The sequence below is a fragment of the Massilia genomosp. 1 genome, from assembly GCF_011682185.1.
GTDB lineage: Bacteria > Pseudomonadota > Gammaproteobacteria > Burkholderiales > Burkholderiaceae_D > Telluria_A > Telluria_A rubra.
In genome coordinates, this window is sequence record NZ_WHJF01000029.1 from 1 (window position 1) to 57,671 (window position 57,671).

Annotated in this window: 50 protein-coding genes (1 of these 50 running past the window's edge); 26 read left to right on the plus strand and 24 right to left on the minus strand. The window is 64.8% G+C overall.

The genetic code is table 11. The features are described 5' to 3' along the window. Positions 1–437: 437 nt before the first annotated feature. Positions 438–1,553, plus strand: coding sequence for an ABC transporter substrate binding protein (locus F1735_RS13160; RefSeq protein WP_167237357.1), 1,116 nt, complete (start codon positions 438–440; stop codon positions 1,551–1,553). A gap of 100 nt (positions 1,554–1,653) precedes the next feature. Here the strand turns inward: F1735_RS13160 and aceB are convergent, their stop codons facing one another. Continuing rightward, entirely contained in the window at positions 1,654–3,243 is a 1,590-nt protein-coding gene (gene aceB / locus F1735_RS13165) for a malate synthase A (RefSeq protein ID WP_167237358.1), read from the minus strand. A 145-nt stretch (positions 3,244–3,388) separates the two neighbouring features. On the opposite strand from aceB, the gene F1735_RS13170 reads away from it, so the two are divergent. Next, entirely contained in the window at positions 3,389–4,303 is a 915-nt protein-coding gene (locus F1735_RS13170) for a LysR family transcriptional regulator (protein ID WP_167237359.1), read from the plus strand. A 91-nt stretch (positions 4,304–4,394) separates the two neighbouring features. Here F1735_RS13170 and F1735_RS13175 read toward each other — a convergent pair whose 3' ends face one another. From F1735_RS13175 to F1735_RS13190, 4 genes are all read right to left on the minus strand, one after another. After that, positions 4,395–4,598 carry a cold-shock protein gene (locus F1735_RS13175; protein WP_010398811.1) on the minus strand — a complete coding sequence of 68 codons (204 nt, stop codon included), beginning with the start codon at positions 4,596–4,598 and terminating at the stop codon, positions 4,395–4,397. A 343-nt stretch (positions 4,599–4,941) separates the two neighbouring features. Continuing rightward, entirely contained in the window at positions 4,942–5,313 is a 372-nt protein-coding gene (locus F1735_RS13180) for an Hpt domain-containing protein (RefSeq protein ID WP_167237360.1), read from the minus strand. An 8-nt stretch (positions 5,314–5,321) separates the two neighbouring features. After that, positions 5,322–5,972: a uracil phosphoribosyltransferase gene (gene upp / locus F1735_RS13185; protein WP_166884987.1), complete on the minus strand. Its 651-nt coding sequence runs from the start codon at positions 5,970–5,972 to the stop codon at positions 5,322–5,324. Positions 5,973–6,200: 228 nt separating this feature from the next. Then, positions 6,201–7,886 carry an isovaleryl-CoA dehydrogenase gene (locus F1735_RS13190; protein WP_167237361.1) on the minus strand — a complete coding sequence of 562 codons (1,686 nt, stop codon included), beginning with the start codon at positions 7,884–7,886 and terminating at the stop codon, positions 6,201–6,203. Positions 7,887–8,448: 562 nt separating this feature from the next. On the opposite strand from F1735_RS13190, the gene F1735_RS13195 reads away from it, so the two are divergent. Together F1735_RS13195 and F1735_RS13200 are read left to right on the plus strand one after the other, a co-directional pair. After that, complete coding sequence (locus F1735_RS13195) at positions 8,449–10,104, plus strand: putative bifunctional diguanylate cyclase/phosphodiesterase (protein ID WP_167237410.1); 1,656 nt, start codon at positions 8,449–8,451, stop codon at positions 10,102–10,104. Then, a complete protein-coding gene (locus F1735_RS13200) occupies positions 10,101–11,612 on the plus strand; it encodes an HDOD domain-containing protein (RefSeq protein ID WP_229505751.1) in 1,512 nt (503 codons plus the stop codon). The genes F1735_RS13195 and F1735_RS13200 overlap by 4 nt, the downstream gene beginning before the upstream one ends. On the opposite strand, the gene F1735_RS13205 is transcribed toward F1735_RS13200, so the two are convergent. Both F1735_RS13205 and aroC read right to left on the minus strand, forming a co-directional pair. After that, positions 11,613–12,800 carry an MFS transporter gene (locus F1735_RS13205; protein WP_229505752.1) on the minus strand — a complete coding sequence of 396 codons (1,188 nt, stop codon included), beginning with the start codon at positions 12,798–12,800 and terminating at the stop codon, positions 11,613–11,615. After that, on the minus strand, positions 12,793–13,887 hold the full coding sequence (gene aroC / locus F1735_RS13210) for a chorismate synthase (protein WP_167237363.1): 1,095 nt from the start codon (positions 13,885–13,887) through the stop codon (positions 12,793–12,795). Before aroC ends, F1735_RS13205 begins: the two co-directional genes overlap by 8 nt. Positions 13,888–14,196: 309 nt before the next feature. Between aroC and F1735_RS13215 the strand changes: the two genes are divergently transcribed. Both F1735_RS13215 and F1735_RS13220 read left to right on the plus strand, forming a co-directional pair. Beyond that, positions 14,197–16,458 carry an EAL domain-containing response regulator gene (locus F1735_RS13215; RefSeq protein WP_167237364.1) on the plus strand — a complete coding sequence of 754 codons (2,262 nt, stop codon included), beginning with the start codon at positions 14,197–14,199 and terminating at the stop codon, positions 16,456–16,458. Positions 16,459–16,640: 182 nt separating this feature from the next. Then, positions 16,641–19,787, plus strand: a complete 3,147-nt coding sequence (locus tag F1735_RS13220) for a ligand-binding sensor domain-containing diguanylate cyclase (RefSeq protein ID WP_167237365.1) — start codon at positions 16,641–16,643, stop codon at positions 19,785–19,787. Between the two features lie 28 nt (positions 19,788–19,815). On the opposite strand, the gene F1735_RS13225 is transcribed toward F1735_RS13220, so the two are convergent. Then, a complete protein-coding gene (locus F1735_RS13225) occupies positions 19,816–20,706 on the minus strand; it encodes an MBL fold metallo-hydrolase (RefSeq protein ID WP_167237366.1) in 891 nt (296 codons plus the stop codon). Positions 20,707–20,826: 120 nt separating this feature from the next. Between F1735_RS13225 and F1735_RS13230 the strand changes: the two genes are divergently transcribed. Beyond that, positions 20,827–21,801 (plus strand): GlxA family transcriptional regulator, encoded by a 975-nt coding sequence (locus tag F1735_RS13230; RefSeq protein WP_167237367.1) that lies wholly within the window; start codon positions 20,827–20,829, stop codon positions 21,799–21,801. 123 nt (positions 21,802–21,924) lie between these two features. Further along, positions 21,925–22,131 carry an SMI1/KNR4 family protein gene (locus F1735_RS38230; protein ID WP_373888516.1) on the plus strand — a complete coding sequence of 69 codons (207 nt, stop codon included), beginning with the start codon at positions 21,925–21,927 and terminating at the stop codon, positions 22,129–22,131. A gap of 72 nt (positions 22,132–22,203) precedes the next feature. Here the strand turns inward: F1735_RS38230 and F1735_RS13240 are convergent, their stop codons facing one another. From F1735_RS13240 to F1735_RS13260, 5 genes are all read right to left on the minus strand, one after another. Then, on the minus strand, positions 22,204–22,446 hold the full coding sequence (locus tag F1735_RS13240; protein ID WP_167237369.1) for a hypothetical protein: 243 nt from the start codon (positions 22,444–22,446) through the stop codon (positions 22,204–22,206). 42 nt (positions 22,447–22,488) lie between these two features. Further along, positions 22,489–22,743, minus strand: coding sequence for a hypothetical protein (locus tag F1735_RS13245; RefSeq protein WP_167237370.1), 255 nt, complete (start codon positions 22,741–22,743; stop codon positions 22,489–22,491). Positions 22,744–23,001: 258 nt separating this feature from the next. Next, entirely contained in the window at positions 23,002–24,057 is a 1,056-nt protein-coding gene (locus tag F1735_RS13250) for a hypothetical protein (protein WP_167237371.1), read from the minus strand. Position 24,058: 1 nt separating this feature from the next. Next, positions 24,059–24,949, minus strand: coding sequence for a PhzF family phenazine biosynthesis protein (locus F1735_RS13255; RefSeq protein ID WP_167237372.1), 891 nt, complete (start codon positions 24,947–24,949; stop codon positions 24,059–24,061). A 1-nt stretch (position 24,950) separates the two neighbouring features. Continuing rightward, entirely contained in the window at positions 24,951–25,403 is a 453-nt protein-coding gene (locus F1735_RS13260) for a CBS domain-containing protein (RefSeq protein ID WP_166874557.1), read from the minus strand. Positions 25,404–25,747: 344 nt separating this feature from the next. Here F1735_RS13260 and F1735_RS13265 point away from each other — a divergent pair, with 344 nt between their 5' ends. From F1735_RS13265 to F1735_RS13275, 3 genes are read left to right on the plus strand one after another with little or no spacing between them, the layout of a single operon-like run. Next, complete coding sequence (locus F1735_RS13265; protein WP_167237373.1) at positions 25,748–27,058, plus strand: O-acetylhomoserine aminocarboxypropyltransferase; 1,311 nt, start codon at positions 25,748–25,750, stop codon at positions 27,056–27,058. Between the two features lies 1 nt (position 27,059). Further along, complete coding sequence (locus tag F1735_RS13270) at positions 27,060–27,875, plus strand: alpha/beta fold hydrolase (RefSeq protein WP_167237374.1); 816 nt, start codon at positions 27,060–27,062, stop codon at positions 27,873–27,875. A gap of 19 nt (positions 27,876–27,894) precedes the next feature. Next, the gene (locus tag F1735_RS13275) at positions 27,895–28,200 is read left to right on the plus strand and encodes a DUF962 domain-containing protein (protein WP_167237375.1); all 306 of its coding nucleotides are present in this window, start codon (positions 27,895–27,897) and stop codon (positions 28,198–28,200) included. 18 nt (positions 28,201–28,218) lie between these two features. Here F1735_RS13275 and F1735_RS13280 read toward each other — a convergent pair whose 3' ends face one another. The 3 genes from F1735_RS13280 to F1735_RS13290 all read right to left on the minus strand — a co-directional run bounded on the left by F1735_RS13280 (position 28,219) and on the right by F1735_RS13290 (position 29,457). After that, on the minus strand, positions 28,219–28,509 hold the full coding sequence (locus F1735_RS13280; RefSeq protein WP_167237376.1) for a type II toxin-antitoxin system RelE/ParE family toxin: 291 nt from the start codon (positions 28,507–28,509) through the stop codon (positions 28,219–28,221). A gap of 49 nt (positions 28,510–28,558) precedes the next feature. Continuing rightward, a complete protein-coding gene (locus tag F1735_RS13285; RefSeq protein ID WP_167237377.1) occupies positions 28,559–28,843 on the minus strand; it encodes a CopG family ribbon-helix-helix protein in 285 nt (94 codons plus the stop codon). A gap of 284 nt (positions 28,844–29,127) precedes the next feature. Further along, entirely contained in the window at positions 29,128–29,457 is a 330-nt protein-coding gene (locus tag F1735_RS13290) for a hypothetical protein (protein ID WP_167237378.1), read from the minus strand. On the opposite strand from F1735_RS13290, the gene F1735_RS13295 reads away from it, so the two are divergent. After that, entirely contained in the window at positions 29,431–29,874 is a 444-nt protein-coding gene (locus F1735_RS13295; RefSeq protein WP_167237379.1) for a hypothetical protein, read from the plus strand. The genes F1735_RS13290 and F1735_RS13295 overlap by 27 nt on opposite strands. Before the next feature lie 18 nt (positions 29,875–29,892). On the opposite strand, the gene F1735_RS13300 is transcribed toward F1735_RS13295, so the two are convergent. Continuing rightward, entirely contained in the window at positions 29,893–31,248 is a 1,356-nt protein-coding gene (locus F1735_RS13300) for a YihY family inner membrane protein (RefSeq protein WP_167237380.1), read from the minus strand. 119 nt (positions 31,249–31,367) lie between these two features. Here F1735_RS13300 and wrbA point away from each other — a divergent pair, with 119 nt between their 5' ends. The 9 genes from wrbA (at position 31,368) to F1735_RS13345 (ending at position 42,036) form a co-directional block, all read left to right on the plus strand. After that, entirely contained in the window at positions 31,368–31,991 is a 624-nt protein-coding gene (gene wrbA, locus F1735_RS13305) for an NAD(P)H:quinone oxidoreductase (RefSeq protein WP_167237381.1), read from the plus strand. Continuing rightward, positions 31,992–32,396 (plus strand): DUF2069 domain-containing protein, encoded by a 405-nt coding sequence (locus tag F1735_RS13310; RefSeq protein WP_167237382.1) that lies wholly within the window; start codon positions 31,992–31,994, stop codon positions 32,394–32,396. Then, the gene (locus F1735_RS13315) at positions 32,393–33,835 is read left to right on the plus strand and encodes an FAD-binding oxidoreductase (RefSeq protein ID WP_167237383.1); all 1,443 of its coding nucleotides are present in this window, start codon (positions 32,393–32,395) and stop codon (positions 33,833–33,835) included. Before F1735_RS13310 ends, F1735_RS13315 begins: the two co-directional genes overlap by 4 nt. A gap of 14 nt (positions 33,836–33,849) precedes the next feature. Further along, complete coding sequence (locus tag F1735_RS13320) at positions 33,850–34,305, plus strand: DUF4124 domain-containing protein (protein WP_167237384.1); 456 nt, start codon at positions 33,850–33,852, stop codon at positions 34,303–34,305. Continuing rightward, positions 34,302–36,842 (plus strand): FtsX-like permease family protein, encoded by a 2,541-nt coding sequence (locus F1735_RS13325; protein WP_167237385.1) that lies wholly within the window; start codon positions 34,302–34,304, stop codon positions 36,840–36,842. The genes F1735_RS13320 and F1735_RS13325 overlap by 4 nt, the downstream gene beginning before the upstream one ends. Continuing rightward, on the plus strand, positions 36,839–37,927 hold the full coding sequence (locus tag F1735_RS13330; protein WP_373888514.1) for a lipocalin-like domain-containing protein: 1,089 nt from the start codon (positions 36,839–36,841) through the stop codon (positions 37,925–37,927). Before F1735_RS13325 ends, F1735_RS13330 begins: the two co-directional genes overlap by 4 nt. A gap of 26 nt (positions 37,928–37,953) precedes the next feature. Beyond that, the gene (locus tag F1735_RS13335; RefSeq protein WP_167237386.1) at positions 37,954–39,804 is read left to right on the plus strand and encodes an ABC transporter transmembrane domain-containing protein; all 1,851 of its coding nucleotides are present in this window, start codon (positions 37,954–37,956) and stop codon (positions 39,802–39,804) included. 327 nt (positions 39,805–40,131) lie between these two features. Continuing rightward, the gene (locus F1735_RS13340) at positions 40,132–41,220 is read left to right on the plus strand and encodes a threonine aldolase family protein (RefSeq protein WP_167237413.1); all 1,089 of its coding nucleotides are present in this window, start codon (positions 40,132–40,134) and stop codon (positions 41,218–41,220) included. Positions 41,221–41,241: 21 nt separating this feature from the next. After that, positions 41,242–42,036, plus strand: coding sequence for a thymidylate synthase (locus F1735_RS13345; protein ID WP_167237387.1), 795 nt, complete (start codon positions 41,242–41,244; stop codon positions 42,034–42,036). A 53-nt stretch (positions 42,037–42,089) separates the two neighbouring features. Here the strand turns inward: F1735_RS13345 and F1735_RS37880 are convergent, their stop codons facing one another. From F1735_RS37880 to carA, 3 genes are read right to left on the minus strand one after another with little or no spacing between them, the layout of a single operon-like run. Next, on the minus strand, positions 42,090–43,850 hold the full coding sequence (locus F1735_RS37880; protein ID WP_167237388.1) for a methyl-accepting chemotaxis protein: 1,761 nt from the start codon (positions 43,848–43,850) through the stop codon (positions 42,090–42,092). Between the two features lie 3 nt (positions 43,851–43,853). Beyond that, positions 43,854–47,705, minus strand: a complete 3,852-nt coding sequence (gene carB, locus F1735_RS13355) for a carbamoyl-phosphate synthase large subunit (protein ID WP_167237389.1) — start codon at positions 47,703–47,705, stop codon at positions 43,854–43,856. Next, a complete protein-coding gene (gene carA, locus F1735_RS13360) occupies positions 47,698–48,855 on the minus strand; it encodes a glutamine-hydrolyzing carbamoyl-phosphate synthase small subunit (protein ID WP_167237390.1) in 1,158 nt (385 codons plus the stop codon). The genes carB and carA overlap by 8 nt, the downstream gene beginning before the upstream one ends. Positions 48,856–49,226: 371 nt before the next feature. On the opposite strand from carA, the gene F1735_RS13365 reads away from it, so the two are divergent. The 3 genes from F1735_RS13365 (at position 49,227) to F1735_RS13375 (ending at position 52,778) form a co-directional block, all read left to right on the plus strand. After that, complete coding sequence (locus F1735_RS13365) at positions 49,227–49,715, plus strand: dihydrofolate reductase (protein WP_167237391.1); 489 nt, start codon at positions 49,227–49,229, stop codon at positions 49,713–49,715. Positions 49,716–49,719: 4 nt separating this feature from the next. Next, a complete protein-coding gene (locus tag F1735_RS13370) occupies positions 49,720–50,334 on the plus strand; it encodes a DUF4337 domain-containing protein (protein ID WP_167237392.1) in 615 nt (204 codons plus the stop codon). 191 nt (positions 50,335–50,525) lie between these two features. Continuing rightward, complete coding sequence (locus F1735_RS13375) at positions 50,526–52,778, plus strand: arginine/lysine/ornithine decarboxylase (protein WP_166881042.1); 2,253 nt, start codon at positions 50,526–50,528, stop codon at positions 52,776–52,778. Positions 52,779–52,872: 94 nt separating this feature from the next. Here the strand turns inward: F1735_RS13375 and dcd are convergent, their stop codons facing one another. From dcd to F1735_RS13395, 4 genes are all read right to left on the minus strand, one after another. Next, positions 52,873–53,442, minus strand: coding sequence for a dCTP deaminase (gene dcd, locus F1735_RS13380; protein ID WP_167237393.1), 570 nt, complete (start codon positions 53,440–53,442; stop codon positions 52,873–52,875). Positions 53,443–53,529: 87 nt separating this feature from the next. Then, on the minus strand, positions 53,530–54,345 hold the full coding sequence (locus F1735_RS13385) for an alpha/beta fold hydrolase (protein ID WP_167237394.1): 816 nt from the start codon (positions 54,343–54,345) through the stop codon (positions 53,530–53,532). Positions 54,346–54,385: 40 nt separating this feature from the next. Next, positions 54,386–55,234, minus strand: coding sequence for a dioxygenase family protein (locus F1735_RS13390; protein WP_167237395.1), 849 nt, complete (start codon positions 55,232–55,234; stop codon positions 54,386–54,388). A 35-nt stretch (positions 55,235–55,269) separates the two neighbouring features. Further along, positions 55,270–55,704: a Spy/CpxP family protein refolding chaperone gene (locus F1735_RS13395; protein WP_229505754.1), complete on the minus strand. Its 435-nt coding sequence runs from the start codon at positions 55,702–55,704 to the stop codon at positions 55,270–55,272. A 138-nt stretch (positions 55,705–55,842) separates the two neighbouring features. Here F1735_RS13395 and F1735_RS13400 point away from each other — a divergent pair, with 138 nt between their 5' ends. Next, positions 55,843–56,529, plus strand: coding sequence for a response regulator transcription factor (locus tag F1735_RS13400; RefSeq protein ID WP_167237396.1), 687 nt, complete (start codon positions 55,843–55,845; stop codon positions 56,527–56,529). 8 nt (positions 56,530–56,537) lie between these two features. Continuing rightward, positions 56,538–57,671, plus strand: the 5' portion of a protein-coding gene (locus F1735_RS13405; RefSeq protein WP_167237397.1) for an ATP-binding protein. It continues 294 nt past the right edge of the window; the window shows 1,134 of its 1,428 coding nt (coding positions 1–1,134); the start codon lies at positions 56,538–56,540; the stop codon falls past the right edge of the window.

Here is a 57,671-nt window from a genome sequence, read left to right on the forward strand (position 1 = left end):
ATCCTTTTCCGCGGCGGAAAGCTTGGAAAGATCTGGAAGGGGGCGCAGTTTTGTCATGATCAGCATCATGGACCGATTTCAAGAAACGAACAACTCTGGCACGTGCTCGCTCAGGCTAAACAGTTACCGTTTTTGCACGTCTTTTAAGAAAAATTTTCAGGTTTCTGATATCCCTTCATAGGGGCTGAACAGTTACGAAAAACAAACGTTTATCTTACGGTCAAAAACGCGCTGGTTTGACCGGAAACCGGAAAAAGGGGATCCACGATTGAGAGATTTTCATGGGAAACCAGACCCGGATTGTCGACATATCGAAAAATCTTCACGGCAAAATTCTTTCTTTCGAGCTATTTCAGTAACGTATACTGCATGCTGGTGTGTGTCCACGTGCGTGGCTGCTTACAATTTAACCGGACCACGCGTCCCCGCTGTACGCAATGACTACTCTCTTTCTTCTCGCTGACGCCTGGCTGCGCGCGCTCCGTTGCGCGCCTGCGCTGGCGCCGTCCACGCGCTCGTGCCGCTCGTGCCTGCTGTGGTGCGTCCTGTCCTTCCTGCTGCTGGCCGCAGCGCCGCCGCGCACTTTGGCCGGCGATGGCGCACCGGCCGTGGGGGCCGAAACGGCGGCAGCGGGCGCCTTGTTCAAACGCTACGACAGCGGCGATCAATACGACATGAAACCGATCACGGTCTCCCAGCTCGAAGACCAGCTGCGCCGCCCCGAGCTGCAAGCCTCGGCCGGCAAGGGCAGCATCGCGGTGCTCTATCCGAACGTGTCCGAACCGTTTCGCAGCGCCTTCATCGGCATGATCCAGGGGATCGAAGAACGCACCCGCCTGCGCGTGCGCAGCTATGCGGTGGACGCCCGCTTCGATGCGCTTGAACTGAACGCACAGCTCAAACGCAGCGGCGCCCGGGTCGTCATCGCGCTCGGGCGCCAGGGCTTGAACGCGGCGGCGGCACTCGATCGCGACATCGTCGTCCTGGTCGGCGGCGCCCTGCTGCTGTCGGACGCCGAAATCGTCAACCTGAACGGCATCAGCCTCACGCCCGATCCGGCGCTGCTGTTTGCCCGCCTGCGCGCGCTGCTGCCCGAGATCAGACGCGTGATCGTGGTCTACGACCCCAAAAAAACCGAATGGCTGCTGCGCATCGCGCGCGAGGCGGCGCGCGAACAGGGCCTGGAACTGGTGTCGTACGAAGCGCGCGACCTGGCCCAGGCGGCCCAGGTCTACATGGCGCAGTTTGCGGCCGCCGACAGCCGGCGCGACGCCGTCTGGCTGCCGCACGACACCACCACCGTCGAAGAAGGCACCCTGCTGCCGCTGATCCTCAAGCAAGCCTGGAACAGCGGCGTGCCTATCTTTTCGAGCAATGTGCTGCACGTGAAAAAAGGCGCGCTGTTCGCCATGAGCCCCAACAACGTGGAGCTGGGCCGCTCGCTGGCCAGTTCGGCCGAGGGCGCCATCGCCGGCGAACTCAAAAAAGGCGTGCAGCCGCTGCGCGAACTGCACACCGCCATCAAGCGCGAATCGATGGTGCTGAGGGCGTGATGGCTTCCAGCGCCGGTCGCGCCGCCCGGCACTCCGTCATTGCGTCATTCCCGTGCAGGCGGGAACAACGGATCCAGGGATTAGCGGTACCGGCTAACTATCAGATTTCTTCGTACAGCGGCAAGGTCAGAAACTCCGCAAACGATTCCGACGTCGACATATCTTCGAAAATCACCGCCGCGCGCGCATAGGTCGGGTTATCCCCGTTCGGTGCGACTTCCTTGACCTTGGCCAGTTCCTCCGGAATCATCGCGCGCACCATGTCGGCGCTGACCTTGCGGCCATCGTCGAGCACACCCTTGGTCGAGCGAATCCACTGCCATACCTGCGAGCGGCTGATTTCCGCCGTGGCCGCGTCTTCCATCAGATTATGAATCGGCACGCAGCCATTGCCCGCCAGCCAGCTGCCCAGGTAATGAATCCCCACGTTGATGTTGTAGCGCAGGCCCGCTTCCGTGATCGGCGCTTCCGGCTTGAAGTCCAGCAGTTCGGCCGCCGTCACCTCGATATCGGGACGCTGCTTGTCGATCTGGTTCGGCTTCTCGCCCAGGACCTTCTTGAATTCGCCCATCGCGAGCTCCACCAGGCCCGGATGCGCCACCCAGCCGCCGTCGTAGCCGTCGGTCGCGTCGCGCGCTTTATCATTGCGCACGCCGCCCATGGCGATCTCGTTTTTCTCCGGATCGTTCTTGATCGGGATCAGCGCCGCCATGCCGCCAATGGCCGGCGCCCCGCGCTTGTGGCAGGTTTTCAGCAGCAGCAAGGCATACGCGCGCATGAACGGCGACGTCATCGTCACTTTCGGACGGTCGGCCAGGCAGAAGTCCTTATCGAGCTTGAATTTTTTGATGCACGAGAAAATGTAGTCCCAGCGGCCCGCATTCAAGCCGGCGCTGTGTTCGCGCAGTTCGTACAGGATTTCGTCCATCTCGAACGCGGCCAGGATCGTTTCGATCAGCACCGTGGCCTTGATGGTCCCCTGCGGCAGGCCCAGTTCCTGCTGCGTCATGACGAAAATATCGTTCCACAGGCGCGCCTCGAGGTGCGACTCCATCTTCGGCAGGTAAAAATACGGGCCCGCGCCGCGCGCCAGCTGCTCTTTGGCGTTGTGGACCATGAACAGCGCGAAGTCGAAAATCCCGCCCGAGACACGCTTGCCATCGACCAGCACGTGCTTTTCGTCGAGGTGCCAGCCGCGCGGACGCACGACCAGGGTCGCGATCTTTTCATTGAGCTTGTACAGCTTGCCGTTCTGTTCGAGCGAGATCGTGCGGCGCACGGCGTCGCGCATATTGATCTGGCCCGTGATCTGGTTGTCCCAGTTCGGCGTGTTCGAGTCTTCGAAGTCGGTCATGTAGCTGTCGGCGCCCGAATTGAAGGCGTTGATGACCATCTTGCGCTCGACCGGGCCGGTGATTTCGACGCGGCGGCACTCCAGCGCCTGCGGAATCGGCGCGATTTTCCAGTCGCCGGCGCGAATCTGCGCGGTTTCCGGCAAAAAGTCGGGACGCTCGCCGGCGTCGAGGCGTTTGGCGCGTTCCACGCGCGTGGCCAGCAGCTCCTGGCGGCGCGGTTCGAACGCGCGCGTCAGGCGCGCCACCAGGGCCAGCGCCTCGGAAGTGAGAATCTGCTCGTAGCCAGGCTTGATTTCGGCGGTGATGTCCATGCCGGCGGGGATATTCATAGTCATGCGTGCTCCTGTAGAAGGTAAGAATGCAAATTGGCGTTTCGTCTGCCTTCCAGTATATTCACTAACTGGTAGCTAAACGAGACAAAAAATACATTCATCTGTGCGTTTTTGTCGCAGATGGGTGACAACACCGGAGGAGTAACACGTGGGGCAGTTCCGTCAATTATCGACTTTCGTCGAGGTGGTCGCGCGCGGCAGCCTGTCGGCGGCGGCGCGCGCCGAAGGCATCGCGCCGGCCATGATCGGGCGCCGCCTCGACGCGCTCGAAGCGCGCCTCGGCGTCAAGCTCCTGCAGCGCACCACGCGCAAGCTCGCCCTCACCGATGAAGGCGCGGCCTTCCTGGAAGACTGCCAGCGCATCCTGGGCGAGCTCGAAGAAGCCGAATCGGCGGTGGCCGAACGCAGCGCGCGCGCCAGCGGCCACCTGCTGGTGTCGGCGCCGGCCGGTTTCGGGCGCCAGCATGTGGCGCCCCTGCTCCCGTCTTTTTTGGCCGAACACCAGGATGTGACGGTCAACCTGAACCTGAACGACCGCGTGGTCGATGTCATCGGCGAAGGCGTGGATGTGGCGATCCGCATCGCCAGCCTGTCCGATTCGAGCCTGGTTGGCGTCAAGCTGGCTGACAACCAGCGCGTGCTGGTGGCCTCGCCCGCCTACCTGAAACGCCACGGCGTGCCGGACACCCTGGCCGACCTGGCGCGCCACAACTGCCTGGCGATCAGCAGCGAAGGCAGCCAGCGTGGCTGGACCTTCCGCGACAACGGCAAGCTGGTGACCCTGAAAGTGGCGGGCAATATGGTGTGCAACGACGGCGAAGTGCTGCACGATTGGGCGCTGGCCGGCAAGGGCCTGGCGTGGCGCTCGATGTGGGAAGTGGGAACCGAGATCGAAGCGGGCAAACTGTACACGGTGCTCGATGCATTTGCCGCGCCAGGCAACGATATCCACGCGGTGTTCGCGCAGCGCCGCCACCTGCCGCTGCGCATTCGCGCGTTCGTCGACTTCCTGCGCCGCACCTACGCGCAGGCCGATTACTGGCGCGCGCGCAGCGGAACTTGAAAACGCCATCGGCCCGCACGAGGCGGGCCGACGAAAGGAACGACAAAAAAAATCCCCGGAAACCGAGGATTTTTTGTCGTTGATTCAGCGATTAGATTGGCTGAATGTTCGAAGCTTGCTTGCCTTTAGGGCCAGCGGTTACTTCGAAAGAGACGCGCTGGTTCTCTTGCAAAGATTTGAAGCCGTTCGACTGAATCGCCGAGAAGTGAGCGAACAGATCTTCGCCGCCTTCATCAGGAGTGATAAAGCCAAAACCCTTCGAATCATTGAACCATTTTACGATGCCAGTTGCCATTACAATTTCCTATTTCAGTTAAGTTGGGCTTACGCCCGTTTTAGATCGTTTGACGAAGCAAGAAAGAAATGACAGACAGACTGCACAACTACCTCGAATCACAACGATCCCGCATTATACCGAATAAAACACAAAAAACACGTTCTCTGCAAAATAAACTTCCCGCATGCCGTAAAAATTCAGAATATCAACTTTTACAGCGCCCGGTTTGCAGCGGCAGTCCGATAAATATAGAACATCGAGACCGCCGAAGTTTGCGCTAGATCAAACGATACGCCCACTTGACCTTGCATGCGCGCACAATTGGCAAAAAAGAACGAGCTATGTGGTTTTCTTGCGGTTTTCAGTCAGGCGAGCCGGGATAAACGGCCCCCTTGGGGTCCAGCCGTGCCCACGCGATGTACGCGTCGAGGGCGTGCAGCCAGTCATTCCAGTCTTTCGCCGCGATCATCTCGAACGCCATCAGCACCCGCAAGCGCTGTTCCAACTGGCGCGCCTGCGCCCCGAACACGCGAAAGCCGAAGGTCGCCGCCGAGCCGGCGATGGTGTGCAGGCTCTGATGGAGCTCCTTGACCAGGGCCGCGTCGGCGGCCGCCGGGTCGAACTGCGCGCGCAGCTCTTCCAGGCGCGCCAGGGTGGCCGGCACGCTGGCCGCGAACTTCTCGTTCAAGGCGTGCAGGCGCGCGAAAAACTCCTGGTCGATCAGCGTGGCCATCGCGCCGCTTACTTGGTGCCGAAGATGCGGTCGCCCGCGTCGCCCAGGCCCGGCACGATGTAGGCGTGCTCGTTCAGGTGCGAATCGAGCGAGGCCACGTACAGCTTGACGTTCGGATGCGCATCCTGCACCACCTGCACGCCTTCGGGCGCGGCCACCAGGGCCAGGAAGATGATCTGTTCGTCGGTCACGCCGCGCTTTTTGAGCACGTCGATGGCATGCACCGCCGAGTTACCGGTGGCGACCATCGGATCGCACAGGATGAAGATGCGGTCGGTGGTGTCGGGCAGGCGCACCAGGTACTCGACCGGCTTGTGGGTTTCCGGGTCGCGGAACACGCCGACGTGGCCCACGCGCGCCGACGGCACCAGTTCCAGCAGGCCGTCGCTCATGCCGATGCCGGCGCGCAGGATCGGCACGATGGCCAGTTTTTTGCCGGCGATAACGGGGGCGTCGATGGTCACCAGCGGGGTTTCGATCTGGCGCGTGGTGAGCGGCAGGTCGCGCGTGATTTCGTAACCCATCAGCAGCGTGATTTCCTTGAGCAGCTCGCGGAACGTGCGCGTGGACGTGTCGCGTTCGCGCATGTGGCTCAGCTTATGCTGGATCAGCGGGTGATCGAGGATGAACAGGTTGGGGAAGCGCGGATCTTGTTTCATGGAGTTCGATTCAATCATTGTTGTCAGGGGCCTCGAAAAACCGTAGCGAGCGGCATCATCTTCGCTCGAGAAGCGCAGCCGTACGAAGGTACGGCGAGCATCGCAAAGCGAAAATGACGCCGCGCAGCAGGTTTGTCGAGGTCCCCGGTTGTGGCTTGTACTCGTATTATCCCGCAAACCGGGCGCTTGTCCGCATTTTGCGGCAATTTAGTCAGTACAGGCGTCGCTTCAAGCGCCAGGCGGCAGCGCGCGCGCCAGGATCGCCGCGCAGTCGACACCGGCCGGCAGGCGGCCGAACGCCCCGCCCACATCGTGCGCCACGCGCGAGGCGATGAAGGCGGCGCTGACAAACGCCGGCGCATGGCGCAGCAGCAGCGCCGCCTGCACCGCGATCACGATCCGCTCGGCCAGCCGGCGCGCGCCGTATTCGTCAGCCTGCGGGCCTTCCAGCTCGGCCAGCAGGCGTGCGCTGAACGCGTTAAACGCCGGATTGGCGGCGCCGGCCAGCGCCAGCTCGCCCGCCAGCGCGGCGCGCGCCGCCGGCGTCTTGCCGAAGGCGCGCAGCAGGTCCAGGCACATCACATTGCCGGAACCTTCCCAGATCGAATTGACCGGAAACTCGCGGTACAAGCGCGCCAGCGGGCCGTCTTCCACGTAGCCGTTGCCGCCCATGACTTCCATCGCCTCGGCCCCGAACGCCGGGCCGCGCTTGCACAGCCAGTATTTGCCGGCCGGCGTGAGGATGCGGCCAAGCAGCGCCTGGGCCGGGTCGGCGCCCTGGTCGAAGCAGCGCGCCAGGCGCAGCGCAAACACGGTGGCCGCTTCCGATTCCAGCGCCAGGTCGGCCAGCACGTTTTGCATCAGCGGCTGTTCGGCCAGGGCGCGTCCGAAAGCGGCGCGTTCGCGCGCGTGGTGCAGCGCGTGCGTGAGCGCCGCGCGCATGATGGCGGCGCTACCGAGCACGCAATCGAGCCGGGTATGCCCGCCCATCTCCAAAATAGTGGGAATGCCGCGCCCGACCTTGCCCACCAGCCAGCCGACGGCGTCGCAAAACTCCACTTCGGACGAGGCGTTCGAACGGTTGCCGAGTTTGTCCTTGAGCCGCTGCACGCGGATCCCATTGCGGCTGCCGTCGGGCAGGTAGCGCGGCACGAAGAAGCACGACAGGCCGGCGCTGCCTTCATCGTCGGTCTGCGCCAAAATCAGGTGCGCATCGGACTGCGGCGCCGAGAAGAACCATTTGTGGCCGACGATGCGCCAGGCGTCCACGCCCTCCTCGCCGAAGCGCGCCCGCGCCTGGCCAGCCTCGATCGCCGTCGCGCGCGTGGTATTGGCGCGCACGTCGGTGCCGCCCTGCTTTTCGGTCATGCCCATGCCGATCAGCGCACCGGTTTTTTGCTCGACCGGCAGCGAGCGCGGATCGTAGTGGCGCGACAAGATCTTGGGCAGCCACTTGGCCCCGATCGCGCCGGCCTGGCGCAGCGCCGGCACCGAGGCGTAGGTCATCGTGACCGGGCATTGCGCGCCGTTTTCCACCTGCCCGAACAGCAGGTACTGGGCCGCGCGCGCCACCTGTGCGCCACCCTCGCCGCTCTCCCACGGCGAGGCATGCACGCCGGCGCCGATCATCAAGGCCATCAACTGGTGCCAGGATGGATGGAATTCGACTTCGTCGATGCGCCGTCCATTGCGGTCGACATGATGCAAGACGGGTTTGTTTACATTGGCCAGGCGCGCCAGGTCGAGCACCTCGGCCCGGCCGAGTGTTGCGCCGAGCGCCAGCAAGCCGTCGACCGCCCACGGCGCGCCCTCGCGCACCACCGCCTCGCGCAGTGCCGCATCGATGCCGAACAGGTTGATATTGCCGAATTGACTGGCTTGGTTGAAAATCGTATGCGTATCGAATGGGTTCATGGTGTGAATCGTCTCAAACTCTGAAAAATATTGCACAAAAGCAGCGTTTCCAAGGCCAGCCCGCCCCCGAAACGGCCCCGGTGAGCGACAATAGCGCACCGGCGCGGAAGACCCGGCAGGCTTCCAGAGCCTAGCCCAAAGCCGAAAACGGGGCAAGAGTTGCTTTCCGGCCCGCCCGGCACGCGGTTTTTTGCGTTCGGTCAAGCAACATCGAATGACCCACCGCACCGGCTGTTTTTGATGCATTCTGGAATCTTTCCATGCCACGGTGAATGCCGATTTGCTAAACTAGTGTCCCGAGTTAGAAATTCGTTGATGACTAAATGTGGTGAAATCGTAACGAGACAAGGAACAAAGCGCAGACAGGCCGAGGCCTGGCGAGCATTTGTGACGCAGTATCGGTGCGATTGTCGCCATATTTATTCAACGAATTCCTAACTCGGGACACTAGGACGCCCGGCAGCCAGCGGCAAGCCACAATACGAAGGTAACGACTTTTACAATGCGCACCAGTGCCCCATCAGTGCCCCACGGCGATACCCTCACCGAGCTCGACCAATTCATGGAAGCGGCCGGCGACATCGTGTTCCGCCTCGATGCGGCCGGCCGGATCAAGGCCGCCAGCAAGCGCACCGGCGCCCTGTTCGCCTTCGAGGCCGGCGCCCTGCTCGCCACGCTGGTCGCCGACGCCGACCAGGCCGGCCTGGGCACGGCATTGCTCGACGCCGCCGGCGCCCCGGCGCGCATCGACGTACGCATGAAGGCCCCGCACAAGGAACTCTGGTTCGAACTGCGCCTGTGCCGCATGCAGCAAAGCGGCGACACGGTCTTGCTGGCGGTCGGGCGCGACATCTCGGCCCAGCGCGAAACCGAAGAACGGCTGCGCCACCTGGCCACCCATGACAGCCTGACCGAATTGCCCAACCGTTTGCTGTTGTCGGACCGGATCGGCATGGTGATCGCCCACGCGCGCCGCTCGGGGCAGAATTTTTCGGTCGCCACCATCGGCCTCGATGGCTTCAAGAAGGTCAACGACGGCCTCGGCCACCCGGTCGGCGACGCCGTGCTGCGCATCGCCGCGGCGCGCCTGCGCAAGACCCTGCGCGACAGCGACACCCTGGCGCGCATCGGCGGCGACGAATTTGTCGCGGTCCTGCCGGGCACCTGCAGCGAAGCCCAGATCAAGCTGGTCACCAGGCGCCTGCTGGCGGCCCTGCAAGCCCCGTTCGAAGTCGACAAGCACACCATCTACATCGGCGCCTCGATCGGCCTGGCCCTGTTTCCCGAGCACGCCGAGGATGAAGTCGAACTGGTCGCGCTGGCCGACGCCGCCATGTCGCGCGCCAAGGAAACCGGCAAGGCGCGCTGCCTGGTCTACAGCCCGCGCACCAGCGGCCTCCCGGAACACGATATCTCGCTCGAAGCGGCCATGTTCCAGGCGGTGCGCGAAGGCGAATTTTTGCTCTATTACCAGCCGATCGTGGACGCCGCCACGCGCCGCATCCAGGGTTTCGAGACCCTGATGCGCTGGAAGCATCCCACCCTCGGCATGGTGCCGCCGGTGCGCTTCATTCCCATCGCCGAGACCAACGGCCTGATCAACCTGCTCGGGGCCTGGGCCCTGAAAGCGGCCTGCGTCCAGCTCAGGCACTTCGAAGAAGCGGCCAAGCGAGCGTTGTACATCTCGGTCAATATCAGCCCGCGCCAGTTTCGCAACGATAAATTCCTCGAGGTGCTGGATCATGCGCTGGCCTTTTCGGGCCTGCCCGGCAGCCAGCTGGTACTCGAAATCACCGAAGGAACCCTGATGATCGATCCCGTGCATGCAGAATCCATCCTCCTCAAGATGGCCGAGCGGCAGGCGCGCATCGCCATCGACGATTTCGGCACCGGTTACTCCTCGCTGGCGTACCTGAAGCGCTTCCCGATCTCGGTGCTGAAAATCGACCGCGCCTTCATCAAGGACCTGCCCGATTCGCCCAAGGATGGCGCGATCTGCAATGCGGTGCTCGACCTGGCCAAGCATCTTGGCCTGTCGGTGGTGGCCGAAGGGGTGGAAACCGAAGCGCAGCTCGATTACCTCGACCAGCGCGGCTGCCAGTACATCCAGGGTTACCTGACCGGCAAGCCGATGCCGGCCCACGCGGCCATGGCCGCCCTCAAGGAAGACTTGTACGCGTCCCTGATGCCGATCGAACCGCACGCGGGGCTGCGATGATCGCCAATTCCCTGCTCCAGACGGCCCCGCCCGTCCCGGCCAGCGCCGACGCCACCCTGGCCCAGTTGTGGGAACGGGTGCGCCGGCGCGGCGACATGCCCGGCTTCGCCAAGGCCATCAGCGCCATCCTCGGCGCCATGCGCGGCGAGGACGAGCACCAGTTCAGCATGACGCAAACGGTGCTGTCGGACCCGGTCCTGACGCAAAAGGTCCTGCGCCTGGCCAACAGCGGCATGTATTCGGCCTTCGGCCAGCGCATCAACACGGTGACCAAGGCGGTGCTGGTGCTCGGCACGGAGGCCATCGGCCACCTGGCGCTGGGCCTGAAGCTGATCGAGGAACTGACGCGCGCCTCGCCCGATTCGGCCGTTGCCCACGTGGAGATGGAAAAAGCGGTGCTGGCCGGGATGGTGGCGCAGCAGGTGGCCGCCAGCACCAAAGGGCGCGACGCCGAGGAAGCCGTGGTGTGCTCGATGCTGCACACCTTGGGGCGCATGATGATTACCTTCTACATGCCCGAACGCTGGACCGCGCTGCAGGCGGTCGGCGGCAGCGGTGGCGAAGACGCCGCCGCGCCGCCGCTGCTCGGCCTGTCGATGGAAGCCATCGGGCGCGCCACCGCCGAGCACTGGGGCTTGCCGAAGAACCTGATCGCCGGCATGCGCCGGGTCGAACCGGCCCCGCGCGGCGAGGTGTTCACCCACGAAGACTGGCTGGCCGCGGTATCGACCATGTCGTCGCAGTGCGCCAGCTCCCTGTGGAACGACGACGAAGCCGGGGCCGCCCAGGTGCGCGCGCTGGCCAGCAGTTTTTCATCGATGCTCGGGGTCGAGCCGGACCATATTCTGACGGCCATCGAAAAAGCCAAGGAAACCGCCGCCACCGACCTGTCGATCGCGCCGCTGGCCAAGCCGGCCGAAAAGCGCGCCGCCGACATCGCCACGCGCCGCATGCGCGCCGAAGGCAACAAGGTGCTGCTCTCGGGCGTGGCCGACATGCGCGACGTCGTCGCCACGGCCACTCCGGGCCAGATGATGTCGATGGCGCTGGAAACCGTGTTCCAGGGGCTGACCTTCTCGCGCGCCGTGGCCTTTCTGCGCAACCGGCGCGAGAACAAGTACATCGCCAAGATCGGCCTGGGCGACGGCGCCAAGGAACTGATCGGCGCCCTGAGCTTCGACGACGCCTACAGCGCCGACGTGTTCCACGCCTCGCTGGGCAGCGACCGCGTGATTTTTGTCGAAAACGCGCAGGACGCCAAATTCGCGGCCAAGCTGCCGCAGTGGTGGAAGGATTGCCTGTCGGACGCGCGCAGCTTCGTGATCCTGCCGCTGTCGTCCAACGGCCAGCCGGTCGGTTTCATTTATGGCGACTGGGACGACAGCTTCCCGGCGATTCACCTGAGCCAGACCGAATTCGCGCTGCTCAACGACCTGCGCTCGCTGATCGTCAAGACCGTGGTGCGGCGCCAGCAAGTGGAATTGATGGCCGCCGCCAAGCCGCGCTGATCACCCCTGGCGCTGCCAGCGGAACGACAGCGCCGCGCTCCCGGCCGCCGCGAGCGCGAGCGCCCCGGCCAGGTAAAACACCGCCTGCGGGCCGATCCGGTCCCAGCACAGCGACATCGCCAGAGCGCCGCCAGTGCCGCCGATGCCGTAGGCAAGGCTCATGTACAGCGCTTGCCCGCGCGCCTGCAAGGGGCCGGCGAACCAGCGCTGCATGACCATCACCGAGCTCGAAAGATGGGCCGCGAACGTGGCCGCGTGCAGCAACTGGGCCAGCGCCAGCACCGCCAGCAGTTGGCCGGCGGCGCCGATCACCGGAAAACGCACGGCGGCCAGCGCGAACGCGCACATCATGACCCGCTGGGCGCCGAAGCGGCGCAGCAGCGGCGCCTGGAAATAGAAGAACGCCACCTCGGCCACCACGCCGAGCGCCCACATCATGCCGATTACCGGCTTGCTGTAGCCGGCCTGCGCCAGGTACAGCGAATAGAACGCGTTGAGCGACATGTGTACGCCCGCCATCAGCGCGGCCGAGACGAAAAACGCGATCACCTCGCGCCGCCGCAGCACGCTCCACAAGCCCGGCGCGTCCGCGGCATGCGCCACCAAAGGCGCCTGGCGGATGCGCAGGCCGGCCGCGCCCACGCACACCAGCAGGAACAGCGCGATCCAGGGCAAGGCCTGTACGCCCAGCGACTCGAGCAGCCAGCCGGCGGCCAGCACCGCCACGATGAAGCCGACCGAACCCCACATGCGCACGCGCCCGTAGTTGCTGGCGTCGCCGCGCAGGGCCGCCAGCAGCAGCGCTTCGGCAAGGGGCGCCTGGGCGCTCGAAAACAGGTTGAAGGCGACCATCACGGCGATGAACTGGAAGTACGATTCGGCGAAAAAGATGCCGCAAAAGGCGAGCAGCGCGCCGCCGGTGGTCAGGCGCAGCACGCGCACGCGCTGGCCGCTATGGTCGGCCAGCCACCCCCACAGGTTCGGGCCGATGATGCGCATGACCTGGATCAGCGACATCAGCACCCCGATCTGCGGGACGCTCATGCCGCGCGCGGCGAAAAACAGGGTGGCGTAAATGGCAAACGCGCCGACCTGCGCGTAGTACGCGAACAGGAACAGCGCGAACGGCGCGAGAGCGGGAGCCGGAGCGGGCTGCGGCGCGTCCGGCCCCGCAACTGCTTCAGGCAATTTTCGGCGTGTCGACCCGCACATCGCCGCATTGGGCGCGGTGCATCAGGGCGTGGTCGATCAGCACCAGCGCCAGCATGGCTTCGGCGATCGGGGTGGCGCGAATGCCCACGCACGGATCGTGGCGCCCGAACGTTTCGACCATCACCGGGGCTCCGGCCTTGTCGATCGAACGGCGCGGCGTGCGGATCGAGGACGTCGGCTTGATGGCGATCGACACCGTGATGTCCTGGCCGGTCGAAATCCCGCCCAGCACACCGCCGGCGTTGTTGCCGACAAAGCCGTCCAGGGTCAGTTCGTCGCCATGCTCGGAGCCGCGCTGCGCCACCGAACGGAAACCGGCGCCGATCTCCACGCCCTTGACGGCGTTAATGCCCATCATGGCGTAGGCGATGTCGGCGTCGAGCTTGTCGTAGATCGGCTGGCCCAGGCCCACAGGCACGTTTTTGGCCACCACGTCGATGCGCGCGCCGATCGAGTCGCCGTCGCGCCGCAACTCGTCCATGGCCGCTTCCATGCGCGCGATCAGCGCAAGGTCGCCGCTGGCGGCAAAAAACGGGTTGTCCGGCACATGCTCCCACCCCTCGAACGGCACGGCAATGTCGCCCAACTGGCTCATGCAACCCATGAAGACGGTGCCGTACTGCTCGCGCAGCCACTTCTTGGCCACCGCCGCCGCGCCGACCACCGGGGCGGTCAGGCGCGCCGAGGAACGCCCGCCGCCGCGCGGATCGCGCACGCCGTACTTGTGCCAGTAGGTATAGTCGGCGTGGCCGGGACGGAAGCTCTCGACGATGTTGCCGTAATCCTTGCTGCGCTGGTCCTGGTTGCGGATGATCAGCATGATCGGCGTGCCGGTGGTCTTGCCCTCGTAGACGCCGGACAGGATCTCGACCGTGTCGGCTTCCTGGCGCTGGGTGACGTGGCGCGAGGTGCCCGGTTTGCGGCGGTCGAGGTCGGGCTGGATGTCGGCTTCCGACAACACCAGGCCCGGCGGACAGCCGTCGATCACACAGCCGATGGCCGGGCCATGCGACTCGCCAAACGTTGTAACGGTAAACAGCTTGCCAAAAGAATTGCCGGACATGATAGTAAGTAAGTGGCGGAAAAGCCAATTCTACCAGCCCGCGCGCTTTTGCTGGCGCCGGCGGCCAGGAACGCCGCCACGGCGGCCCGCGCGCTTCTGAACATCTTGCCAACTATCTTGATCTGTTGTGCAATTTCTTTTTCTCGCTGCCAATAGATACAGTAAGCCGAATTCGTGGCATGCTATGGAAAAGCAGTGGCATTGCGCTGCGATCGGTGTCGGCTGGCCGGCACCAAGCTGCGTTGATTGTTACAATCGGACGTATACTGGCGAAGATTCATTACCGAAAAACGCCTGGAGAAGCGACACATGCCCCCATCGAGCACGCCCTTGGACGACCTTGAGGACGACCACGACGACCTGGTATTTTTGGAGGAACACCCCGGTGCGCCTGTCAGCACGGGGATGGGCGGCGTCTGGCGCGTGATGATCATCGACGACGACGAAGACGTCCACTCGACCACCACCTTCGCGCTCGGCAACCTGGACATGCAACAGCGCCCGCTCGAATTCGTACACGCCTATTCTGCCGGCCAGGCGCGCGAAATGCTCAAGCACGAACACGACATCGCCGTCATCCTGCTCGACGTGGTGATGGAACAGGACGACGCCGGCCTGCACCTGGTGCGCTACATCCGCGAAACGCTCAAGCTGGCCGACGTGCGCATCATCCTGCGCACCGGGCAGCCCGGCTACGCGCCCGAGATCGACGCCATCCGCGATTTCGACATCAACGATTACAAGACCAAGTCCGAACTGACCCGCATCAAGCTGTTTACGACGGTGACGGCGGCGATCCGCTCGTACGAGCAGATCCGCGCGATCAGCGCCAACCGGCGCGGCCTCGACCGGGTGGTGCGCGCCAGCACCGAGCTGATGGCGCTGCACGGCGTGCAAAACTTCGCCGCCGGCGTGCTGGCGCAGATCGCCGACATTCTCGGGGTCGAGCCGAACGGGGTGCTGTGCGTGCAGGAGTGCCCGGACGCGCGCGGCCGCGAGCTGCACATCATGGCCACGGCCGGCGTTTACCGCCGCCTCGGCAGCGGCAAGCTGAGCGCGCCTGACGACGCCGCCGTCGCCGCAGCGATGGAGCGCACCCTGGCGCAGCGCCGCAACATCTACGAGCCGGGCGCGGTGACCCTGTTCTTCGCCGGCAAGTCGAGCCGCGATTTCGTCGCCTTCCTGGCGCCGGGACGCACCTTGGGCGAGCTCGACCAGCGCCTGCTGGAAGTCTTTTGCGGCAATGTGGCCGTAGGGCTGGACAACGTGGAGCTGGTCAGCCACCTGCACAACGCCGCCTTCTACGACCAGCTCTCCAAGCTGCCCAACCGCACGCGCCTGGTCGAAATCCTCGACGCCACCCTGGCCGGGCCGGGGCGCGACGACGCCACCCTGTCGCTGGTCGACCTGGACCACTTCGCCGAAACCAACGACGCCCTCGGCCACCAGTTCGGCGACCTGCTGCTGGTCGCCGTGGCCAGCCGCCTGCAACAGCGCCTCGGCCAGCAGTTGACGGTGGCGCGCATCGGCGGCGATATTTTTTCGGTGCTGGGCGACGCCGGCGCCGTCAATCCGGTGCGCATCCTGGCGCTGTTCGAGACGCCCTTCTCGATCGACGGCCAGGATGTGCAGCTGTCGGCCACCCTGGGCCTGGTGCGCCTGTCGGAACACGACGGCAGCGGCGCCGACGTGCTCAAGGACGCCGACATCGCGCTCAAGCGCGCCAAGAGCCAGCAGCGCGCCGGCCACTTCTATTTTTCGCGCAGCATGGGCGTGGAAATCCGCGAGCGCGTGCGCATGATGCACGCGCTGCGCACCGGCTTTGCCAAGGGCGAGCTGTTCGTGGTGTACCAGCCGCAAATGGACCTGAGCGCGCGCTGCCCGGTCGGCGCCGAAGCCCTGCTGCGCTGGCAGACCGCCGACGGCACCTATATTTCGCCGGACCGCTTCATCCCGATCGCCGAATATTCGGGCCTGATCATCGACATCGGCGAATGGGTGCTGCGCAGCGCCTGCCACGAACTGGTGCGCCTGCGCGACGCCGGGCACCGCCAGTTCACCATGTCGGTCAATGTCTCGCAGGTGCAGTTCCGCCACCCGTATTTTCTCGACATGCTGCGCTCGGCGCTGGAAGAAACCGGCGCCCCGCCCGAATTCATCGAACTCGAAATCACCGAGTCGATGGCGATGGAAGAACCGGACTTGCTGATCAAGATGCTGGCCCAGATCAAGCACACCGGCGTGTCGATCGCGATCGACGATTTCGGCACGGGCTTCTCGTCGCTGTCGTATTTGCAGCGGCTGCAGGTCGACCGGCTCAAGATCGACCGCGCGTTCGTGACCGAAATCACGCACTCGGCGCGCGGCAGCAGCATTGCCGAAATGGTCATCCAGCTCGGGCGCAACCTGGGCCTGTCGGTGATCGCCGAAGGGGTCGAGGATGAACGCCAGGCCGCCATCCTGCACTCGCTCGGCTGCCCGCTGGCGCAAGGCTTCCTGTTCGCGCGCCCGATGTCCACGGCGGCGCTGTACGACTGGCTCAACGAGGAAGGCAGCATCGGCGCGCCCTGATTCCCGTGGCCGGCCCGGCCAGCACGGCCCTGGAATGGCCAATCAGCAAGCAACCGTTGCACGTCGGCAACAACAGCCCCTGCCGTCGCCGTCAACGCGGCATGCGCGCCCCGTGCGCGCCCGCGTTCACGTACTATCGTATCCATGCTTTGGAATGGACGGGCGCCATCTTGAATGAATGCATGACGACGATAATCTCGCGGCGCTTCCCTACCCTGGCGCGGCGCGCATCGCGCGTGCGCGCACTGTTGTGGCTGGCGGGCCTGGCGACCCTGGTGGCGGCGCGCCCGGCGGCGGCGCTCGACCCCGACAAGGCATTCCACCATTTCGTGCGCACCAGCTGGTCGATCCAGAGCGGCCTGCCGCAGGTGAGCGTGCAAGCGATCACGCAGGACCAGCAAGGCTACATCTGGATCGCCACCCAGGCCGGCCTGGCGCGCTTCGACGGCGTACGTTTCACCAATTATTCGCCTGAAAACCAGCCGGCCATGGCCGGCGTATGGATCCGCAGCCTGCTGGCCGACAGCGCCGGGCGCGTCTGGGTCGGCACCTACAAGGGATTGACCGTCGTCGAGAATGGCGTGTTCCGCGCCATTGCGCCGGCCGACCCGCTGCAGTTTCCCGTGCTCGACATCCACGCCATGATCGAGGACCAGGGCCGGCTGGTGGTGGCCACCAGCAGCGGCGTGTTCGACTACGACGGCGGCAAGCTGGTGCATCGTGCGGGCAGCCCGGCCCCGGCCACCGCCCTGCTGAAAAGCGCCGACGGCGTGTATATCGGCGGCGCCGGCGGGATTTTCCACAGCCGCGGCAAGGAAACCGAACTGATTCCCCTGCCGGCCGGGATGCGCCAGGGCGTGGTCACCCGGCTGGCGGAAGCGCAAGGAAAAATCTGGGCTGGCACCAGCGTCGGCTTGTTTACGCGCGACGGCGCGGACCTGGTCGCGGCCACCGGCGAGCCGCTCCTGCAAAGCTCGCCCACGACCATGCTGTACCAGGACGGCGACCGCAACCTGTGGGTGGCCAGCAACGCCGGCATGGGGCGCATCCGCAATGGCAAGGCCACCGAAATCATCCCCGAAAAGAACCCGGCCGCCTTCAAGGGCGTGCTGGCGGCGTTCGAAGACCGCGAGCGCAACCTGTGGCTGGGCAGCCAGTGGCAGGGCCTGGTGCGCCTGTGGAACGGCTCGACCCGGCGCCTGGCGGCGGCCGAAGGGCTGACCGAACCGATCGTCTGGTCGCTGGCGCGCGCGCCGGACGGGCGCACCTGGGTCGGCACCAGCGATGGCCTGAGCGTACATAGCGACGGGCGCTTCCGCCAGGTGCTCAGCGGCAGCCAGTTGCCCCATCCGCACGCCTACAACCTGCTGGCCGACGCCGACCGGGTCTGGATCGGCACGCGGCGCGGGCTGGTGCTGTGGCAGGGCGGCAAACTGGAAGCGCCGGCCCTGTTCGCGCCGATGGCGACCGCGCAGGTCAACGGCATCGTGCGCGACCGCAAAGGCGTGGTCTGGTTCCCGACCAGCGAGGGCGTGTTCCGCCTTGGCGGCGGCGCGCTCACCAAGTTCGGCAAGAACGAGGGCTTGCACGACGTGCGCGCGCGCCAGGTGCGCGAACTGAAAGACGGGCGCCTGCTGGTGAGCACCCAGGACGGGCTGTACGAACTGCGCGGCGAGCGCATGGAACAGATTGGCCTCGACAGCGGCCTGCAACCGGGCATGGACATCACCGCCATCACCGAACTGCGCGACGGCTCGCTGGTATTGGGCTCGCTGACCGAGGAGCTGTACCTGTTCAACGGGCGCCGCTGGCACAAGTTCGCCGCCGCCGAAGGCTTGCCGCCGAACGCGCCGTTCTTCCTGACCGAAGACGCGGCCGGCTACCTCTGGTCGGCCGGGCTGCGCGGCATCCTGCGGGTGCCGGTGGCCGACATGCGCCAGGTGCAGAACGGCCAGTCGCGCACCGTCAATGCCGAGATGATCCTCAACGAGCGCGGCGACCGGCGCAGCGGCGAGCAGGGTTACTGCTGCAACGGCGCCGGCACCTCCAAGGGTTTCATGGACCCTGCCGGCACGCTGTGGCTGCCCAGCCGCGACGGCGTGGTCACGCTCGACACCATGGGCCTGACCAAGAACATGACCGCGCCGACGGCCGTGATCGAGCGGGTGCGCGTGCTCGACACCTGGCGCGACATCCACCAGGGCCAGGCCGGCAGCATGCGGGTGCGCGCAGATGCGCGCGACATGGCCTTCGAATTTACCGCCCTCAGTTTCCAGGACCCGGCCAGCGTGGTGCTGCGCTACCGCCTGCACGGCTACGACAAGGACTGGCGCGAACTGGCGGCCGGGGCGCCGCGCTCGGTCAACTACACCAACCTGCCGGCCGGCTCGTACACCTTCGAAGTCAAGGCCATCAACAATGCCGACGTCTGGAACAAACTGCCGGCGCGGCTCGACTTCACCATCGCCCCGCACTTTTACGAAACGAGCTGGTTCTACGGCCTGTTGCTGGCCCTGTTGTGCGGCACCGTGTACGGCGGCTACCGCTGGCAGCGCCGCGCGCACGAAAAACAGCGCGCCGCGCTCGAACTGCAAGTGGCCGAGCGCACCGAGCAGCTGCATGTAGCCAACCGCGCGCTGGAGCTGGCCAGCCAGACCGACCCGCTGACCGGTTTGCACAACCGGCGCTACCTGAGCAACCAGATTCCGGCCGACCTGGCGTTTTACGAACGCGAGAACAAGCGCACCGGCGCGGGCGACAACACGCTGCTGTTTGCGCTGGTCGACATCGACCACTTCAAGCGCATCAACGACACCTACGGCCACCGCGCGGGCGACCGCGTGCTGCAGCAGGTGTCCGACGTGCTGCGCGCCCAGGTGCGGGTGGGCGACTACATCGTGCGCTGGGGCGGGGAAGAATTCTTGCTGGTGTGCCGGCCCAGCACGCGCCAGTTCGTGCCGGTGCTGGGAGAACGCATCCGGCGCGCGGTGGCCAGCGCGGTATTCGACCTGGGCGACGGCATCACGGTCGCGCTGACCTGCTCCGTGGGGCTGGCCGAAAGCGGCTTGTACCTCGACGACTCCAAGCGTGTGAGCTGGGAGCACCTGGTCGAACTGGCCGATGCGGCGCTGTACTGGATCAAGGCCAATGGCCGCAACGGCTGGAGCGCGCTGCGGCCCACGCCGGGCGGCGACAACGCCGAACTGATCGAAAAGCTGCACCTCGGCGCGCAGGCGATGATCGATACCGGGCGCGCCACCCTGATCAGTTCAAGCGACCAGTTGACGCCAGCGCATGCGGCGCTGGCGGAGTCGAACGACCCGGCGTGAGCGCCCCGCTGTCGGCGGCGCCAGTCCGTCAGAACTTGACGATCTCACCATCGGACGGAATGCGCACGCGGTCCCCGATACCATGTTGCTTGACGTGATCCCTGAGTTCCTTGCGGCTCAGGGTCATATGGTTGATTGCATCCATATGCACCGCAATAATCGTCGCGTTCGGCATTGCCTGGTAGGCGTGCAGCACATCGTCCTTGCCCATGATGATCGATCCGGTGTAGCCGGCCATGCGGGCGTCGCCGGCGTTGAGGATGATGACATCGGGTTTGAATTTCTCCAGCGTCTGGTCGACTTCGGAACGCCATACGGTGTCGCCGACGACGTAGACGGTTTTGGCGCCAGGGGCACGAAAGACGATGCCCATCGACTCGCCGAGCGCCTCGGCCAGCGGTTTGGTGGCGTACATGGCGTCGGTGCCGTGCTGGCCGCCCGCCTTGGCCAGCTGCACGCCTTCGAACACGGTGTTTTCTCCGAGGATGCGCACGTCCGTGAAACCCTGCCCGCGAATCAGTTTTGCGTCAGCTTCATGCTGCACGAACAGCGGCATCGCTTTCGGGATGAACTGGTGCGCGCCGCCGTCCCAATGGTCGAGGTGAGTATGGGTGACCAGCACCGCGTCGACGCCCTGCATGACGTCTTTCGCCGGGATCGGCAGTTCGACCGTCGGGTTGCGCAGCTCGCTGTGGAACGTTCCCGCAAAACCCGGATAGCTACCCTTCTTCGCCAGGAACGGGTCGATCACGAAAGTCTTGCCGGCATAGCTGATCCGGGCCGTCGCGTTGCGGATTTGCTGGATCTGCACCGTTGGCGCGCTCGCTGCTGCGGCGCCAGGGGTCGCTGCGTGGGCGCCGGCGCCCACCGTGCCGAGGGCCAGGGTGAGGGCGATCAGCAGGGTTTTTACTCGTTGCATTTTGCTACTCCATTGATTTGTGTTCGGTAGCAGTATTGTGGGCGCATCGCCTTCCGTATAAAATTGACCCGCAAGCCATTTAACGACACGATCGGGCCATATGCCACTTTTCCGCTCCTCATGACAACAACAACGCCCGTCGTCGCCCTGATCGTCTATCCCAACTTCAGCCCCTTCCATTTCGCGGTGCCGTACCTGATCTTCAACGCGGAGTTGCCCGAAGGGCGGCTGTTCGACCTGAAGATCGTCTCCTCGGGAGCGCGGCCCCTGACGGCGGAACGTGCGTTGACCATGCATCCCGATGGCGGACTGGAACTCGTTGAAACGGCCGACATCGTGGTGGTGCCGGGCTGGGACGACTTGGACATGCCTCCCGAGCCGGATCTGGTCGCGGCGATGGCGCGCGCCCACGCCAGGGGCGCCCACGTCGTCGGACTATGCTACGGAGCTTACGCGCTCGCCTATACCGGCCTGCTCGACGGCAAAAGCGCCTCGACGCACTGGATGGCCGAAAAGGATTTCAGCGCCCGTTTTCCGCGCGTGCGGCTCGATATGAATGCGCTGTATGTCGAGGAGGATAAGCTGATCACCTCGGCCGGCACGGGCGCCGGGCTCGATTGTTGCCTGTACATCGTGCGCGAATATTACGGGTCCAAAATCGCCAACAAGGTTGCGCGCACCATGGTCATCCCGCCGCACCGCGAAGGCGGACAAGCGCAGTTCATCGAGCAACCGATGGCCGTCTCGACGCAGGACGCCCAGGTCAATCGCCTTCTCGACTATTTGCGGGAACATCTGGCCATCGCGCACAGTATCGATGACCTGGCCGCGCGAACGTCGATGAGCCGGCGCACGTTCACCCGTCACTTCATCAAGGCGACCGGCATGACGCTGGTCGACTGGCTGGTGAACGAGCGCTTGCAGCGCGCGCGCGACCTGCTGGAAACGACATCGCTGTCAGTCGAGAAAATTGCCGGTCTTGCGGGGTTCCAGACGCCGATCTCGTTGCGGCAGCACTTCAAAAAACGGTTTCAGGTCAGCCCCAGGGATTGGCGCAGGACCTTTGGCGAGAAAACGGCGACGGCGCTGGACTGAGGATGTCAGGTTTGGGCTGGACCGGGATGTATTTATCCGCGTTCAGACGCCACGCTAAAATTTGTAACAGCATCGGCATGGCGCCGATAACACACCGCAACCGGGAGACAGATCGTGGCAAGTGTGGAGCATGCATTCGGAGAAGCTCGGCGTGCTGTTGAAGCGCTTCATCCCGACTTGTCGAAGCGATTGAGCGAACCGGCAAGCGCAGCGCAAATCGATTCATTTGAGCAGGAAACTGGCATTCGGCTTCCCGATCCAGTTCGCCTGCTGTATCGCCAAGCGGATGGTTGCAGCCAAGGCGACGCAATTTTTGGTGGTTGGTCATGAGGTTTTTCCGAATGAATTGCCGAATGCACGCCGCCTTAAATGAACCCGTCTTGCCCGTTGCAATTGGCGGCATTAATCCATCAACTCAAAGTCAACCTTAGCGCCAACCTTTGTCAATTTAATCGAAAGCATGCCCAGCTCTCGCTTGCTCGCAATAAGCACAGTTGGCCGTCTCGATTTAAGCAATATCGAAACTTCCATTGTTGTTTTACCAGTAATAGTTTTAACCTCGCAAAACACTTTTGCAAAATTAGGGCCGATTTCCACTATGACCAACCCATATCTATCTCGATGTACTTCCTGTGTAACAATCATCGGTGCTCCCCCAAAATTTCTTTACGGCCTAATGCGTCCGCATTAACATAGAAGCGGAAAGCTCCCGCTGTACATGGTCGTGGCCGGGCCGGAACAGCACGCCAACGGCGCATCGTCGCCGGTGTCGAGCGACACCGCGTCGATCTGGTCAAGGTTGCCAATGCCGATCGCCGTGGCGAACGCCGCCAGTTGCGGCGTCACCGCGTCGCTTTCCACTATCGCCCTGATGACCACCAGCGCGAACAGCTGGGCGGGCGTGCGGGCAAGCTCCAGGGCGGTGGGCCACTCGACATACATCCTTACATACGTCGGTTCACGCTCGATGAACCAGTGCTTCCAATAGCCATGGCACGACGGGCCTGACGGCTCGCTCCAGAGCGGGATGAGCGCGGGCGGAAGCCATACCAGTACGCCGGCGCCTCGGCGCCAGCGACAGGCAGTGCGATGGCGCCGAGGGCGCAGGCGCGCAGTGCATTGGGCACGGCGGGCAGATCGTAGACGCGCGCGTATGCGTTCATGGGGAGCGCTCACGGACCGGGACAGGCCGGCACTGCTCTACCACGTGAACGACAGCAGCATGTCGTCTTCGCCCGGAAGATCCGCCGTGTTCCCCGTTTCCGCGTCGAAGATCCGGTACGTCGTCATGCCGCTTCGGTACAACAGATGGCGCTCGTCAAACCAGCCAATGATGTTGAGCGTGTCGCCTTCGCATTGGGAATAGCCGCCAACAGCGACCGGCCTGATCGCGCCGGCTTTGTCTGCAACAAGCAGCTGATACGGACGGCTATCCTGTCGCTGGTCGAAGTAGGCGTGCCACTGCCTGCCCGGCGACCAGCCCGATTCGTGCGCGATGTCAGATCGCGGCACGCCTTCATCGGCGGCGGGTATGGTCTTGTTACCACGCTTGAACTTATGACGATGTTCCTGCGCATCGTAATGGCCCGACAGCATGCTGCTTCTCGCACTCGCGGGATGATAGCCAACATAGCTGAAACGGGCATCAGGCAACAACCCGCGCCCGAGCAATAGCAGCGTGCCGTCGCGCGACCAGCTGGTCGATGGCCATGCCTGCCGCCCGGATATTCCTGGTGGCAGTTTGACGGGTAACAAGCGCGACGTTTGGGTATCGAACAGGAACAGGCCATCGCCGCTGGCGCCGCCCCAGCGGCTGTCGTCAGCGGCGCCGATGGCGAGGTAGCGGCTGTCCGGCGAAAATGCGGGAATGCCGCCACCCCATGCGGGGTGTTCATACACCAGCTGTTCTGAATGACGACGCCGGTCGTAAAGCCAGTACTGCGTCTTGTTACCCGTTTTGAGCACGCCGCTATAACTGAGCCATCTGCCGTCGGCCGAGGCGCGCAAGGAGGGCATCGATTCGAAACCGTGGTCGGACAGGATGGTCGTCTTACCGCCATTGAGGTCGACTTTGAGTAAGCGGCCCGACACCGCCACCCCATACAGCACCGTCTTGATGCTCATCGCCGGCAATGCCACTTTGCCGGCCGCCCCGGCATCATGTTTGCCGCAAGGTGCGTCCGGGCTCGTCGCCGACGCCGTCGCGGCGCCGGCCACACTGGCTGCGACGATCAGGCATGCGTAGCGACGCCACATCTCAGATGCGCACCAGGCCATCGACCAGCGTGACCGACTGGCCGCCGATCCACGGCTGCCCATCGACATAGGTGACCGCGATGCGGCCGTCGCATTGCAGGCAGGTTCCCTGGCGCGCACTGTAAGCGCGGCTGGTCTCGCCCCCATCGGGAAAATCCTGCGCCTGCAGCACGCGGGCGATGCAGGCATTGGCGCTGCCGGTGACGGGGTCTTCGACCAGCGAACCGCGCTTGGTAAACAGCACCCTGACCTCGTAATCGGCCGGCCCGTCGGCGTCATGCGGGCCGTAGATCGCAATGCCGGTGACGCCGAGGCGCGTCAGTTCCTGCAGCGCGGCGCCGTCGACGCGCGCATCAAGACAGGCTTGCGCGCTCGCCAGGCGCACCACCAGCCAGGCAATGCCCATGGTGGCGATCAGCGGCGTACAGTGCGCGTCGAGTTCAGTGTCGGGCAAGACGCGCGCCAGCAATGGCTGGTACTGGAGTGCCAGCGGCGCCAGGCTGGCCGGCGGCGCGCGAAACGCCAGCATGCCACCGGCGCCGACCTCGATCGGCACCAGCCCCACGCCGCACTCCTGCACCAGCGTGCCGGCGCGGCGCGGGACCAGGCCCGCTTCCAGCAAGGCGTGCGCCGTGCCCAGCGTGGGATGGCCGGCGAACGGAAACTCGGTATCGGGAGAAAAAATACGCACGCGGTAGTCGGCCTGCGCATCGCGCGGCGTCAGCACGAAGGTGGTCTCGGACAGGTTGGTCCAGCGCGCCATCGCTTGCATGTCGGCGTCGGACAAGCCGTCGGCATCGAGCACGACGGCCAGGGGATTGCCCTTGAAGGCGACGCTGGTGAACACGTCCACCTGCTTGAAGCGGCGCGTCGCGCCCGGGGCGAAGGTCAAATCAGTCTTCCTGTGCGGTTTCGGCCGGCCAGTCGCGGATGTAGGCCTTGAGCATGCGGTTCTCGAAGCTTTGCGCTTCCAGCACCGCGCGCGCGACGTCGTAGAACGAAATGACGCCGAGCAGGGTCTTGGCGTTCATCACCGGCAGGTAGCGCGCATGCTTTTCGAGCATCATGCGGCGCACTTCGTTCACTTCGGTGTCCGGCGTGACGGTGATCGGATGGTCGTCCATGTGCTTGCGCACCGTGCCCGCGCCGACCGCGCCGTTATTCTTGTGCAGCACCTTGATCACTTCGCGGAACGTCAGCATGCCGACCAGGTCGCCGAACTCCATGACCACCAGCGAACCGATGTCCTTTTCGGCCATGGTGTTGACGGCATCGACGAGCAGCATCTCGGGCGTTGCGGTATAGAGGATGTTGCCCTTCACTTGAAGGATTTCTGAGACTTTCATGGTGGCCGCCTGATCTGGTGAGGTTATAAGGGGCGCCTCGAAAAACCTACTGCGCGTCGCAATTTTCGCCCTGCGATGCTCACCGTACCTTCGTACGGCTGCGCTTCTCGGACGAAACTTGCACCGCTCGCTACGGTTTTTCGAGGTCCCCAGGGGATGTCTTTTATAAGCCCTAGCTCCGACTGTAGCGTAAGCTTGGCAAAAAATCCAGCATTGCGATGGATCATGGCACTGGCGACAGCGCCCGATTGGCATTTGCACCATTTTAACGAGCAAACCACGCTTTTGTGCAACGCATGCGTGCTACGATTCGGCCCATCCTTTTTCCATGAGATGAGCGCACCATGAGCGGACCTCAATACCCCGGCTTCGATACCCTCTCGCTGCACGCCGGCGCCGCGCCCGACCCGGCCACCGGCGCGCGCGCCACCCCCGTGTATTTCACCTCCTCGTTCGCGTTCAAGGACTCGGACCACGCGGCCTCGCTGTTCAATATGGAGCGCGCCGGCCATGTGTACTCGCGCATCTCGAACCCCACCAACGCCGTGCTGGAAGAGCGCATCGCCGCGCTCGAAGGCGGCGTGGCCGGCATTGCCACCGCCAGCGGCCAGGCCGCGATGCACCTCGGCCTGGTGACCATCGCCGGCGCCGGCTCGCACATCGTCGCCTCGCGCGCGCTGTACGGCGGCTCGCAGAACCTGCTGGCCTACACCCTCAAGCGCTTCGGCATCGACACCACCTTCGTCGACCCGCGCGACCTTGACGCCTGGCGCGATGCGATCCGTCCCAACACCAAGGTGCTGTTCGCCGAAACGCTGGGCAATCCGGGGCTCGACGTGCTCGATATCGCCGCCGTCTCGGCCATCGCGCACGACCATCACCTGCCGTTGATGATGGATTCGACCTTCACCACGCCGTATTTGCTGCGCCCGTTCGACCACGGCGCCGACCTGGTCTTCCACTCGGCCACCAAGTTCCTGTGCGGGCACGGCACCGCCATCGGCGGCTTGCTGGTCGACGGCGGCACCTTCGACTGGCAGGCCGCCTACGACAAGACCGGGCGCTTCGCCGAATTGTGCGAGCCGTACGAAGGCTTCCACGGCATGGTGTTCGCCGAGGAGTCGACCGTGGCGCCGTTTTCGCTGCGCGCGCGGCGCGAAGGCCTGCGCGATTTCGGCGCGGTGATGAGCCCCCACAACGCGTTCGCGGTCCTGCAGGGCATCGAAACGCTCAGCCTGCGCATGGACCGCCACGTGGCCAACACGCGCAAGGTGGTCGAATTCCTGCTGTCGAACCCCGCGGTCGAATCGGTGTCGTATCCGGAACTGGCGTCGCATCCCGACTACGCGCTGGCCAAGCGGCTGCTGCCCAAGGGTTGCGGCGCGGTGTTCTCGTTCAGCCTCAAGGGCGACCGCGCCGCCGGCCGGCGCTTTGTCGACGCGCTCAAGATCTTCTCGCACCTGGCCAACGTGGGTGACGCCAAGTCGCTGGTGATTCATCCGGCGCCCACCACCCACTTCCGCGTGCCGACCGAACAGTTGGCCGCGTCCGGCATCAAGGAAGGCACCATGCGCCTGTCGATCGGCCTGGAAAACGTGGACGACCTGATCGACGACCTGGCGCGCGGCCTGAAACTGTCGCAGAAGGGAGCCTGACATGATGTATACCATGCCCGGCGTTGACGCCTACTGCTACACCGGCGGCAAAGCCTTCAACGCGCTTCATCCGACCATCGTCTTCATCCACGGCGCCCAGAACGACCATTCGGTGTGGGCTTTGCAGTCGCGCTATTTTGCGCACCATGGTTTCAACGTGCTGGCGGTCGATCTGCCCGGCCACGGGCGCAGCAAGGGCGCGGCCCTGCACAGCGTCGAAGAGATGGCCGCCTGGCTGCTGGCGGTGCTGGGCGCCGCCGGTGTCGAACGCGCCATGTTGGCCGGCCACAGCATGGGCTCCCTGATCGCGCTCGAAGCGGCGTTCCAGGCGCCGCGCCGGGTCACGCACCTGGCGCTCCTGGGCACCACCTATCCGATGAAGGTGTCCGACGCGCTGCTCGATACGGCCAAGAACAACGAGCAGGCCGCGATCGACATGGTCAATATCTTCTCGCACTCGTCGATGGCGCAAAAACCGTCGTGCCCGGGACCGGGGTTTTACACGATGGGCGGCGCGCGCCGGCTGATGCAGCGCATGTCGGCCATCAATCCGGACCAGCTGTTCTACACCGATTTTTACGCCTGCAATGCGTATGCCAACGGCCAGGTCGCGGCAGAAGCGGTGAGCTGCCCCACCCTGTTCATTTTCGGCAGCAAGGACATGATGACGCCGCCGCGCTCGACCAAGGTGCTGACGTCGGCCATCAAGCATGGCAAGGTCGTCCAGGTCGATGCCGGGCACCAGCTGATGGCCGAGCAGCCGGACGCCGTGCTGGACGCGCTGTTCGGGTTCGCCACCGCGCCCGCGCCCGTGTAGATCACGCCAGGAGTGCCGCATGTCGACCCGCCACGCCAGCTTTGCCGAGTTCTATCCTTACTACCTGAGCCAGCATGCGAACCTGCTGTGCCGGCGGGCGCATTTTTTCGGCAGCACGTCGGCGCTGGCGGCGCTGGCGCAGTCCGTGGTGAGCATGAATGCCTGGTGGATTGCGGCGGCGCTGGTGTCGGGCTATGGCGGCGCCTGGATCGGGCATTTTTTCTACGAAAAGAACCGGCCGGCTTCGTTTGCGCGGCCGCTGTATTCATTCATGGGCGATTGGGTGATGTACTGGCAGATGCTGACGGGTAAGCTGAGCTGGTAGGCGCCCAACGATTCGTCCTTATGGCGGAGCTTCCTTCTGATGGCTCACCGACAAAATCGTCACCTCATCTTTACTGTATCGATAGCGGGCGATGTAGCCCGTATTGCCGAAAGAAATCAGTAACTCATGGTAACCATCCGGCATGTCGCTTATCGGACGCCCAATGCCCGGATGCTGTTTCAGTACCCCGATGGCATTGACGATCGCTTCGGTGGCGCGCTTGGCGGCCGCCTGGCTTTGCGGCCGAAGGAATTCACGCAACCTTTTCAGGTCGATAAGCGCTCTTCTTGAAAAGCGTACCTGCGGCATAAGAGCGCTCGGAACAGTTTTTTGGGCCTGACGATATGTGCAAATATTGTCACTTGTGGCACTCGGGAGCAGGCAGCTCGGTTTCTTCGCCCCACGTCTCAAGCCATGCTATTACCTCTTCGCCAGTCACATGCAACCCACTTGCCTGATACTCGTTCCATGCATCAAGGGTTTCCTGCCGGGATACTTCGCGCTTTTCCTCGCGTTCAAGATACTGTGCAATGGCTTCGTTCATGATTAGGCGCGGCGTCACTCGGCGTGATTGAGCCAAGCGATTCAGGCGACGATGGGTTTCCCGATCAAGTTCAAGCGCCATTGCTGTGAGGTCGGACATGGCAGACTCCAAAAATCAGGTAATACGGTATGAAACCGATTATCGCATGGCGCTTGAATCACTTTGGCGTGCATATTCAATGACAAGCCACTGTTAGAGCGACCGAACGGCGACAAGTTCCCCGCACAGCGAAAGAGTTGCGCACGCAGATGCTGCCAGGGCCCACCTCGCCGTGAAAATATCGGAGGTGCGGCCAGAAGCGTTCCACAGATAAATGTATCACCAACCTGGCACAATCACGCTGACATTCCTGCCCCGACGCGCTTGCGACGGCTGTTGCCAATTTACCCACCAAGAAAATCGCGCCCATCTTGTATAAATATCTTCTTTTTCTCGCCCTGGCCATCGGTTTCGCGAGCCAGCCCGCACAATCGGCCGAACCGTCCCCTGACATGAAGCAGGCGCTGCAGGCGTTCGTCGACACCCAGCGCATCGACCAGCTCTGGCCTGCCATGACCTAAGCCGGCGCACAACATGGCGCGCAGCAGATCGCCGACGGCGCGATACGCGCCATCGACGCGCAGCCGGGCATGACGGCCGCGCGGCGGGCGCAAATTGAACAGATCATCAAGGAACTGGCCCCCGCCATGGCGGCCGACATCGCGGAGCAGCACCGCCAGCTCGACGCCAAGGCCCTGGTGGCCGAGATGATCATGACCGTCTACCCGAAATACGACAGCGCGGGCCAGATTCGGGAATTGACCGCGTTTTACCGCAGCAAGGCGTTCAAAAAGACCGTCGCAGTCGGCATGCAGGCATCGAACGAGGCACAGCGCACGGGCGAAGCGCCGGCGCTTGTCTGGAAACGATACGAGAAACAATTCGATCAGGACGAGGTGCGTACGCTTATGGCGATGAAAAATTCTCCGCTTGGCAAGCATCAGGACGCGATCGGTCCGCAACTGAAAAACGACTGCACCGAATTCCTGCGCGCCCGCACCGAGGCCGGCATTGACCAAGTTGCCGATCGCTTCGGCAAGGTCATGGCCGAACGGCTGCAAGCGGCCGACGCCAGGGCTGCTAAGAGGTAAGCCAGGCGCGCGCCGGGTTCACGCCCGCGCCGCCGGCAAGCGCGGCGCCGCAAAATGCTGCGCCAGGGTCTGGTTCAAGCCTTCCTCGACCGCCACCTCGACCTGGCGCGCCAGCGCGCTGCCGTCGAGCGTCAGCGGTGAGTTCTTGTCGAGCTCGTATTCTTTATCGACATCGATGGCCACGGCCGCGTCGATCGCCGTGCGCCCGAACACGAACAGGCGGTACACTTCCGACAGTTTGAGCTTGTCCACATTGACCAGCAACACCCAGTTCTCGGCGCTTTCGATGGCGCGCTTGCCCCAGCGCGAACGGGTGGTCACATTGGCCTGCACCCGGCCGACCCAGCCGACGGCCAGCATCTGTTCGAGCAAGGTGGTCATTTCATCGTAGCCGATGCGGGTGTGGGCGCGTATCGCCGCGCTCGACACCAGCGCCGTGTCGCTCAACTGGGCCCGTCCGTACAAGACTTTCAGGATCGACATGGCGTCGACGAACTCCCCGCCCGGCGCCGGCTCGTACCACCAGCGCTCGTACTTGACGACCGGCAGCGCCGCCGTGATGATCGCGCCGACCAGGGTAATCATCCACGACAGGTAAATCCACAGCAAGAACAGCGGCAGCGCCGCCAGCGCCCCGTAGATGATCGCGTAGGTCGGAAACTGGCTGACGAACATGGCGAACAGGCGCTTGGCGACCTCGAAGGCGACCGCCGCCACCAGGCCGCCCCAGACGGCGTCGCGCCAGTCGACGAAGCGGTTCGGCACCGTCATATATAACAGCGTGTAGGCGCCGGTGGTCAGCCCGACCGAGGCGGCCGTGTAAAACAGGGCACTGAAGAACGGCGAAGCGCTGGTCAGCGCGCTGGTGGCCCTGAACAGTTGCGAGGTGGCCGTCAGCGACAGGCCGAACAGCAACGGCCCGAGCGTGACCAGCGCCCAGTAAATCGTCACGCGCTGGGCGATCGGGCGCACTTCGCGCACGCGCCAGATCTGGTTGAAGGCGCGCTCGATCATGTTCATCATCGCCGCCGAGGTGAACACCAGCGCGACCGCGCCGACCGCCGACAGGCTCTTGGCCTTGCTGGCGAACTGGGTCAGGTTGCCGGTGATGGTGTTGGCGATGGCCTTGGGCATCAGGGTCTGGACAAAATACGCTTCCAGTGCAACCCGGAAATTGCTAAATACCGGAAAAGTCGTGAAAATGGCCAGCACGATGGTCAGCAGCGGCACCAGCGCGAGGGTGCTGGTGAACGTGAGGCTGCCTGCCACCTGCGGCAATTTCTCTTCGTTCAGGCGGCGCCGGGCGAAGCGCAGCAGGTCGCGCGCTTCGCTCCAGGTCAGGCCGCGTACCATGTCGACGCTGGTATTGATCATTTCGCTGGTGGACCGGGAAATCGAATGGACTGTTTTTGAAAGCATGTATCTCGATAAACGCGTGAAAAACGCGCCGGCTGCGCCGATGTAACCTTGTAAAGCGCCCTATAATACCAACGATGAACCAAACCAATCCGATTATTCTCGTTTTGTACTACTCGCGCCATGGCGCCACGCGCAAGCTGGCCGAACTGATCGCCCAGGGCATCGAGAGCGTGCCCGGGGTCGATGCGCGCCTGCGCACCGTGCCCGCCGTCTCCAGCGTGGCCGAAGCGACCGCGCCGGCCATTCCGGCGGCCGGCGCCCCGTACGTGGAGGCGCAAGACCTGGCCGAGTGCGCCGGCCTGGCGCTGGGCTCGCCCACGCGCTTCGGCAACATGGCGGCCAGCCTCAAATATTTTCTGGACGGCACGGCGGCCGAATGGCTGGCCGGCACCCTGGCGGGCAAGCCGGCGGTCGTCTTCACGTCCACCGGCAGCCTGCACGGCGGCCAGGAATCGACCCTGCTGTCGATGATGATCCCGCTGCTGCACCACGGCATGATGATCATGGGGCTGCCTTACAGCAATCCCGAACTGATGACCACCACCAGCGGCGGCACCCCTTACGGCCCGACCCACTGGGCCGGCGTGGACGGCGACAAGCCGGTCAGCGACGATGAAAAACGCCTGGCGGTGGCCACGGGCCGGCGCCTGGCGGAAACCGCCGCGCGCCTGCACGGCCCGCGGCAGGGAGCTCACTAAATGCAGCCACCCAAGTACTTTCACATCGGCGCCATCGGCAGCCTGGTGATCCTGATCGCCTGGCTGCTGGCCTGGGAAACCGTGGTCGCGCCATTGCGCCCCGGCAGCTGGATCCTCGCGCTCAAGGTCTTGCCCCTGCTGATCCCACTGGGCGGGGTGATCAAGCGCGACATTTATACCCTGCAATGGTCGTCGATGGTGATCTTGCTGTACTTCACCGAAGGCGTGGTGCGCGCCTGGAGCGACAAGCTGGAAGTGTCGCGCTTCATGGCGATGGGCGAAATCGCGCTCGTCTTCATCTATTTCGCCTGCGCGCTGCTGTACCTGCGCCCGTATAAAAAAGCCGCGAAGAAAATGGCCAAGGAATTGCTGGAGAAAGTCAACTCCACCAAGTCGACCAAGTGAGCGCGCCCAAGGTATCGCCTGAAGCCCGCCCCGGCGCCGGCTTTCTCGAGCGCTGCTGCGCCATCGCCGGCGCCGCCCACGTGCTCACCGGCGAGGCCGACACGGCGCCCTTCCTCACCGACTGGCGCGGACGCTTCACCGGGCGCGCGCTGGCGGTGCTGCGCCCGGCCGACCCGGAGCAGGTGGCGCAACTGGTGCAAGCCTGCGCCGCGCACCGCGTGCCGCTGGTGCCCCAGGGCGGCAAGACCGGCCTGGTGCTCGGCAGCGTGCCGGACGCGAGCGGCAGCGCCGTGGTACTGTCGCTGGCGCGCCTGAACCGGGTGCGCGCGCTCGATGCGCTCAACCGCACCATTACGGTCGACGCCGGCTGCATCTTGCAAACGATCCAGGAAGCGGCCGCCGCCGAGGGTTGCCTGTTTCCCCTCTCGCTCGCGGCCGAAGGCAGTTGCAGCATCGGCGGCAACCTGTCGACCAATGCCGGCGGCACCGCCGTGCTGCGCTACGGCAACACACGCGAGCTCTGCCTGGGGCTGGAAGTCGTCACGCCCCAGGGCGAACTCTGGAACGGCCTGCGCGCCCTGCGCAAGGACAATACCGGCTACGACCTGCGCGACCTGTTCATCGGCGCCGAAGGCACGCTTGGGGTGATCACCGGCGCGGTCTTGCGCCTCTTTCCGCAGCCAAAAGCATCGATCACGGCGCTGGTGGCCATCGCCGCGCCACGCCAGGCGCTCGACCTGCTGCGCCTGGCCCAGGACCGCTGCGGCGCCAGCCTGACCGGCTTCGAGCTGATGTCCGACTTTTGCCTGCGCCTGGTGGGTACGCATTTCCCAAGCCTGGCGCAGCCGTTCGTGACGCGCCATCCCCAGTACGTGCTGCTGGAACTGTCGAGCAGCGAATCGGAACAGCACGCGGTCGGCCTGCTCGAACAAACCATCGCCGACGCGATTGCCCGGGATATTGCCGACGACGCCGTCGTGGCCACCTCGGTCGGCCAGTCGCTGGCCCTGTGGCAATTACGCGAACACATTCCGCTGGCGCAGGCGGCGGCCGGCAAGAACATCAAGCACGATATCGCCCTGCCGGTCTCGCGCATCGCCGACTTCATCGACCGCACCGACGCCCTGGTGCTGGCGGCCTACCCCGGCTGCCAACTGGTCTGTTTCGGCCACGTGGGCGACGGCAACCTGCACTACAACGTGGCGCCGCCACCGGGCGCCGCGCATGAGGATTTCCTGCTCAACCAGGAAGCGATCAACCGCATCGTCCACGACAGCGTGGCCGCGCATGCCGGCTCGATTTCGGCCGAGCACGGCATCGGCGCCCTCAAAAGAGACGAGCTCAAGCGATATAAACCGGAGGTCGAACTGAACATGATGCGTGCCGTCAAAGCGGCGCTGGACCCGCTCGGCATTATGAATCCTGGAAAAATCCTTTGACCCGGAGCCACATCATGTTACGACACCTGACCATCCTGGGCCTGCTGGCCTTGTGCGGCGCTGCCCATGCCGACAGCATCTACAAATGCAGCGTCGGCGGCAAGATCACCTACAGCAGCGCGCCCTGCAGCGCCGGCCGCGCCACCGAGCTGGCCACCGCGCCGGAAGCGGCGGGCACCGAAGCCGATGCCGCCCGCAGCTTGCAGCGACAAAAGGCACTGCTGGCGAAATTGCAGGCGGAACGCACCGGGAGCGAGGCCAAACAGGCCCAGGCCGCGCACGAGGCCACCCGCATCAACCGCGCCTCCGCCATGCGCCTGTCGGACTGCGCCCGCATGCAGCAACGCCAGAAAAAAGAGCACAAGCGCCTGGCCGCCGAAGCGGCCAAAGTCGGCGGGCAAGGCAAGATCGAGCGCGACCTCGACGCCGAGGTCATGGCGCGGGCGGTGGACGCGGCGTGCAGCCGATGAAGACACTGTCACGCTGGCTCCTGTTCGGCGAATGGCGCGCCCACCCGGTGCGCGCGCTGCTCGCGGTGGCGGCGATCGCGGTCGGCGTGGCGATGGGCTTTGCCATCCACCTGATCAACGCGTCCGCCTTCAATGAATTTTCGGCGGCGGTCAAGAGCCTGTCGGGCCAGGCCGACATCCAGGTCGCGGCGCGCGACACCGGCTTCGACGAAGCGATTTACCCGCGCCTGGCCCAGCACCGCTCGGTGGCGGTGGCCTCCCCGGTGCTGACCCTCAACGCCGGCGTGCCGGGCGAGCAGGGCAACCTGAAAATCATCGGCCTGGACGCCTTTCGCGCCGGTTTTGTCTCACCCGGCCTGCTGGCCGCCACCGACGGCGAAAACATGCTCGACATGATGGCCGACGACGCCGTGTTCCTGTCGCCGGCGGCCATGAGCTGGCTCAAGACGCAGCGCGGCGGCGCCGTGCAACTGCGCTCGGGCACGCGCGACTTTTCCCTGCGCGTGGCCGGCGGCCTGCAACAAGCGCGCCCCGGCCAGCGCATCGGCGTGATGGACATCGGCGCGGCCCAATGGCGCTTCGACAAAATCGGCACGCTCACCCGGATCGACCTGCGCCTGCGCGACGGCGTCGACCGCGCCGGCTTTGCGCGCGAGCTGGCGCGGGAACTCGAACGCGATTTTCCGGGACGCTTCAACGTCGGCCAGCCGAATGACGAAGACGCCGAAAGCCGCAACCAGGGCATGAGCCGGGCCTACCGCGTCAACCTCACGGTGCTGGCGCTGGTGGCCTTGTTTACCGGCGCCTTCCTGGTGTTTTCGACCCAGGCGCTGTCGGTGATCCGGCGCCGCAGCCAGTTCGCGCTGCTGCGCGTGCTCGGCGTCGAACGCGGCCAGCTGCTGCGCCAGGTGATGCTCGAAGGCGCCAGTCTGGGCGTGCTCGGCGCCCTGCTCGGCATCGGCGCCGGCTACGCGCTGGCGGCCACCGCGCTGCATTTTTTCGGCGGCGACCTGGGGGCCGGCTACTTTGCCGGCGCGCGCCCGGCGGTCCACTTCACGCCGGTGGCGGCCGTGGTCTTCTTCACCCTGGGCCTGGGCGTGGCCTTGCTTGGCTGCCTGGCGCCCGCCTGGGAAGCCTCGCGCGCGGTACTGGCCGTGGCGCTCAAGTCCGGCACCGACGAAGTCGCGCTGGCGCGCCTGGCGCGCGTCTGGCCATCGGCGCTGTGCATCGTTGCGGCATGCGCGCTGGCGTTCGCGCCGCCGGTATTCGAATTGCCGCTGTTCGGCTACGCCGCCATCGGTCTGCTGCTGATCGGCGGGATCGGCCTGATGCCGCGCCTGGCCGCCTCGCTGTTCGGGCTGGTCAACCGCGTATCGATGCGCCGCAACGCGCGCCATCCGGTGCTCGCGCTGACCATGGCGCGCCTGGCCAACGCCTCCGGCCAGGCCGCCATTGCGCTGGGCGGCGTGCTGTCGAGTTTCAGCCTGATGGTGGCGATGGCGATCATGGTATCGAGCTTTCGCGTCTCGCTCGACGACTGGCTGGTGCAACTGCTGCCGGCCGACCTGTATGTGCGCATCGCCAGCGGCGGCAGCGCCGGCGGGCTCGGTCCCCCGGAGCAGGCCGCGCTGACCGCCCTGCCGGGCGCGGCGCGGGTCGATTTCATGCGTTCGCGCCAGATCTCGCTCGAGCCGGCGCGGCCCGACGTGCTGCTCATGGCGCGCAACATCGACACGGCCGACCCTGGCCGCATGCTCCTGCTGCGCGGCGCAACGGTGCCGGCGCCGGCCGGCGCGGTGCCGGTCTGGGTGTCGGAAGCGATGGTCGACCTGTACGGCGTGCGCGCCGGGGGTACGCTGCGCATGCCGCTCGGCGGCCGGCTGCGCGACTTTTTTGTGGCCGGCGTGTGGCGCGACTACGCAACCCAAGCCGGCTCGGTGCAAATGCGCCTGCCGGACTACCGGCGTCTCACCGGCGACACGCAAGTAAACGACTCCGCCATGTGGGCCAAGCAGGGCGTCACGGCCGACCAGATGGAACAGCAGGTACGCGCCCTGCCCTTCGGCCGCACGCTCTATTTCGCCAAACCGGGCGACATCCGCGCGCTCAGCATGAGCATTTTCGACCGCAGCTTCGCCGTCACCTACGTACTCGAAGCGATCGCCATCGCCATCGGCCTGGCCGGGGTGGCGGCGACCTTCTCGGCCCAGACCCTGGCGCGCGCCAAGGAATTCGGCATGCTGCGCCACGTGGGCGTGACGCGCGGCCAGATCCTGCGCATCCTCGCGCTCGAAGGCGGCGCCCTGACCGCGCTGGGCGTGGCCTGCGGCTTCGTCCTCGGCCTCATCATCAGCACCATCCTGGTCTACGTGGTCAACCCGCAGTCCTTCCACTGGTCGATGCAGCTGCACGTGCCCTGGCCGCTGGTGGCCGGCGTGGCCGCCGTGCTGTTGACCGCGTCGGTCGTCACGGCGCTGGTGTCGGGGCGCTATGCGCTCTCGGGCGGACCTATTCGAGCAGTCAGGGAGGACTGGTGAAACGATTCGGATTCAGATTCAGATTCATTTTTGCGCTGTTGCTGGCAGGGGCGCAAGCCGGGCACGCCGCGCCGCCGGTGTTCGGCACGGTCGCGCCCGGCAAAGCGCTGTCGTTCCCGGCGGACTACGGCGCCCATCCCGACTACCTCACCGAATGGTGGTACGTCACGGGCTGGCTCACTGGCGCCGACGGCAAGCCGCTCGGTTTCCAGGTCACCTTTTTCAGGCGCGCCACCGGGCATGACCGCGCCAATCCAAGCGCGTTCGCGCCCACGCAACTGGTGATCGGGCACGCCGCGCTGTCCGACCCGGCGCTCGGCAAGCTGGCGCACGACCAGCGCACCGTGCGCGAAGGTTTCGGCCTGGCGTACGCCAAAACCGGCACCACCGACATCAAACTGGACGACTGGCGCATGGTGCGCGGGGCCGACGGCGCCTACCAGGTCACCATCGTCTCGCCGAAGCTGAACCTGAACCTGACCTTGGCGCCGACCCAGCCGGTTCTGCCGCAAGGCCAGAACGGCTACTCGCGCAAGAGCGCGCAAGGCCGGCATGCGAGCTACTACTACAGCGAGCCGCAACTGAAGGTCAGCGGCAGCGCCGCCGCCGGCAACGGGGCCGCGCGCACGGTCGAAGGGCGCGCCTGGCTCGATCACGAATGGTCGAGCGAAGCGCTGCCGCCCGATACCCAGGGCTGGAATTGGGTCGGCGCCAACCTCGATGACGGCTCGGCGCTGATGGCTTTCCAGATCCGCGGCAAACAAGGTGGTAAACTATGGGCGCACGCGACGCTGCGCGATGCGGCCGGCAAAGTGACCCAATACGCCCCCGACGACGTGGTATTTACGCCGCAGGTCCACTGGACATCGCCGCGCACGAAGGCCGTCTACCCGGTGGCGACGACCATCGCCACCGGCGCCACGCAATGGCAGATCACTCCCCTGCAGCCGGACCAGGAGCTCGATTCGCGGCGTTCGACCGGTGCCGTGTACTGGGAAGGCGCGGTGACGATCAAGCGCGACGGAGCGCAGGCCGGCCATGGTTACCTTGAAATGACCGGTTACGACCGTGCGATGAAATTTTAAAAAACGAACACTGAAGCACTGACACAATGACCAACAGCTCCACCAGCAGCGCCCCAAGCAGCAGTTCCAGCACCAACGCGTCCGACACCAACCGCAAAGGAAGTCTCGCCGCCTTCAAGGGCCTGTTCCCGTTCCTGCGGCCGTACCGCCGCCAGTTCCTGATGGCCGGCATCGCGCTGGTGGTCGCCGCTGGCGCCACGCTGGCGATTCCGGCCGCCTTCAAGCAGATGATCGACCTTGGTTTCGGCGCCTCGGCCGGGGCCAAGAGCATCCGCCATGTCGACGCCACCTTTCTTGCCCTGTTCGGCGTCGCCTCGCTGCTGGCCGTGGCCACCGCCGCGCGCTTTTTCACCGTCAGCTGGCTGGGCGAGCGGGTCACCGCCGACATCCGCAGCGCCGTCTACAAGCACGTGGTGGACCAGAGCCCCGAGTTTTTCGAAACCACGCAAACCGGCGAAGTCCTCTCGCGCATCACCACCGACACCACCCTGATCCAGGCGGTGGTCGGCACCAGCATCTCGATGGCGCTGCGTAATGTGCTGCTGTTTCTGGGCGGCCTGGTGATGCTGTTCATAACCAGCGTCAAGCTCTCCTCCATCATCCTGGCGCTGCTGGTGGCGGTGATCGTGCCGATCGTGCTGTTCGGGCGGCGCGTGCGCAAGCTCTCGCGCGACTCGCAAGACCGCATCGCCGACGCCTCCGCCATGGCCGGCGAAATCCTCAACGCCATGCCGACCGTGCAAGCCTTCACGCACGAAAAAATCGAATCGGCGCGCTTCGGCAAGTCGGTGGAAGGCGCTTTTGCGACCGCGATGCGGCGCATTCGCGCGCGCGCGCTGCTGACCATGCTCGCCATCGTGCTGGTATTCGGCACCATCGTCTTCGTGCTGTGGCTGGGCGCGCACGCCGTACTGGAAGGAAGCATGACCGGCGGCGACCTTGGCCAGTTCATTTTGTACGCCTCGATCGTGGCCGGCTCGATCGGCGCGCTGTCGGAAGTGATGGGCGAAGCCCAGCGCGCCGCCGGCGCCACCGAACGCCTGCTCGAACTGCTGTCGGTGCAATCGTCGATCCAGAACCCGGCCAAGCCGGTCGCCCTGCCCGCGCGCACCGCCAGCGGGGCCGCGCTGGCCCTGCACGACGTCACCTTCTCGTACCCGTCGCGGCTTGAGACGGCGGCGCTGGGGCACCTGACGCTGTCGATCGCGCCTGGCGAAACGGTGGCCGTGGTCGGCCCCTCGGGGGCCGGCAAGACCACCCTGTTCCAGCTGTTCCTGCGCTTTTACGACCCGCAAAGCGGCACCATCACCTTGGATGGCGTCGACATCAAGCGGCTCGACCTGCACACCCTGCGCGACGCCATCGGCATCGTCCCGCAAGACACGGTGATTTTCTCGGCCGACGCCATGGAAAACATCCGCTACGGGCGCGCCGGCGCCAGCGACGCCGAAGTGATCGCCGCCGCGCGCATGGCGGCCGCCCACGAATTCATCGAACGCCTGCCGCAGGGGTACAAATCGTTCCTGGGCGAGCGCGGGGTACGGCTCTCGGGCGGGCAGCGGCAACGGATCGCGATTGCGCGCGCGCTGCTGAAAAACCCGCCACTGCTGCTGCTTGACGAAGCGACCAGCGCGCTGGACGCCGAATCGGAGCGGCTGGTGCAAAGTGCGCTGGAAGCGGCGATGGTGGGGCGCACCACGGTCATCATCGCGCACCGGCTGGCGACGGTGCAGCGGGCCGACCGCATCATCGTGATGGAAGACGGCCGGATCGTCGAAACCGGCACGCACGCCTCGCTGGTCGCGCAGGGCGGCATCTACGCCAACCTCGCCGCCCTGCAGTTCCACAACATCCACATCGCCCACGAAGCGGCCTGAACAAATGCAATACCGACCCGGTAAGAAATTTCCCACAACCGGGGTCAGAGCATTAACTAGAAACTTTTTACACTTTTGTTGCACTGACCAAGCTAAGGCCCGGTTAGGGCAACAAGTGCGAATCTTCGATATGACGCCATGCCCGGCAGTGAGTGCGAACCCCTTCGGATGGGTGATTGCAGTAACAGTCTGACGCAAGGGTGTACGCCACAGATTTAACAATGTTTCAAGTTAAAGCTCTGACCCCGGTTTGGAAATTCAGATTCAACAAAGTTTCGAGTTAATGCTCTCACCCCGGTTGGGAGATAGTTGCTCAAGGAGATAGTGGTGACGGATGCGGAGTTGTTTCAACAGTGTCATACGGTGCTGCCGGGCCATCGGGCGCGCACGCCGGCGCAGATGTTCGCCGCCATGGCCGCGTGGTGCGAGGATAATCGCGTCGCCCATGACGTCTACGGCAACGGCGCCCTGATCGAGGAGTTCGAGCAGAAAATCGCCGACTTGCTCGGCTTCGAGGCGGCCGTGTTCTGCATCAGCGGCACCATGGCCCAGGTGACCGCCCTGCGCCTGGCCTGCGAGGACCGCGCCTGCAGCCTGGTGGCGCTCCATCCGACGTCGCACATCATCGTCCACGAAAAATCGAACTACCAGCTGCTCGGCCACTTCCACGCGCTGCAAACGGGCGACCGGCACCGCCCCTGGTCGAGCGACGACTTGCGCGCCATTCCCGATAGACTCGGCGCCGTCGCCATCGAAATCCCCATGCGCGAAATCGGCGGACAAACCCCGCCGTGGGAGGAGCTCGAAGCGATCAAGGCCCACTGCCGCACCCGCAACGCGCACCTGCACATGGATGGCGCGCGCCTGTGGGAAGCGGCCGCCGGTTACAAGCGCCCGTTGCGCGAGATCGCCGCCGGCTTCGATTCGGCATACGTGTCGCTGTACAAGGGTATCGGCGGGCTCGGTGGCGCCATGCTGGCCGGGCGCCGCGCGTTCGTCGAACGCGCCGCCGAGTGGTTCCGCCGCGAAGGCGGCAATGTGCTTCACCGCTCGCCCTACGTGGTGGCGGCGGCGATGCAGTTCGACGCGCGCCTGGCCGCCATGCCGCATTACTTCCGCCGCACCGAGTGGCTGTATGAGGTGCTGCGCGACTTCCCGGCGGTCCGCGTCAATCCGGCGCGCCCGCAGGCGAACATGCTGCACCTGCACCTGCCGGTCGCGCGCGAACGGGCTTTGGCGATCCGCAACCGCATCGCGCACGAGCACAAGATATGGCTGTTCGGCCGCGCCGCCCACGGCGCGCTGGGCGACACCAGCGTGGTCGAACTGTACGTCGGCGAGAATCTCGCCGCCCTGCCCGACCAGCGCGTGCGCGACAGCGTCGAACTGCTGGCGCGGGCCCTGGCCGCCCCGTGAGGTATAATCAGCTATTTAGCCATGCGCCAATACCTCGACTTCATGCGCCATGTGAAAGACCATGGCACCGAAAAAACCGACCGCACCGGCACCGGTACGCGCTCCGTCTTCGGCCATCAGATGCGCTTCAACCTGCAGGATGGTTTCCCTCTGGTGAGCACCAAGAAAGTGCATCTCAAGTCCATCATCCATGAATTGATCTGGTTCCTGGCCGGCTCCACCAATATCGGCTACCTCAAGGACAACGGCGTCCGTATCTGGGATGACTGGGCCGACGCCAATGGCGACCTCGGTCCGATCTACGGCTACCAGTGGCGCAGCTGGCCAACGCCGGGCGGCGCCCATATCGACCAGATCTCGCAGGTGATGGAGCAGATCAGGAATAATCCCGACTCGCGCCGCATGATCGTCTCGGCCTGGAACGTGGCCGATATCCCGAACATGAAGCTGCCTCCGTGCCACGCGCTGTTCCAGTTCTATGTGGCCGACGGCAAGCTGTCCTGCCAGCTGTATCAGCGCAGCGCCGACATTTTCCTGGGCGTGCCATTCAATATCGCCTCGTATGCGATCCTGACCCACATGATGGCCCAGCAGGCCGGCCTGGAAGTGGGCGACTTCGTCTGGACCGGCGGCGACTGCCACCTGTATTCGAACCACATGGAGCAGGTCGAGCTGCAGCTTGCGCGCGAGCCGTTCGCGCTCCCGCGCCTGCTCATCAAGCGCAAACCCGACTCGCTGTTCGACTACAAGTTCGAGGACTTCGAGGTCGAGGGCTACCAGTCGCACCCGCACATCAAGGCGCCGGTCGCGGTGTAAGGTCGCGCGATAAAAACACGCCGCGGCCCGGCGCCGCGGGCGCGCTGCCTGACTTAAAACTCTTCCCAGTCGGCTTCGACGGCGGTGCTGGCGGCGCGCCGCGCGGCCGGCACCTTGGGCGCGGCCGCTTTCTGTGCGGCGCCCCTGGGAGCTGGCGCCTGCGGTTTGCCCGCCAGGCGCGGGGCCGCCGACGCGGGTTTGCGCGCCGGCGCCTTGCGCACCTCCTGCGGCGTGCGCGCCGGCGCACCATCGACCTTGAACACGCTGACCACCTGCGTCAGCGCGCCGGCCTGCTCGCGCAGCAGGCCGGCCGCCGCCGCCGCTTCCTCGACCAGGCCCACGTTTTGCTGGGTGATCGAATCCATCTGCCCGACCGCCTCGTTGATCTGGTCGATGCCGGCGGTCTGCTCGGCGCTGGCGGTGGTGATTTCGCCCATGATGTCGGTCACGCGGGCGATGCTGGTGACGATTTCCTGCATCGTCACGCCAGCCTGGTCGACCAGCTTGGCGCCGCTGTCGACCTTATCGACCGAGTCGCCAATCAACTGCTTGATTTCCTTGGCGGCGCCGGCCGAACGCTGCGCCAGGTTGCGCACTTCGGACGCCACTACCGCAAAGCCGCGTCCCTGTTCGCCGGCGCGCGCCGCTTCCACTGCCGCGTTCAGCGCGAGGATGTTGGTCTGGAAGGCGATGCCGTCGATGACGGCGATGATGTCGACGATCTTTTTGGACGAGGCGTTGATCGACCCCATGGTCTCGACCACCTGCGCCACCACCAGGCCGCCCTTGGTGGCCACTTCCGACGCCGACATGGCCAGCACATTGGCCTGGCGCGCATTGTCGGCGTTCTGGCGCACGGTGGAAGTGAGTTCTTCCATCGAGGCGGCGGTCTGCTCGAGCGAACTGGCCTGCGAGCTGGTGCGGTCCGACAGGTCGGTGTTGCCCGCCGCGATTTCGCTTGAGGCGCTCGAAATGGTGTCGGTGCTGTTGCGCACCTCAAGGACAATCTGCGCCAGGTTCGATTTCATCTTGTCCATCGCGCCGAGCAAGGCGCCGATTTCATTGTTCCCGTGCGCGGCGATTTGCCCGGTCAGGTCGCCGTCGGCGACGCGCACGGCGATCTGCATGGCTTCCTGCAGCGGCGCCGAGATGGCGCGCACCAGCGCCCAGCCGACCGCCACGCCCAGTCCCACGCCGAGCAGCAGGATGCCCGTCATGCCGTAGGCGAGGCGCGTCAGGCTGGCGTTGACCATCTCGTCGTCGGCCTTGACCCGCTTGGCGGCCAGCTCCTTGAGGTTGACCAGGGTGGCGTCGCCAATACGGTAGCCCGGGTTGATCTTCTTGATCAGGACCGTCTCGGCGTCATCCCACTTCTCGGCCTTGATGAAGGCGGCGGCGGCGCGCACGTTCTCGATGCCCAGCCCGTCGCTCTTGGCGTACCACTCCTCGGCCAGTCGCTTTTCTTCGGGCGTCTTGATCGCGCCGATGTATTCTTCCCAGCGCTTGGCGGTGCGCCCGGCGATCGCCTCGATCTGGTCGAAGTGGACCGTCAGCGGATGGTCGTGCAACTGCGCCCACGAGAGCACCGGATTATGCTGGAGCGCCTGCAGGATCTGGCTGCGATTGAGTTCCATTTCAAGGCGAATGGACGTTTGCACGGTGGTGTTGCGCTGGTCTTCGACGGTAACGTCGCGCACCAGGTCGACCGCATGGCGGCTGCTGTAGATGCCCATGGCGCCGATGGTGACCATCAGCGCGATGAGGAAGCATAGGACACCGATGACGAGTGTCCTGATTTTCATATTGGCGAACATGCTTTACTCCTTGTGACTATGCATTGGGGCGCTGCTCGTGCCGCGCCCGATGGTGCTGAAAAATGCGTGAATGCCCTTGCGCAGTTCGTCCACATGCTCGAATTCGAGGTAGGTGACGTCGCACAGGTCCTGCAACTCGCGGATCAAGGTGGTCTTGATCGGCGCGTGCTTCCACACCAGGAACAGCACCGGGGTGCAGCGTCCTTTGAAGATGTGGTAACCGAGTTCGAATGCGCTGCTCTCGCTCATGCCGACCCGGATGTTGACCACCGCATCGGCATGTTCGAGCAGGCCCAGGCGGTGGTCGCGGAAGTTCTTGGGCGTGAACGGAAGGTGATAATCGCGCTCGAACGATTTCTTGAAGGTGTCGGCGCTTTCGGCGCGGGTGCCGGTCAGGTAGTCGAACGGATGCGGCATGCCGTTGGCGCTGTCGATCAGGTCCATGATGTCGCCGATCAGGCGCTGCTGCTCGGCGTCCGATTCGGTGAACGGCTGGCGGATGAACAGCTTGAGCGGCGTGCCGCCAGCCGTGCGTTCGCGCGAGCGGGCGCGCCGCTCGGGCAAGACGGTGGACGCCGCCGCCAGGTCGGCGGCGCCGGGCAGCGCGCGCGCGTGCGGCACCGGCGCGGCGATGGCGCCCCGCTTGCCGTGCAGTTCCTGCAACGAGGCCAGGCTGTAGCTGTCGGCGTGCGGCGCCGCTTCGAGCATGCATTCGGCGGCGGCGATGGTGGTGCATACCACCGTGCCGGCGGCCAGCGCCGCCACTCGCAACGGCCGCGATGCCACCACGGCGCTGCGCTTTTCATCGACCGTGAGGATCATCAGGGCGATCTGGCGCGCGGCCAGGCGCTCAAGGATGGTCGCGTCGTCGATCTCCTCGACCTCCAGTTCGGCGGCGCGGATCACGGTTGCCGTCACCAGGCTGGCGCACAGGGTGAAGCCGGCGCCAAGCAAGCCGCGCGCCAGCGCCACCGTGCGCGCCTGGTCGCCGCGCTTGACGCGCAGGTACACCAGGCCGGCGCGCGGCACCTTCACCGAAGCGCCCAACTGGGCCTTGAAGAAGGCTTCGCCAAAAGTAGCACCCACGCCCATGACTTCACCGGTCGATTTCATTTCCGGACTGAGGATGGTGTCCACACCGGGGAATTTCGCGAACGGGAACACGGCTTCCTTGACGGAAAAGCACGGCGCCACCGCTTCTTCGAGCACGCCCTGGCTTCGCAGGGATTGCCCGGCCATGCAACGCGCGGCGATCTTTGCCAGTTGCAGTCCGGTGGCCTTGGATACGAACGGCACGGTGCGCGAAGCGCGCGGGTTCACTTCCAGCACGTACACCACATCGTGCATGCGTCCGTCGACCCGTTTTTGCTGGACCGCGAACTGCACGTTCATCAGGCCGATCACGTTCAGTTCCATCGCCATCAGGGCCGTCTGGCGCTTGATTTCAACGACAGTGGCATCGCTCAGCGAATGCGGCGGCAGAGAACAGGCCGAGTCGCCCGAGTGGATGCCGGCCTGCTCGACATGCTCCATCACGCCGCCGATGAGCGTGCGCTCGCCGTCGCAGATGCAATCGACGTCGACCTCGATGGCGTCGTTCAAGAAACGGTCCAGCAGCACCGGCGAATCGTGCGACACCTTGACCGCTTCGCGCATGTAGCGTTCCAGGTCGGCCTGCTCATGCACGATCTCCATCGCGCGCCCGCCCAGCACATACGAAGGGCGCACCACCAGCGGGTAGCCGATTTCGCTGGCCAGGTCTACCGCGTCGGGCTCGGTGCGCGCGGTGCGGTTCTGCGGCTGGCGCAGGTCCAGCTTGTGCAGGAACTGCTGGAAGCGTTCGCGGTCCTCGGCGGCGTCGATCATGTCGGGCGAGGTGCCGATGATGGGCACCCCTGCCGCTTCCAGCGCCAGCGCCAGGCGCAAGGGCGTCTGGCCGCCGTACTGTACGATCACGCCGGCCGGCTGTTCGAGGGCGACGATCTCCAGCACGTCTTCCAGCGTCACCGGTTCGAAGTACAGCCGGTCGGAGGTGTCGAAGTCGGTCGAGACAGTCTCCGGATTGCAGTTGACCATGATGGTTTCGTAGCCATCTTCGCGCAGGGCCATCGCCGCGTGTACGCAGCAGTAATCGAATTCGATGCCCTGGCCGATGCGGTTCGGGCCGCCGCCGAGCACCATCATCTTGCTGCGCGTGCTAGGCACCGCTTCGCATTCTTCGTCGTAGGTCGAGTACAGGTAGGCGGTACTGGTCGCAAATTCGGCCGCGCAGGTGTCGACCCGCTTGTACACGGGCCGCACGCCGAACGCGTGACGCGCCTCGCGCACCGCCTGTTCGCTCGCGCCCAGCAGCGTGGCCAGACGGCGGTCGCCGAAGCCTTGCTGCTTGAGGCGGACCATGACCGGCTTGTCCAGCGCGGCCAGGGTTTGCTGTTCGATCCACAGTTCGACCTCGACCAGGTCGCCGATCTGCGCCAGGAACCACGGGTCGATCGCGCTGCACGCATGCACCTCGTCTTGCGTAAAGCCCTGGGCGAACGCTTCGCCCACATACCAGATGCGGTCCGGCCCCGGCTTGCTCAGTTCTTCCTCGATGACCGCGCGCCCGGTCTGCACGCCGTCGCGGCGCACGCCATCGACGCCGATATCGAGCCCGCGCAGCGCTTTCTGGAACGACTCCTGGAAAGTGCGGCCGATCGCCATGACTTCGCCGACCGACTTCATCTGGGTGGTCAGGTGCTCGTCGGCGCCGGGAAATTTTTCGAAGGCGAAGCGCGGGATCTTGGTCACCACGTAGTCGATCGACGGCTCGAACGAGGCCGGCATGGCGCCGCCGGTGATTTCGTTACGCAGTTCGTCGAGCGTGAAACCGACCGCCAGCTTGGCCGCCACGCGCGCGATCGGGAAACCGGTGGCCTTGCTGGCCAGCGCCGACGAACGCGAGACACGCGGGTTCATTTCGATGACGATCATGCGCCCGTCTTGCGGGTTGACCGCGAACTGCACGTTCGAGCCGCCCGTGTCCACGCCCACTTCGCGCAGTACCGCCACCGAGGCGTTGCGCATGATCTGGTATTCCTTGTCGGTCAGGGTCTGCGCCGGCGCCACCGTGATCGAGTCGCCGGTATGCACGCCCATCGGGTCCAGGTTTTCGATCGAGCAGACGATGATGCAGTTATCAAGACGGTCGCGCACGACTTCCATCTCGAACTCTTTCCACCCGAGCAGGGACTCTTCGATCAGCAGCTCCCTGGTGGGCGACAGTTCCAGCCCGCGCTGGCAGATGGTGTGGAACTGGGCGGCGTCGTAAGCGATGCCGCCGCCGCTGCCGCCCATGGTGAACGAGGGCCGGATCACGACCGGAAAACCGAGCGCCGCCTGCGCTTCCCAGGCTTCGGCCATGCTGTGCGCCACGCTTGACGTGGCCGAGGCCAGCCCGATGCTGGTCATGGCGGCCTTGAACTTGGCGCGGTCCTCGGCCTTGTCGATCGCCTCGGGGGTGGCCCCGATCAATTCGACGCCGAATTCGGCCAGCACGCCGTGGCGGTGCAGGTCGAGCGCGCAATTGAGCGCGGTCTGCCCGCCCATGGTCGGCAAAATGGCGTCGGGACGCTCCTTGGCGATGATGCGCGCCACCACTTCCCAGGCGATCGGCTCGATATAGGTGGCGTCGGCCATCTCCGGGTCGGTCATGATGGTGGCCGGGTTGCTGTTGACGAGGATGACCTTGTAGCCCTCCTCGCGCAGGGCCTTGCAGGCCTGGGCCCCGGAATAATCGAATTCGCACGCCTGGCCGATCACGATCGGGCCGGCGCCGATAATCAGGATGCTGCGAATATCTGAGCGCTTAGGCATGTTTGCTACTTTCCATCATGGTGACAAAACGGTCGAACAGCACGGCCAGGTCATGCGGGCCGGGAGACGCTTCGGGGTGGCCCTGGAAGCAGAACGCCGGCTTGTCGAGCCGCTCGAATCCCTGCAAGGTGCCGTCGAAAAGGGATACGTGGGTGACCCGGCAATTGGCCGGCAAGGTGGCGGCATCGACCGCGAAACCGTGGTTCTGCGAGGTGATCGCCACCTTGCCGGTGGCGAGGTCCTGCACCGGGTGGTTGGCGCCGCGATGGCCGAATTTCATCTTGACCGTGCGCGCGCCCGAGGCGAGCGCCATGATCTGGTGCCCGAGGCAGATGCCGAACACCGGCGTGCCGCTCTCGATCAGGGTGCGCGCCGCTTCAATGGCGTAGTCGCAGGCCTGCGGGTCGCCCGGGCCGTTCGACAGAAAAATCCCGTCCGGCGCCAGCGCCAGCGCGTCCTGCGCGCTCGCTTGCGCGGGCAGCACGGTGACGCGGCAACCGCGCCCGGCCAGCATGCGCAGGATATTGGTTTTCACGCCGTAGTCGTAGGCCACCACATGCAGGTGCGGATCCGGTTGCGGCGCGAAGCCGGCGCCGAGCCGCCATGGGCCCTCAAGCCATTCGTAAGGCGCGGGTGTCGAGACCACGCGCGCCAGGTCCATGCCATCGAGGCCGGGAAAGGCGCGCGCCAGCGCCAGCGCCTGGCCCGGTTCGGCGTCGACGACGATGGCGCCGTTCTGCGCCCCTTTTTCGCGCAGCAGGCGGGTCAGCCTGCGGGTATCGATATCGGCGATCGCCACCACGCCCTGGGCCGTGAGATAGTCGGACAAGCTTTGGGTCGAGCGAAAATTCGAGGCCAGCAAAGGCAGGTCGCGGATGATCAAACCGGCGGCCTGCACCCGCGCGGACTCGCCGTCTTCGCTGTTGATGCCGGTGTTGCCGATGTGCGGGTAGGTCAATGTGACAATCTGGCGCGCGTAGCTCGGATCGGTCAGCACTTCCTGGTATCCGGTCATGGCGGTATTGAACACAACTTCGCCGCTGGCCTGACCCATGGCGCCGATGGCGCTGCCTTCGAACAGCGTACCGTCCGCCAGGGCCAAGGTGGCACGCGCACGCGCGCCGCTGCTGTTACTAAGTGGGTGCTTCATCTGGTCTCCAAAACGTGGGCAGGCGCGCAATTGGATTTCTCAGGCTCATCTTGCGTTTAAACAAGAAAAGCATGTGAATTCCATTTGTGTTGACGCGAACGTGGAAACACCATACAGCAATCAACGAAGTTGCCCCATAGAAATTAACGTGTGACGTTTTAACCCAACACTTAGTAAGCAATTTGCCAATTTCTTCTTTGTAATTAAGGATATACGATGAAACAAGTGCTTGAGGGTTTGTTAATTGCAATCATGAAAATAACCGATGGTTTACGTGGCTTGCACGCCAAATGTACAGCGAAAATCTTCCGGATTCGCCGATTTGCACCATAATGGCGACCTTCTGATCTGTTTGGAAATACTGAGGTTTTATGAGCACACTGACTCTCATCGTCGCCATGGATGCCGCGCGCGGCATCGGCATCGACAACACCCTGCCCTGGCGCCTGCCGGAAGACCTGGCGCACTTCAAGCGCCTGACCACGGGCCACCCCATCATCATGGGCCGCAAGACGTTCGACTCGATCGGGCGCGCGCTGCCGAACCGCCGCAACATCGTCGTCACCACCGATGTGGACTGGCAGCGCGACGGCGTCGAACGCGCCCTGTCGGTGCCGCACGCGATTGCGCTGGCGGGCGAGGCGCCGGCCTTTGTGATCGGGGGCGCGCAGATTTACGCGCAAACCCTGGCGCTGGCGCAGTGCGTGATCGTCACCGAGATCGCGCACACCTTCGCCTGCGACACGTTTTTCCCGCCGCTCGACGCCCCCGCATGGTCCGAGAGCGCGCGCGAAGCGCACCACTGCGATGCCAACGGCTTCGATTACGCCTTCGTCACCTACACCAAAAAAGCGAGCTGAATACATGTCAGGACACGGTTTTCACGTACACGGGCCGCACGACCATGCGGTCGAACACGCAGCCCACAACAACGATCCATTTTCGAACAATATCGCCGTCATGACGGCGGTGCTGGCCACGGTCGGCGCCATGTTCGGCTACCAGGGCGGCGCCACCCAGAACGACGCGGCCCTGTACAAGAACAACGCCGCCATCGAAAAGACCAAGGCCGCCAACAGCTGGAACTACTACCAGGCCAAGTCGAACAAGCAGAACCTGGCCGAACTGGCGATGGTGCTGCCCGGGGTCGAGCCGGAAAAATACAAGGCCGACGTGCTGCGCTACAAGGCGGAGAAGGACGACATCCGCAAGGAAGCCGAAGCGCTCGACGCCAAGGCCGACGACTGGAACCACCAGTCCGACGCCAAGATGCACCAGCATCACCAGTGGGCGCTGGCCACCACGGCCGAACAGATCGCCATATCGCTGGCGGCGATCACCCTGCTGACGCGTAAAAGATGGCTGATGATCGGCGCCTATGCGGTCGCCGCGGTCGGCATTTTGCTCGGCGTGTTCGCTTGGCTGCACGTCGATCCGATCGGCGCGCTGATGGGTGCGGGCGCGCTCGCGCACCATTGATCCGGCACGCTTTCACGGTGGCGGGCATAGTGTGCGACACTACGGCCCGCTTGTAGTTAATCTAGCAAAAGTTTTTCACCGGATTGCCGCCATTTCTGCGAAAATCCGCTTCTTCTTTTTTTGACCGGTGCCGTGAGAGGCGTCCCGCACAGGCGTGGACATCCTCACGGCGCTTCGCTTTGGAGCTGTCCATGAAATTTCGTTTCCCAATCGTCATTATCGACGAGGATTTTCGTTCCGAGAACACCTCCGGGCTCGGTATCCGCGCGCTCGCCGAGGCGATGGAAAAAGAGGGCATGGAGGTGCTTGGCGTGACCAGCTACGGCGACCTGTCGCAGTTCGCCCAGCAGCAGTCGCGCGCCTCGGCCTTCGTGCTGTCGATCGATGACGAGGAATTCGGCACCGGCTCGATCGAAGACACCGATTCGGCCCTGATCGCGCTGCGCGCGTTTGTGAAGGAAATCCGTCACAAGAACTCGGATATCCCGATCTACATCTACGGCGAAACGCGCACCTCGCGCCACATCCCGAACGACATCCTGCGCGAACTGCACGGCTTCATCCACATGTTTGAAGACACGCCCGAATTCGTGGCGCGCCACATCATCCGCGAAGCCAAGTCCTACCTCGACGGCCTGGCGCCGCCGTTCTTCCGCGCGCTGGTCAACTACGCCAACGACGGTTCCTACTCCTGGCACTGCCCCGGCCACTCGGGCGGCGTGGCTTTCCTCAAATCGCCGATCGGCCAGATGTTCCACCAGTTCTTTGGCGAGAACATGCTGCGCGCCGACGTCTGCAACGCCGTCGAAGAACTCGGCCAGCTGCTCGACCACACCGGCCCGGTCGCCAAGTCCGAGCGCAACGCGGCGCGCATCTTCAACGCCGACCACTGCTACTTTGTCACCAACGGCACCTCGACCTCGAACAAGATGGTGTGGCACTCGACCGTCGCACCGGGCGACATCGTGGTGGTGGACCGCAACTGCCACAAGTCGATCCTGCATTCGATCATCATGTGCGGCGCGATTCCCGTGTTCCTGATGCCGACCCGGAACCACCTCGGCATCATCGGCCCGATTCCGCTCGAAGAATTCACGCCCGAATCGATCGCCCGCAAGATCGAAGCCAATCCGTTCGCGCGCCAGGCCGTCAACAAGAAGCCGCGCATCCTGACCATTACCCAGTCGACCTACGACGGCGTGGTATACAACGTCGAAACGCTGCGCGAAATGTTGGACGGTAAGATCGACACCCTGCACTTCGACGAAGCGTGGCTGCCGCATGCGACCTTCCACGACTTCTACAAGAACATGCACGCGATCGGCAAGGACCGTCCGCGCGCCAAGGAATCGATGATCTTCTCGACCCAGTCGACCCACAAGCTGCTCGCCGGCCTGTCGCAGGCCTCGCAAGTGCTGGTGCGCGAGTCGGAGACGGTCAAGCTGGACCAGGATGCCTTCAACGAAGCCTACCTGATGCACACCTCGACCTCGCCGCAGTATTCGATCATCGCCTCGTGCGACGTGGCCGCGGCCATGATGGAAGCGCCGGGCGGCACCGCGCTGGTGGAAGAATCGATTTTCGAAGCGCTCGACTTCCGTCGCGCCATGAAAAAAGTCGACGCCGAATTCGGCAACGACTGGTGGTTCCAGGTGTGGGGCCCGGACACCTTCTCGGAAGAAGGCATCGGCACCCAGGACGACTGGATGATCCGCGCCGAGGACGACTGGCACGGTTTCGGCAACCTCGCCCCCGGCTTCAACATGCTCGACCCGATCAAGGCCACCGTGGTCACCCCCGGCCTGTCGCTCGACGGCGTGTTCGGCGAGTCCGGCATTCCGGCCTCGATCGTCACCAAGTACCTGGCCGAACACGGCGTGATCATCGAGAAGTGCGGGCTGTATTCGTTCTTCATCATGTTTACGATCGGGATCACCAAGGGCCGCTGGAACACGCTGGTCACGGCGCTGCAGCAGTTCAAGGACGACTACGACAAGAACCAGCCGATGTGGCGCATCCTGCCGGAGTTTGCGCAAGCCAACCCGCGCTACGAAGCGATGGGCCTGCGCGACCTGTGCCAGCAGATCCACGACTTCTACAAGACCTACGACGTGGCGCGCCTGACCACCGAGATGTATTTGTCGGACATGATCCCGGCGATGAAGCCGTCCGACGCCTTTGCCAAGATGGCGCACCGCGAAATCGACCGCGTGGCGATCGAGGAGCTGGAAGGCCGCATCACGGCGATTCTGCTCACGCCCTACCCGCCGGGCATTCCGCTCTTGATCCCGGGCGAGCGCTTCAACAAGACCATCGTCGACTACCTGCGCTTCGCGCGCGACTTCAACGAGCGCTTCCCCGGCTTCGAGACCGACGTGCATGGCCTGGTCAAGCGCGAAGTGGACGGCAAGCGCGGCTACTTCGTGGACTGCGTGCGCCAGTAAGCAGGACCTTCGGGAGGCGCCAGCGCCTCCTGCGTACAACAAAAAAGGAACCCTCGGGTTCCTTTTTTGTTGTGCACGAACGCGAGGGCGATGCTCAGGCCTTCGGCAAGGTCACCCCGACCTGGCCCTGGTACTTGCCGCCGCGATCCTTGTACGACACGTCGCACACTTCGTCCGATTCGAAGAACAGCACCTGCGCCACGCCTTCGTTGGCGTAGATCTTGGCCGGCAGCGGCGTGGTGTTGGAAAACTCCAGCGTCACGAACCCTTCCCATTCGGGCTCGAACGGGGTCACGTTGACGATGATGCCGCAGCGCGCGTAGGTCGACTTGCCCAGGCAGATGGTCAGCACATTGCGCGGAATGCGGAAGTATTCCACGGTGCGCGCCAGCGCGAAGGAATTGGGCGGGATGATGCAGAAGCCCTTGCCCGACACATCGACGAAATTGTTTTCGTCAAAATTCTTCGGATCGACGATGGTCGTATTAATATTGGTGAACAGCTTGAATTCATCGGCGCAGCGGATATCGTAGCCGTAGCTCGAGGTACCGTATGAAACGATTCTCTGACCATCGCGCTCCTTGACCTGGCCCGGTTCGAAAGGCTCGATCATGCCCGTTTCGGCCGCCATCTTGCGGATCCATTTATCGGATTTAATGCTCATACGTGTCGTTCCAGAAGAGAGAATAGGGATTTTCCCGCGATTTTACGCGAAAAGTCCCTGCCAGCGACAGTCGGCGGGCGCAGATAACTATCCCGCGCCCTGGCCTTGCGCGAGCAATCTGGCGATCATCTCGCGCGTCAGGCGCCCCGCCAGCTCGGGCGACTCCATCGGGAACAGATGGCCGCCGCCGGGGATCTCGGCAAAATTGTCGCCCACCAGCTTGCGCGTGGCGTCCAGGCCGGCCTGGCGCAGCTCCACCGATTCGGTGCCGGCGATGAAGCCGATCGGCACCGGGTAGGCCTTGTCCATCACGCTGCCCAGGTGGTGCGGCAGGCCGCGGTAAATCTCGGTCTCCACCTCGCGCGAAAAGCGCAGCTGCACGCCGTCCGGGTGCGGTTCCAGGCCGTGTTCCAGGTAGTCTTGCAGCACGCCCGGCGCCCAGCTGGCGAACACCGGCTTGGAAATGAAATGGTCGTAGGCCGCCTGCACGCTCGGCCACACGGTGCGGCGGCGGCGCGACAGGCGCGCCGGCGACAGGTAATCGCTCCAGCTTTGCTTCGACTTCACCACGCGCCACAGCATGGCGCGCCAGCCCGCCACCACCGGCGAATCGAGCATCACCACGCAGCGCACCAGGTCCGGCCGCTGGCGCGCCGCCATCATGCTCAGCATCCCGCCCAGCGAGTGGCCGACCAGGATGGACGGCTCGCCGTAGCTCTCGAGCGTGGCGATCAGGTGCTCGACCAGCTTGGGCCAGCCGTCGCTGACCGGATAGGCAGGATCGTGGCCGTACATGTCGACCGCGCGGATATCGAAGTCCATGCGCAGTTGGTCGAAGAACTTGGTGTAGCTACCGGCCGGGAAGCTGTTACCGTGTGAAAAATGGAGGATCGGTGTCGTCATTTTTCGATTGTAAGGCGATTTCCCGGCCGTCCGTACAGGTTTAGAGGGAAACCCCTACTGTCAGCGTGGCCACGTAACCGAGGCTTGCGCTGCCCGTCACGCTGGCGATTTGCAGCGCGGTGCCGTCGCTGAACACATTGTCGGTGGCGTAGCTGATGTTGGCCAGGTTGCGCACGCTGGCCGTGTAACCGGTGCTGCCGTAGGCCTCGGCCAGCATCGACGCCGGAAAGCCGAACTGCGACGTCTTGATGCGGTTGGCCGCGCTGGTGCTGTTGGCCAGGCTCGGATAGACCTCGAAATGCACGTGCGGCATGCGCCCCGCGTAGCAGCCCGGGAAGATGGTGCTGAAGGTGACCATGCCGTCGGCGTCGGCCTCCTGCACGCCGCGCAGGTAGTTTTCGCCAGTGACGCCGCTGCTGTACATGGAGTAGCGCCCTTCGCGGTCGCAGTGCCACAGGTAGACGGTGGCGCCGGCCAGCGAGGCGCAACTCGATTTCACGTTCACCATCTGCAGCTTGATTATCAAAGGTACGCCGGCGGCGACCCCGGTGGCGCCGGCGATGCTGGTGCGGATGTCGGGCCGCACGATGCCGGCCAGGATCAGCGCATTGGCCACCCCGCCCACGCTGCTGTTGGTGCCGTCGGCCGGATACGGACCGCCGGTTTCCTCGGGAATGACGGCGCAGGACGTGCCGGCGCCGGTGGTGGGCGTGGTCGGCGTGGCGCCGCTGGCCGGGGTGGTGCCGACGCTGCTGTCGCCGCCGCCGCAGGCCGCCAGCGGCAGGGCCGCGGCCGATGCGAACATCCAGCGCAGCGACTGGCGCCGGCTCAGCGTCAGATCGAGCATGGTTTGAATGTCCTGGGCCAGGCTGTGGTCGTGCTGTTCCATGGTGTGCTCCTTTGCTGACGAATCAGGCGGTCGTGTTAATCAGATTGCCGGCCGAGGGACTGCTTGCGCTGCTCCGGCGTGAGTACGGCGCGCACCTGCGCGTCGGTGCGCGCCTCGAGCAGCGCCAGCGCGGCCAGCGCGGCGCCGGCCGCCTGCGCCAGCGACGACGCCCTGGCATCGTCGAACTGCTCGCCGGCGCCCAGGGCGCGCAGTGCGTCTTGTGAATGATGCAAGGTGCGGGTGTACGCGCGCCATTTCGGTTCCTGCGCATGCAGGATGGCGAAGACCTTGTCTTCCTGGGCCTCGCTCAGGTCGACGCCGTGCGCAAAGCCGGGGCCGCGCTGGTGCGGGCCGCGCTCGCCCATCATCGGACCCGGTGGCGGTATGCCCCCTTCGACCGGTGCGGCAATGGCGCCGAGGCAGGCGCTGCTCAACAAGAGGGCAAGTGCGCGGTGTTGCATGTTTTTCATGGCGGTTCCTGTCGGTGCGTTACGAAGGACTCCATTGTGCGAGGACACGATGTAAAGCGGTGTTAGCGACTCGTAAAAGCACGTAAAGAGCGTGCCCCGCCGGTGATCACAGGGCCGCCGGTTTGCTATGATGGCCGCATGAACCAAGTGCTATTAATCGATGACGACGTTGAACTGGTCGGAATGTTCCGCGAATACCTGGAGCAGGAAGGATTTCGCGTCAGCTGCGCGCACGACGGCGAGGCTGGCGCGCGCGAGGCGCTGTCCGGACGCAGCGCCATCGCGGTGCTCGATGTGATGATGCCGCATATGAACGGCCTCGAAACGCTGCGCCGCATCCGCGCCCGCAGCCACATGCCGGTGCTCATGCTGACCGGACGCGGCGACGATACCGACCGCATTCTCGGGCTGGAACTGGGCGCGGACGATTACGTGACCAAGCCATGCACCCCGCGCGAACTGACGGCGCGCATCCGCGCCATCCTGCGCCGCACCAACGCCCCGCGCGACGATGGCGACGGCGTCACCATCAATGTCGGCAAGCTGTCGATGCAGCCGGCCCAGCGCCGCGCCAGCTGGGACGGCGTGGCGCTGGAACTGACCAGCACCGAATTCAACCTGCTGGAAGTCCTGGCGCGCAATGCGGGGCGCCCGGTCAGCAAGAACGACCTGTCGGAACAAGGACTGGGACGGCCAATGGCGCGCTTCGACCGCAATATCGACGTCCACCTGAGCAGCCTGCGGCACAAGCTCGGCACCCTGGCCGACGGCCGCTCCTGCCTGCAGACCGTGTACCGCCTCGGTTACCAGCTCATTCGCGACTAGGCGCCAGCATGGGCCGCCTGTTCTGGAAGTTCTTCCTGTCGATCCTGCTGGCGCAGCTGGCGGCCACGATCGGCGTGGGCGCCGTGTTCTGGCTGCGCGACCAGGCGCGCACGCAGGCGGTGGGGGACTCGCCGCGCGCGACCGGCATCGATAGCGGGCCGTCGGCCGAATTCATGATCGATACCGCGGCCGCCACCCTGAAGTACGGCGGCGGCGCGGCGCTGCGCGAACTGGTGGGCGGCACCACGCGCCACAGCATTTTCGTCATCGATGCGAGCGGGCGCGAGATGCTGGGACGGACCGTCACGCCGGCGCTGCGGGCCCAGGCCGAACGCATGCTGGCGCACCCGGCGCGCCTGAATGTGGTACGCACATTGACGGCGCCGGACGGCGAACGCTTCCTGGTGTTTGTGCGCTGGCTCGACCAGCGCGGGCCAGGCGGCGCCGGTCCGGGGCCGCGCCAGATGCCGCCGGACGGCGTCGGCCCGGGTCAGCGTCCCGGACCGACGGGCGAGCAGCGCTGGCCGCCGCCCAACCGCCAGCTGCTACCGTATATCACCACGGCCGGCGCGACCCTGGCCAGCCTGCTGTTCGCGGCCCTGCTGGCATGGTATTTTTCGCGCCCGATCCGGGCCTTGCGCGGCGCGTTCGAAGCGGCCGCCGGCGGCGACCTGTCGCCCCGCTTTGCGGAAGTCAAAGGGGTGCGCGGCGATGAACTCAATGACCTGGGACGCGATTTCGACCGCATGAGCGGCCAGTTGCGCACCCTGATGGAAGGCCAGCGCCGGCTGCTGCACGATGTCTCGCACGAACTGCGCTCGCCGCTGGCGCGCTTGCAGGCGGCCATCGGCCTGGCGCACCAGCAGCCGGACAAGATCGGTGCGTCGTTGGAGCGCATCGAGCGCGAGAGCGTGCGCATGGACAAGCTGGTCGGCGAGCTGCTGACCTTGTCGCGCCTGGAAGTGGCGAGCGCGTTGCGCTACGAGGATATCTCGTTCATGGACCTGGTCGACGACATCGTGACCGATGCGCGCTTCGAAGCCGAGCAGTGTACACGCCGCATTGCACTGTCCGGGCAGGCGATTGTGACCGTGCGCGGCGCGCCGGACCTGCTGTGGAGCGCCATCGAGAACGTGATCCGC

What these genes read in the sequence shown, in the direction of transcription:
- F1735_RS13160 (WP_167237357.1), top strand. Translation starts at nt 438, where the DNA reads ATGACTACTCTCTTTCTTCTCGCTGACGCCTGGCTGCGCGCGCTCCGT.
- aceB (WP_167237358.1), bottom strand. Translation starts at nt 3,243, where the DNA reads ATGACTATGAATATCCCCGCCGGCATGGACATCACCGCCGAAATCAAG.
- F1735_RS13175 (WP_010398811.1), bottom strand. Translation starts at nt 4,598, where the DNA reads ATGGCAACTGGCATCGTAAAATGGTTCAATGATTCGAAGGGTTTTGGC.
- F1735_RS13180 (WP_167237360.1), bottom strand. Translation starts at nt 5,313, where the DNA reads ATGGCCACGCTGATCGACCAGGAGTTTTTCGCGCGCCTGCACGCCTTG.
- upp (WP_166884987.1), bottom strand. Translation starts at nt 5,972, where the DNA reads ATGAAACAAGATCCGCGCTTCCCCAACCTGTTCATCCTCGATCACCCG.
- F1735_RS13190 (WP_167237361.1), bottom strand. Translation starts at nt 7,886, where the DNA reads ATGAACCCATTCGATACGCATACGATTTTCAACCAAGCCAGTCAATTC.
- F1735_RS13195 (WP_167237410.1), top strand. Translation starts at nt 8,449, where the DNA reads ATGGAAGCGGCCGGCGACATCGTGTTCCGCCTCGATGCGGCCGGCCGG.
- F1735_RS13200 (WP_229505751.1), top strand. Translation starts at nt 10,101, where the DNA reads ATGATCGCCAATTCCCTGCTCCAGACGGCCCCGCCCGTCCCGGCCAGC.
- aroC (WP_167237363.1), bottom strand. Translation starts at nt 13,887, where the DNA reads ATGTCCGGCAATTCTTTTGGCAAGCTGTTTACCGTTACAACGTTTGGC.
- F1735_RS13215 (WP_167237364.1), top strand. Translation starts at nt 14,197, where the DNA reads ATGCCCCCATCGAGCACGCCCTTGGACGACCTTGAGGACGACCACGAC.
- F1735_RS13220 (WP_167237365.1), top strand. Translation starts at nt 16,641, where the DNA reads ATGACGACGATAATCTCGCGGCGCTTCCCTACCCTGGCGCGGCGCGCA.
- F1735_RS13225 (WP_167237366.1), bottom strand. Translation starts at nt 20,706, where the DNA reads ATGCAACGAGTAAAAACCCTGCTGATCGCCCTCACCCTGGCCCTCGGC.
- F1735_RS13230 (WP_167237367.1), top strand. Translation starts at nt 20,827, where the DNA reads ATGACAACAACAACGCCCGTCGTCGCCCTGATCGTCTATCCCAACTTC.
- F1735_RS13240 (WP_167237369.1), bottom strand. Translation starts at nt 22,446, where the DNA reads ATGATTGTTACACAGGAAGTACATCGAGATAGATATGGGTTGGTCATA.
- F1735_RS13245 (WP_167237370.1), bottom strand. Translation starts at nt 22,743, where the DNA reads ATGTATGTCGAGTGGCCCACCGCCCTGGAGCTTGCCCGCACGCCCGCC.
- F1735_RS13250 (WP_167237371.1), bottom strand. Translation starts at nt 24,057, where the DNA reads ATGTGGCGTCGCTACGCATGCCTGATCGTCGCAGCCAGTGTGGCCGGC.
- F1735_RS13260 (WP_166874557.1), bottom strand. Translation starts at nt 25,403, where the DNA reads ATGAAAGTCTCAGAAATCCTTCAAGTGAAGGGCAACATCCTCTATACC.
- F1735_RS13265 (WP_167237373.1), top strand. Translation starts at nt 25,748, where the DNA reads ATGAGCGGACCTCAATACCCCGGCTTCGATACCCTCTCGCTGCACGCC.
- F1735_RS13270 (WP_167237374.1), top strand. Translation starts at nt 27,060, where the DNA reads ATGATGTATACCATGCCCGGCGTTGACGCCTACTGCTACACCGGCGGC.
- F1735_RS13275 (WP_167237375.1), top strand. Translation starts at nt 27,895, where the DNA reads ATGTCGACCCGCCACGCCAGCTTTGCCGAGTTCTATCCTTACTACCTG.
- F1735_RS13280 (WP_167237376.1), bottom strand. Translation starts at nt 28,509, where the DNA reads ATGCCGCAGGTACGCTTTTCAAGAAGAGCGCTTATCGACCTGAAAAGG.
- F1735_RS13285 (WP_167237377.1), bottom strand. Translation starts at nt 28,843, where the DNA reads ATGTCCGACCTCACAGCAATGGCGCTTGAACTTGATCGGGAAACCCAT.
- F1735_RS13295 (WP_167237379.1), top strand. Translation starts at nt 29,431, where the DNA reads ATGGCGGCCGACATCGCGGAGCAGCACCGCCAGCTCGACGCCAAGGCC.
- F1735_RS13300 (WP_167237380.1), bottom strand. Translation starts at nt 31,248, where the DNA reads ATGATCAATACCAGCGTCGACATGGTACGCGGCCTGACCTGGAGCGAA.
- wrbA (WP_167237381.1), top strand. Translation starts at nt 31,368, where the DNA reads ATGAACCAAACCAATCCGATTATTCTCGTTTTGTACTACTCGCGCCAT.
- F1735_RS13310 (WP_167237382.1), top strand. Translation starts at nt 31,992, where the DNA reads ATGCAGCCACCCAAGTACTTTCACATCGGCGCCATCGGCAGCCTGGTG.
- F1735_RS13320 (WP_167237384.1), top strand. Translation starts at nt 33,850, where the DNA reads ATGTTACGACACCTGACCATCCTGGGCCTGCTGGCCTTGTGCGGCGCT.
- F1735_RS13325 (WP_167237385.1), top strand. Translation starts at nt 34,302, where the DNA reads ATGAAGACACTGTCACGCTGGCTCCTGTTCGGCGAATGGCGCGCCCAC.
- F1735_RS13335 (WP_167237386.1), top strand. Translation starts at nt 37,954, where the DNA reads ATGACCAACAGCTCCACCAGCAGCGCCCCAAGCAGCAGTTCCAGCACC.
- F1735_RS13345 (WP_167237387.1), top strand. Translation starts at nt 41,242, where the DNA reads ATGCGCCAATACCTCGACTTCATGCGCCATGTGAAAGACCATGGCACC.
- F1735_RS37880 (WP_167237388.1), bottom strand. Translation starts at nt 43,850, where the DNA reads ATGTTCGCCAATATGAAAATCAGGACACTCGTCATCGGTGTCCTATGC.
- carB (WP_167237389.1), bottom strand. Translation starts at nt 47,705, where the DNA reads ATGCCTAAGCGCTCAGATATTCGCAGCATCCTGATTATCGGCGCCGGC.
- carA (WP_167237390.1), bottom strand. Translation starts at nt 48,855, where the DNA reads ATGAAGCACCCACTTAGTAACAGCAGCGGCGCGCGTGCGCGTGCCACC.
- F1735_RS13365 (WP_167237391.1), top strand. Translation starts at nt 49,227, where the DNA reads ATGAGCACACTGACTCTCATCGTCGCCATGGATGCCGCGCGCGGCATC.
- F1735_RS13370 (WP_167237392.1), top strand. Translation starts at nt 49,720, where the DNA reads ATGTCAGGACACGGTTTTCACGTACACGGGCCGCACGACCATGCGGTC.
- F1735_RS13375 (WP_166881042.1), top strand. Translation starts at nt 50,526, where the DNA reads ATGAAATTTCGTTTCCCAATCGTCATTATCGACGAGGATTTTCGTTCC.
- dcd (WP_167237393.1), bottom strand. Translation starts at nt 53,442, where the DNA reads ATGAGCATTAAATCCGATAAATGGATCCGCAAGATGGCGGCCGAAACG.
- F1735_RS13385 (WP_167237394.1), bottom strand. Translation starts at nt 54,345, where the DNA reads ATGACGACACCGATCCTCCATTTTTCACACGGTAACAGCTTCCCGGCC.
- F1735_RS13390 (WP_167237395.1), bottom strand. Translation starts at nt 55,234, where the DNA reads ATGGAACAGCACGACCACAGCCTGGCCCAGGACATTCAAACCATGCTC.
- F1735_RS13395 (WP_229505754.1), bottom strand. Translation starts at nt 55,704, where the DNA reads ATGAAAAACATGCAACACCGCGCACTTGCCCTCTTGTTGAGCAGCGCC.
- F1735_RS13400 (WP_167237396.1), top strand. Translation starts at nt 55,843, where the DNA reads ATGAACCAAGTGCTATTAATCGATGACGACGTTGAACTGGTCGGAATG.